The organism is Dysgonomonas sp. UBA7710, assembly GCF_002482385.1.
Lineage (GTDB): Bacteria > Bacteroidota > Bacteroidia > Bacteroidales > Dysgonomonadaceae > Dysgonomonas.
The window spans coordinates 57,672-115,342 of sequence record NZ_DLFW01000036.1 but is presented as its reverse complement, the minus strand read 5'-3'; the positions used below and the strand labels follow the sequence as shown (position 1 = coordinate 115,342).

Here is a 57,671-nt window from a genome sequence, read left to right as displayed (position 1 = left end):
ATTTATATAAATATCTATTTATCAGTGATAAATGAAAGTTATGTAGTAGTATTGTAGTATTCATTTATATCCATTTTTGAGTTTTTGATGTATTAAAAAATTATAAAAAAAAATGGAAGGGGAGTATGTTTGCAACAGATTCTTGAAAAAGCTCTAAAACTATTAATTAAATCAACCTTAAATTAACAATCATGAAGAGAGAACCCATCTTTTGGAAAATTTTATTCATTCTTCCTCTATTTCTTTTTTCTTCCCTGGCTGTATTCGGACAGACGTCTGAAATAAAAGGAACTGTAACAGATGCAGCTACAGGAGAAATGTTAATCGGTGTATCAGTCTCCGAAAAGGGGACCACAAATGGTACTATGACCGATCTGGACGGTCAGTATTCTATTAAAGTTCCATCCGGAGCTACTTTGATATTTACATACGTCGGATATGTAACTCAGGAAAGACCTGCTACAGGAGGTACAATAAATGTGGCCTTAAGCCTAACCCAACAGATGCTTGATGAAGTAGTGGTTATCGGCTATGGTGTTCAGAAAAAAAGTGTGGTTACAGCTGCAATCAGTAGTGTAAAGTCTTCTGATATCGAAAAACTGACGCCTTCTCGTATAGAAAATGTACTGAAAGGACAAGTATCCGGAGTACAGGTTACACAAGGCTCGGGACAACCGGGTAGCGGTTCTACCGTCCGCATACGTGGTATCGGCACTACCGGCAACAGTGACCCTCTGTATATCGTAGACGGAATGGCCGTAGACGGAGGTATCACTAACCTGAATCCTTCCGATATATCGTCAGTGGAAATATTGAAAGACGGAGCATCGGCAGCTGTATACGGATCACGTGCCGCAAATGGTGTAGTTCTGATAACTACCAAAACCGGAGTAGCAGGAAAACCTAAAATCAGCTATGATATGAGCTATGGATTCCAAAACCCATGGAAGAAAAAAGCTGTCCTCAACTCGGAGCAATACATGGTATTGGTTAATGAGTTATATTTGAACAATGGAGAAGCGCTGCTTTTTTCATCTAAGGATATTGCCGATGCACGGGCAGGGTTGACTCCGAATACCGACTGGCAGGAAGAAGTTTTTAATAAAGACGCCCCTATACAAAATCATCAGATCAGTATCTCTGGTGGGAATGAGAAACTTTCATATTATCTGTCTTTCGGTTACTTCGATCAGGAGGGTATTATCGGTGGCAACTATAACGCTTCAAATTACAAACGCTGGAGTGTTCGCAGCAACAATACTTATGAAGTATACAACGCGGAAAAAGAGCGTAGCTTCCTTAATAAATTGAAAATTGGTTCAAACGTGACTTATTCTCGAGGTAAAAAAATAGGGATAGGTACGAACGATGTATTCGGTACGGTATTGGGTAGTGCAACGACTTTGCCTCCTAACCTGAGCGTATATCTGTCGGAAGATGATGGAAAAGCACTACTCGAGAAACATCCGTATGCAGTTAAAGCAAAAGACGGACGTGTATTAACTCCGGCTCCCGCTTATTTCCAGGAAATTCGCAATCCTATTGGTTTAATGTTGCGTCCGGATAAGAGCTACGACAATGAAGACAAATTCATCGGAACGTTCTGGGGTGAATTAAATCTGTATAAAGGTTTGACATTCAAAAGCAGCTACGGCTTCGACCTTGCGTTTTGGGGCAATGACGGTTACAGGTTTCCTTACTACCTGTCCGACAACTCGGCTGCTTCTAACGAAGACCCTGCAAAGTCGGAAATCTGGTCCAGTATGAACCGTGGGGCTACATGGCAGATCGAAAATACATTGAACTATAATTTCAAAATAGGCGAAGACCATTTTTTTACACTCCTTGCAGGACAATCGGCACGTGAATATTCCGTACGCGGACTTAGCGGCAGCGGATATGAACACATCTCTTACGACCCTTCCATGATGGTGATCGACGCCACCCGCGGTGATGCTACAAAAGGCGGCCGCCGTAGTGGAGGTAGTGCATCCAGCACAACTCTGGCCTCTTATTTCGGGCGTTTAGATTATAACTTTGCCGAGCGTTATATGCTTCAGGCTACGGTACGTCGCGATGGTTCCGACAAATTCGGAAGCAATAACAAATGGGGTACATTCCCTTCATTCTCTGTCGGCTGGAACGTTCTGAACGAACCGTTTATGAAAGATATTACTCCTGACTGGTTCCACAATATGAAGCTGAGAGGCAGCTGGGGTGTCAACGGTAACCAGAGGATCGATGCCTATGCATATATGAGTCTTATGGATGGTGGGCAAAACTACTATTTCGGAGACAATATGTACTATGGTATAAGTAGCGGCCGCCTTCCAAATCCCGACTTAAAATGGGAAGAAAGCAAACAAACCGATATAGGTCTCGATTTAGGCTTCCTGAGAAATTCCCTTACACTGACAGTAGACTATTACAAGAAACGCACTGTGGGTATGCTTCGCGAAAAGCCAACTCCCAGCTACGTAGGATTGAAACCTCCTTTCGCCAATTCAGGTACAATGGATAATTCCGGCTGGGAATTTGACGTGAGTTACCGTGGCGAGATACAGGATGTAAACTTCGGTATCAAAGCAAACGCATCTTATATGAAAAATACATTGGTGGATTACGGTAATGCCAGCGGAGAGAACTCATGGGGAGGTGTTGGTGCAGCCGGAGTGGAAAATTTCATCTATCAAAAGAACGGAATGCCTAGTCCGTATTTCTACGGATATCGTACTGATGGAATATTGCAGACTCAGGAAGAAGCCGATGAATACAACTTCAAATATGGGGAAAATGCTAAACCGGGTGATGTCCGTTTTAAAAACCTCAATGGAGATGATAAAATCGATGATGAAGACAGGGATATGATCGGTAAACCGAATCCGGACTGGACATTCGGTCTTACACTCAATGCTGAATGGAAAGGATTCGACTTCTATGCTTTTTTCCAGGGAGTTACCGGAAATAAAATTTTCGATATCTCGAAACGTGCGGATATTCCCCGGCAAAACTTACCGACCTGGATGCTTGACAGATGGACCGGCCCGGGTACATCGAACAAGATTCCTCGCCTGGTTGCAGGTGAAGACAACCGTAACTGGCGTGCTTCCGATCTGTATATCAAAGACGGTGCATATTGCCGCTTGAAAAACATACAGTTAGGATACACCATTCCGGCATTCGTTACCCGGAAAGCAAGTATTGACCGCTTGCGGATATATATAGCGGCTGAGAACCTGCTTACATTTACTAAATATGATGGTTTTGACCCTGAAATCGGAGATGGAGATATGGGGGTTGACAAGGGCATTTACCCACAGGCACGTACTATTACATTAGGCGCCAGCATTTCCTTCTAATTAAGAACCATGAAAACAATTACAGATATGAAACATATATTTTTGAAAAAAAGCAAATATACAATGCAACGCATTTGTACATGGGGACTAGGTGCTCTCCTCTTGGCGTTGCCCTCTTGTGGTGAGGACTTCCTGACTGTTTATCCTACAAATCAGGTTGCAGCGGGTGCTCCTGCTACAAAAGATGTGATTGAGCAGATGCTGACTTCTTCTTATCAGATTCTTCTGATGGATAATTACGCTAACGGCTCCATTGCCAGCGTGACTATTTTCGGAGATTTCCGTTCCGATGATATCTACAAAGGTGGAGGTGACGCAACCGACCAGCCGGCTTACTATTATATGTCACAATATAAAAGCAACTCTGTAGATATACCTACAGGATGGTGGAGCATCTATTATACAGGGCTACAACGTTGCAACAGTACACTGCAAGCCTGTGACAATGCAATAAGCGGATCAGCCGCAGAAATAAACCGGCTCAGAGCAGAAGCACGTACACTACGGGCATATTATGTACACTTACTTTGGAAAGCATGGGGTAATATCCCTTATTATGAAGTTCCATTGGCGCCTCCTTATCTGGCTCCTCAACTTTCTGCCGACGACGTGTATCAGAAGATCATCGCGGACCTGGATGCCGCCATTAATACAGAAGAGTTGCCAATGAATACTACAGGGGCAAATGCATCACGTATCAACAAAGCAATGGCTATGATGACCAAAGCCCGTGTGGTTATGTATCAGAAAGACCAGACAAAATATGCTCAGGTACTTGAAGATATGAAAAAGATTATCGGTAGTGGAGAATTTGATCTGATTAAAAAAAGTCCGGATACAAAACTTACCAATAATCCGATAGAATGGATGTTTCTCCGTGAAGGTGAATTCTGCAAAGAATCTATTTTCGAAAGTAACCAGATTTCGGAAGGTAAAACATGGGGTAACTCCTGGGTTGGGTATGGAAGTTATCTGCCCAGGGTAATTTCCGCACGCTCTCTTAAAGATTCGAAAGGTATATTTGCTTTTGGTTGGGGGTGGTGTCCCGTACAACCTGATGCTTATGCTATTTTCAATGAGTCGGGAGATTACCGTAAAGATGCAAGCGTTATCCAATGGCCGAGTGGCACATACGAAGCAGGTTATCAAAATACCGGCCTGTTCTTGCGCAAATATACTGCCCGTGTGGGATATAATCAAAATACAACCGGGGATGCCGACCTCAATTTCGAGAATAATACCCGTATATACCGTTTGGCAGAAACCTACCTGAATGCAGCAGAACTTAGTTTCTATGCAGGAGGAGAAGGAGCGGCAAAACCTTATCTGGATGCCATCCGCGACCGTGCCTTCGGAGATGTGAATCATCGCATACCTGCTACCCTTAATAATATCAAACTGGAACGCCGCCGCGAACTATTCGGTGAGGGTAGCCGCTTCTGGGATCTTGTACGTTGGGGAAGCGATGAAAAAGGCCGGGATATAAAAACTGTACTTTCTGTAATCGACGATACATACAAGATGAACCGGACATGGGATGATACAAAAAAATATCTGCCTCTGCCTAAAAACGAGATAGATGTTACCAAGGGTACAGAATTTGAGATAAAACAAAATCCCGGATGGGAATAATTATTCAAAATGAGAATCATTATGAAAACATTAAATAATTTCCAGCATAAATATAAAAATATGGTACGTAACATTACCACCGGGATCATAGCCTTGTGCTTCCTCCTCACGGCATGTTCTCCGCAAGAGGATGACAGCCATAAACTCGGAGGCTCACAGGTGGAGATACCTCAGAACTTAAAGATAACAGCAGTCGATAATGATAATGAAGTAGTTATTACTTTCGATCCCCTTACCTTAATTGATGGGGATGATGTGCTGGCCGTACAGTTCTCTTCTGCCGAAGCAGGAATCAATTTTACTGTAAAAGATGCCAACACAACCGTTCTGAAAAAGAAAGTATACCGCAGCGGCGAATATACCCTCTATGTGGCAGCGATAACCCGCGCAGGAACGGGTACACCTCGCGAGATACCATTCACTGTAGCTAAAAACCTGTTATTGGAGACTTTGAGTGAAAATATACTGCCGGAAGTCGTAAAATATGATATTGACGCTACACATCAGGAAACATTCTACAAAAATGAGCTTTATATTGAAAGAAATAGCATAATCACACTTGCCGGGGCTATCGGAAATGAAGACGTAATTGTGAATCTCGACTTCTTCGAAAGAGAAAGTGCTGCTTCAGCCAAATTTATTGGAGAAAGCGGTGTATACTCTATCTATTGGAATCCTGTACGGAAAAATGTTATTATCGAACCTACTACGGCGATAGAAGCACCTGGCTATTATGTGTTTACAGGGCCTGGTATCGGCTATCCTACCACTGTATCGTCAGATGATATCAAAGCGGCATATGGAGCCGGAGATGGGCGTTATACTACGGAATGGAATCCGGGTAAAAACATCCGCAGCCGTGTAGTGATGCGTAGTACGGGAGAAAATACCTATCAGGCAACGATCTGTATTAATGAAGGGGCAACTTTCAAACCTTTCTCAAATACCAACTGGGGTAATGATGTATTCAAAGCAGAAAATTGCACATTCACAGGTTCTGCAATATTGAAAGATGCAGGAGACTGGTCGCCTAATGGTAATCTGGATAAAGACGCTTATTATCGTATAACATTGAACTCTTCAACGAAGGCCGTAGATATCAAGAAAGTTAGTGCAACAGGTGAAGTGTTACCGGATGATACAGAAGAACCTTCAAGTCCGGATACACCAATTGTTTCAAGTATCTTTAGCGTAACAAATGCTACAAGCACAGAAATAGACGGAGAAGCAATCCTATCGATGTTCCATACATTGAAAAATGGGGACGAATATACTCCTGGCGGAGGATTGGCTAAAGCTTTATTTAATGTTGATTTCTTTACAAAAACAACTGATGGCAAGCTCAAGTTCTTAGGAGAAGACGGTAACTACCGCTTGTTATATAACCCCATCCGTAACAATGTGATTATAAGTGCAGAAGAACCTAAGAATCCTGAATATATGTTCATTGCCGGAGTAGGACTAGGTTATCCGACAAAAGTATCTGCTGCTGTAATCAGCTCGATTTATTCCGATAAAGGAATAGCAACACTTGACAACTGGGGATTTGCAAATGTAATGGAATTTATTCTCATGCGAAAAGTAAGCGAAAATGTCTATCAGGCTACCGTAATGATGCCTTTCGAGAAAAAATATTGGTGGGACGAAGGACCTTATGCTTCTTTCAAGGTTTATACAGCTACTGCTGCCGAAGCCGTAAATGAAAAGGGTGCAAAATTTTTCTCCGAAGCAGGAGGTATTACAGGAACTGCCACCGGTATAGTCACAGAAATTCTTGATATTCCGGAAGACAACAATATGGATATTTTTGCAAAATTATCAGCGGCTACATTGCGTATCACAGTGGATATGAATGTAAAATCAATGAAAGTAGATAACATTGTATTACCATAATACAAAACTAAATCATTCTTCAGTAAGGTTTCTGCAACCTTACTGAAGAATCTTAATCCAATAATAATGAAACATATCCTTTTATTCCTATCAGCCCTCCTGCTATGTTCCTTATCCGCTTGCGGTAAAGATAACTTCAATGGAGAAGAAGAACCGGAGAAACCGGATGGATATGCTCCGGAAGGCTACAGCCTGGTATGGAGCGATGAATTCGATAACACTTCCAACGGGTTACCGGATAATAAGTGGTGGTTCGAGACTGGCAATAACGGCTGGGGAAATAACGAACCCCAATACTATATCGACAGGGTATTGGGAAATGATACCGTAGCTAAAGTACGGAATGGAATGCTGACCATTACAGCTCATAAACTGACTATACCACACGAAGGGGCCGATATCATCTCGGCACGTATGAATACAGTAGAATCATGGAAATACGGCTACTTCGAAATGAGGGCTAAAGTACCCGGAGGAAGAGGTACCTGGGCGGCCTTCTGGATGATGCCGAAAAACTTTCAAAGCTGGCCTTTGGACGGAGAAATCGACATTATGGAGTATGTAGGTTATCGTCCGGATGTAACACAAGCCTCGGTACACACCAAGGATTACAACCACGTAGCAGGTACAGAAAAAACAGCTACACGCACAGCTCCGGGAGCCGAGCGTAAATTTTATACTTACGGGCTGCTCTGGACAGAAGATAAGATAACAGCCTATATCGACGGTGTCGAATATTTTTCATTTGCCAATGACCATGCGAACAATAAGAACACATGGCCGTTCAATGAACCATTTTACTTAAAATTAAATCTGGCAATAGGCGGCAACTGGGGCGGACTGGAAGGAATAGACCCTGATATATTCCCTGCCCGCTACGAAATAGAATATGTCAGAGTATATCAAAAAGCAAAATAAATTATATGAAATATATGGCCAATGTATCAATCCTGTCTCTTACTATTGCATCTTTATTTGCATGTAACGATGGTTCTGAGAATCCGCCAACTGAAGATCCGAAAGGAGATGTTTCAATGTATGTAACTACCGGCAACCGCTCACAGGATTTCAAAAAACAGGCTGTGGATTTCAGCGATGAACAGTCTGCGATGTCTATCACATTGAAACCCGTGGAACGTTTTCAGACAATGGACGGATTCGGGGCCGCCGTGACAGGTTCCAGCGCATTCAACCTATTGAAAATGACGGCTGAGGACCGTAAAAAGTTTCTGACAGAGACATTTTCACCTACGGAGGGAATGGGATACAGTTATATCCGTGTTGCCATCGGTTGTTCCGATTTTTCACTGAGTGAATACACCTGCTGGGACGATGAGGAGGCCGGATTCGGGCTGACCACGGAAGAAACCGACTATGTCATCCCCGTATTGAAGGAAATAATCGCTATCAACCCCACTATAAAAATACTGGCATCTCCCTGGACTTGTCCTATATGGATGAAAGAGCGGGTAGACGATAATCCATGGACAGGCGGACACCTGAAGAAAGAGTATTACGGAGATTATGCAGATTATTTCATTAAATGGATACAGGCCTTCAAGGCTCAAGGAATAAATATTACATCAGTTACTCCGCAAAACGAACCTTTGAATGATGGCAATTCGGCATCTCTCCATATGGATTGGGAAGAAATGGGTGAGTTTGTCAACCTGCATCTGGCTCCCAAGATCAAGGCGTCGGGATTAGGCACAAAAGTCTATCTGTACGATCACAATTATGATGTAGCCGATTATCCGCTCAATATTTACAAAAGCGGAATAGACAATGACGTTGTGGCGGGAGCGGCGTTCCACGATTACGGAGGGCAGATAGATGCGCTTAATTACGTTCACGAGCAAGCCCCCGACAAGGAACTTATTTTTACGGAAACATCTATCGGCACATGGAACAACGGGCAGGATTTATCTGTACGCCTGATGGCAGATATGGAGTATGTGGCTCTGGGGACAGTAAACCGCTGGTGCAAAGCCGTGATTGTATGGAATCTGATGCTCGACAGCGATAAAGGCCCTAACCGTCCCGGAGGTTGCCAGACCTGCTACGGCGCGGTAGACATTTTCAGGGGTAACTTCAAAGATATTAAGCGGAATTCGCATTATTATATCATCGGGCATCTGGCCTCAGTAGTGAAGCCGGGAGCTACACGAATCGGTTCGGAAGGTAATACCGAATCGGGCATTATCTATTCGGCTTTCGAAAATACCGACGGTACATATGCCTTGGTACTGATGAACAATACCAGTGGAAACAAAAAAATTACGGTAAACAGTGGATCTAAAAAGTTTACTTATGAAGTCCCTTCGAGAGGCGTAGTATCTTATCGTTGGGCAAAATAGGGCCTCTTGCGGCTATCCCCGAATAATAAATTGCAGTAAAAAATAATAAGTTATGAAAGTAAGGAAACTAGGATTATTAGGTGCATTTATCCTGTCCGGAATATTCCCGGTGGGCTATGCCCAGAATAATATTGAAAAACGGGTCGAGGATCTATTATCCAAGATGACGTTGGAAGAAAAAATAGGGCAAATGAATCAGGTCAGCTTCTTCGCTGTCGATGATAAAGCAATCGCCCAATACAGCGACGACGACATGGATACATTCCTCATCAGAATGGGTATTGCCGGAGGACAAGGGCAGAAAAAGCCTTCTGAAATGACCAAATCCGAAAAAATAGCCCTTATCAAGGCCCAAGCAGCCAAGATGCTGGACAACAATATCACCCAGCCCATCAGGGACGGAAAAATCGGCTCATTGCTGAATATTACCGATCCGGTAATGGTCAATAAGCTGCAAAAGGCAGCAATGGACGAAAGCCGCCTGGGGATACCTATGATTATCGGACGCGACGTTATACATGGATTCAAAACAATATTCCCTATACCATTAGGACAGGCTGCTTCATTCAATCCGCAAATGATAGAAGACGGCGCGCGTATAGCAGCCATAGAAGCCCGTTCGACAGGTGTAAACTGGACTTTCGCTCCTATGCTCGATATCTCGCGTGATGCACGCTGGGGACGTATTGCCGAGAGTCTGGGAGAAGACCCTTATCTGGGAGGGCAACTGGGAGCAGCTATGGTAAGAGGTTTTCAGGGTAACGGCAATCTGGCTGACCCTAACGCTATCGCAGCCTGTGTAAAACATTTTATCGGTTACGGTGCGGCCGAAGGCGGACGTGACTACAACAGTACGAATATACCTCCGCACCTGATGCGCAATATATATCTGCCTCCTTTCCACAATTCCATCAAGGCGGGAGCAGCCACACTGATGACTTCATTCAACGACAATGACGGAATCCCGGCATCAGGAAACAGCTATATTCTGAAAAACATTCTTCGTGACGAATGGAAATTCGATGGCTTCGTTGTATCGGACTGGGCTTCGATAGGCGAAATGATCGCTCACGGTTTTGCAAAAGACGACAAACAGGCTGCTGAAATATCGGCTAATGCCGGTCTGGATATGGAAATGGTAACGGGTGCCTATCTCAAATACCTGCCCGAACTGATAAAAGAAGGAAAAGTGTCGATGGCCACAGTGGATAATGCTGTCCGCAACATTCTACGCATCAAGTTCAGGCTGGGATTATTCGAGAATCCGTATGTAGACACCAACAAGGCTTCTGTAATGTACGCAGATGCACATATGAAAGCCGCAAGACAGGCTGCTGTCGAATCCGCCATATTGCTGAAGAATGATAATAATACATTACCGTTGGCTGAAAGCAAGAAAATAGCGGTTATCGGGCCTATGGCAAATGCTCCGCACGACCAGCTCGGAACATGGATTTTCGATGGCGACAAAAACCATACAGTAACACCGATAGGTGCCCTTAAAGAGGATTACAAACATATCAGGTATGTGTATGAGCCGGCTCTGGCTTTTTCGAGAGAAAAGAATACTGCTAATTTTGAGAAGGCAAAGCAGGCTGCGGCCTCTGCCGATGTCGCTGTTGTCTTCCTGGGTGAAGAATCCATCTTGTCAGGAGAGGCTCATTCTCTTTCAAATATCAACCTGATAGGAGTGCAATCAGAACTATTAAAAGCGGTAAAAAGTACTGGAAAACCGGTTGTTTTGGTTATCATGGCAGGTCGCCCTTTGACTATCGAACGCGATCTGCCTTTCGCCGATGCCGTGTTGTTTAATTTTCATCCCGGAACAATGGGTGGCCCTGCCATCTTCGACCTTCTGTTTGGAAAGGCAAACCCCAGCGGTAAGCTCCCGGCCACATTTGTCCGTGAAGTTGGGCAGATACCTATGTATTATAATCACAACAATACAGGTCGTCCTGCTCCCGAAAAAGTAATGGGATTGGACGAAATAGAACTGGAAGCAGGACAAACTTCTCTTGGGAATACCTCTTTCTATCTGGATTCGGGTAAAGATCCCCTTTATCCGTTCGGATACGGACTCTCTTACAGTATGTTCGAATATTCGGGACTTACGCTGTCTTCGGCTTCTATCCCGATGAACGGAACACTAACGGCCAGAGTGACATTGAAAAATACAAGCAATGTAGACGGTACGGAAGTTGCCCAACTTTATATTCAGGATATTGTAGGCTCTGTGGTGCGCCCGGTAAGAGAACTTAAAGGATTCCAGCGTGTCGCCTTAAAGGCAGGGGAAAGCAAAATAATAGAATTTAAATTATCGGCAGACGACCTGGCGTTCTATGGTCGCGATTTGATTAAAAGAACGGAAGCGGGCGATTTTAATATTTGGATTGGTGGTGACAGTAACGCCCCGCTTAAGAGTACTTTTTCTGTGACAGAATAAAGTGGATTAACGAAAGGCATAGGAACACACATATATTTTTTCATAGTCATTTATCCTATGCCTTTTCTTTCATTAAAATAGAAAAAGTTTATCTATAAGATATAAAAAGCTCTGTCCTTAGTGAAGATTACAGAGCGGGCAAAAGTAACAGGTGTAGAAAAATGAAAAATGTGTTACATATGTCACCTTTTTTTAACAATTTAGAGCCTGTTTAAATTTTATTCGTTCATTTTCAGAACGAAAAAAGAGATATAATAAAACATTAAAGCAAAAGACCTTTACTTTATGAAAAGACTAATTTACATACTATTACTGCCACTTATACTGGCAGCTTGTCAACCAAAAGAAGCCACGCCGGACAATGCCGGACGATTTCTCCGTGTAAAGGGGCCTGACCTGATAAAACCCAATGGGGAGAAATTTCTTATACAGGGGATTAATCTGGGTAACTGGCTCAATCCTGAAGGGTATATGTTTTTTTTCGGGTCGGAGGCAGCCTCTTACAGAACGATCAATGAGGCTTTCTGCGAAATGGTTGGTCCGGATTTTACAAGCCGCTTCTGGAGAGAGTTTAAAAAGAGCTATATCACGGAAGATGATATAAAATACATCAAACAGACAGGAATGAACTCCATAAGGATACCGTTCCACTACAAGCTGTTTACCAACGAGGACTATATGGGACTGGATTCTTCACACGACGGATTCGAGCTTATCGATCAGGTGGTAGAATGGTGCCGCCGGCAAAACCTGTATGTCATACTGGATATGCACGACGCTCCGGGCGGACAAACCGGAGATAATATAGACGACAGTTATGGCTTCCCATGGCTAATGACCGACGAAGGCAGCAAGGCCCAATTTTGCAATATATGGAAGGATGTGGCTTCCCACTATGCAAACGACACAATAATTTTAGGCTACGACTTGCTGAACGAGCCTATCGCACACTACTTTATGGAAGGTAATGCACACCTGAACGATTCTCTTGAACCGCTTTACAAAAGATGCGTGGAAGCAATCCGTACGGTTGACAAAAACCATATCGTCCTTCTTGGCGGTGCGCAATGGAACGGCAATTTCAGTATGTTTAAAGACTCTAAGTTCGATGACAAGCTGATGTATACCTGCCACCGTTACTGGTGCGACACATTACAGGCCAATATTCAGGACTTTGTACAATTCAGGGATAGTGTCAACCTGCCTATATATATGGGCGAAACAGGCGAGAATACACACGAGTGGATAGCCGGATGGACCCGCCTGATGGAGCGCAACAACATAGGATGGCATTACTGGCCATATAAGAAAATGGTACCTAACAGCTGTATGGTAACCATCCCTAAACCCGAAAACTGGGATCTTATATCGGAATATACCAAACAAGACAGAAGCACTTTTGAGAAGATACGCAAAGTAAGGCCAGATCAGGAACTGGTAAAGAAAGCAATGACAGACTTGCTGGAAAACATGAAGTTTAAGAACTGTACCAAGAATGAAGGATATACCCGTGCAATGGGTATGAAACCATAAAATAAAATGAGATTCTTCACTTAAAGTGATGGGTTCATGTTAGATGAAGATTGGGAAGGGACTGTCTGAATAATCAGGCAATCCCTTTTCTTATGAATATATTTGGATAACTTTATCTATATATAGCTTTTAGCCTTTAGCTTATAGCTCTTTGAAGAAATGATTGGCCCCCTCAATCCCCCAAGGGGGACTTACAGAGAGGATAAAAAGTAATAAATAGTGAGTAAATAGATACAAGTAGACAAGGTACGAGATACAAGTTGCTAACTGATGACTGATGACTGAAAAAGCTGTTACCTTTGTTACCTTTTTTAAATAGAGTTACAAGTTGCTCGCATTTTATTTTGTTTCACGCAAAGACGCAAAGGCGCAAAGTTTTTATATCTTACCAGTTGTTGACTGATGACTGTAAAGTCTCTTGTGTGATAGCTAACGGCTAATAGCTATCAGCTAAAAGCTGAAATATCTGTTACCTTTGTCACTTTTTCACCACGGAGAACCAACGGTCGGCGGAGCCAAAAAAGAGTAACACAGAGTTTTTAATAAACGGGATGCTTCGCTCTGTTCAGCATGACAAGACACAGCACTGTTAACTGTTGACTGTTAACTGAAGAGACTGTTACTTTTTATTGTCCTCTTGCTCTTTCTTATACGCGATCGACATAGCTATAGCAGCATATAATGTAAGGAGAGCGGCAATAAGCATCGTAACTACCCACCCGTTTATATTCATGAACAGAAGTACAGTAGATGCAACCATAAGCAATACGGCGAATATCTGAATGTTGAAAAGCCGTTTTCCGCGAAGGCTCTTACCGGGATATGGAGTGGTAACAGTGGTAGCCGCAAAGCCAATTACACCTATAACCATTATATATTTGGCAATAGCAGCATCGAAGTAATAGATGATAGCAGCAAGAAGAATAAGAAGGGCTGATATCTGGAAAATGGAGTTATTTAATTTTGGATTTATTTTCATTAGTTGATTTATTCTACAAGGAAAACGTCCTCATCGGGTTTCTTCATCAGGTAATTTTCCCTGGCAAACTTTTCAATGCGGTCTTTATCCGATTGAAGTTCCTGCAATTTTTGTTTATCTTCGATTGTTTTATTGCGGTAATGCTCGATCTGGCTGTTAAGCTCCATTATCTTGGCATCGTAACTGAAACGGGCAAAGATGCTGCTTTCGCTTATAAAGAAGCCAAACATAATGATAACCAGAATTATAAGCAATTGTACTTTTGTATATCTGGAGATAAGATAGTTAAACGCTGATTTCAGAATAGTCATAAGTTGAAAAGAGATTAAGTCAATACCGTTTGATTAAACTCACATTGCAAAGATATATATTTGTACTTATATTCAAGTATCGATGGAAACAAAAGATAACATCATAAAGAAATACAGAAATTATTTATTGCTGGAAAAGTCTCTTTCTCCCAATTCGATAGATGCATATCTGACTGATCTGGATAAGCTTTCCGGCTTTCTGGGAAACGAAAGTCTGAAAGTGGAAGAGGTGAAACTCGACGATTTGCAGCAGTTCATTGCCCAGCTTTATGATATGGGTATCAATGCCCGGTCAGTAGCCCGCATTATCTCGGGCATAAAATCGTTCTATAATTTTCTGGTTTTGGATGGTTATATGCAGGCAGATCCCACAGAACTTCTGGAAACGCCGAAAATAGGATTAAAGCTACCGACTGTACTATCACTTGATGAAATAGAAAAGCTGATGTCTGTAATTGACCTCTCCACAAAAGAGGGGCAACGCAACAGGGCTATCCTGGAAGTCCTCTATAGCTGTGGCTTGCGTATATCGGAACTTACAAAGCTGAAATTTTCAGACCTATTTTTTGATGAAGGCTTTATAAAGGTAGAAGGGAAAGGAAGCAAGCAACGGCTCGTGCCCATCTCCCATACTGCAATAAACGAAATAGAGAAATATCTTTATTATCGCAGGGAAATGGATATAAAGAAAGGGTCGGAAGACATACTCTTCCTAAGCAACAGGGGTACAGCGATTTCCCGTATCATGGTATTTCATTTCATAAAGCAATATGCAGATCAGGCCGGAATAAAAAAGACAATAAGCCCTCATACTTTCCGACATTCATTTGCCACACATTTGCTCGAAGGGGGAGCCAATATAAGGGCCATACAGTTGATGCTGGGCCATGAGAAAATCACGACAACCGAGATATATACTCATATGGACAGAGAGTATCTTCGCCAGGAAATAATAGAGCATCATCCTCGTAACAAAAAATGAAGCTTCGGGTTTATTAATGTATTTTTATTATATCTTTGTTCAGATGTTTAATTAATCACAAGCACAATTTTATGAAAAAGAGATTCTTTTCAGTAGCTGCAATAACTCTTGCAGGAACACTACTATTCAGCTCATGTATTGGTTCATTCAATCTTTCGAAGAAAGTGTTGGCATGGAATCAGACCATAGACAATAAGTTCGTTAACGAGGTTGTATTCGTTGCATTATGGATCGTACCTGTATATGAGGTTTGTATGCTGGCCGATATCCTTGTTATCAACTCTATTGAATTCTGGTCGGGTGAGAATCCTGTTGAAGCCGGGATTGTGAAAAAGGTTCAGGGTGAAAACGGAGTTTATACTGTTGAAACATTGGATAACGGATACAATATCAAGAACGAAGAAGGGCAGGAAATGGAACTTGTTTATGACAAGGCTACCAATACATGGAGTGCAGTCGCTAATGGCGAATCGACCAAGATTCTTAAATTCGAAGACGAAAAGAATGCTATCGTTTATCTTCCAGACGGAAAAGAACAAAAGGTGGAACTTTCCGAGAATGGAGTTCTTGCTTTCCGTCAATCTGTTGAGAATGCAGTATTCGTTGCAGCAAAATAAGATAGGACAATTATTCTTAAATTATAGCCGCCCCATACTAAGTTGTAGTTGGGGCGGTTTCTTTATCCTTGATAATCTGATCCTTCAATCTCTTTGCGTAATTCCTTTCAGGTTGTCTGTCCTGAACGGAGCTGCCGGCAATCCTTCCGAATTGAACAAGTTCACATCGGGATTATTCGACCAGCTGTAACGAACAGATACAGGCTTGGATATATTATCGGAATAGACAATAACCTTATCTCCTTCAATATAAGCCTTAGCCCAGACAAACTTGTTATCAGTCCCGGCAATGGCAAACCCTTCTATGTAACCGTATTTGCTTGTAGATTTCAGCCCTTTCCCTATATTGTTGAAACTAACAACAGCTCTATTGCCATTTATCTCCATCGACTTAAATGTCGGACCGGAATAGATTACATCTGTTTTGCCATAATCTTTATTCAAAGCATTTAAGGCCAGGCGAAGCCCTACATCCTGCTTATTACGAGGGTGGATGTCATTCGCTTCCCCTATATCCGTAATTACTGCCTCGCCCGTCTTTGGCAACGATAAAGTCATGCTTTGAGCTTCCCTTAGTTCAGCCCAGTTACTATCCTGAGGCACATCGTCTTTTGCCATAAAATTGGCCAGTTGCACCCAATAGAATGGAAACTCATAACCCCATTTTGTTCGCCAGTCTGTAATCATATTCGGGAAGAGAGTACGGTAATTATAAGCCTGTCCTGCATTATTCTCTCCCTGATACCAGATAGCTCCCTTAATACCATATTGAATAATCGGATTTATCATAGCGTTATAAAGTAGGGATGAATACATATTCGGAGAAAATTCTACATAGTTGAAAGCCTTGTTGCTTACCGCTACTTTATACAACCAGTCTCCCGCCAAAGGATATGATTTCCCCCCGGCATCCAGGATAAGATTTTCGGGTTTTCCATATAGGCCACCGCCACCCGCATTATCTACAACTTTTACGGCTATGGTATTCTCTCCTGCTTTGAGCACATTCGCAGGAATATTATATAAGCGGTCGATATTATATCCGTTCGTCTCTCCGACCTTAACTCCGTTTATCCATGTCACATCATTATCATCAATAGGGCCTAGCTGTATTGTTCCGGATTTTCCTTCAACATTATCCGGAAGTGTAAGAGAGTATCTGAACCATAAAATACCATCAACAGAGGCCAGTTCTCCATCCCAAAGTTCCGGTACCTGCATTTTCTTCCATGTGCTTGTGTTGAGAGAAGGATTGAACCATGATTCCGCTATTCCGGGATCATTGAGCATAGCCTGAGTAAAAGCCCTTTTCCCCTCTTCGCTTTCTTTAGCAAATTTGTCAAAATCTGTGATATTAAGAGTCTTATATCGCTCTTTAAAGATATCACCCAGTTTGCTAAAAGATTCCGGGCTGGTCCATGTTTCTATATCTGTACCTCCCCATGATGAATTGATTATTCCAATTGGAACATTCAGTTCCTGGTACAATTTGCGGGCAAAGAAATATGCAACAGCTGAAAAATCACCTACAGTTGCAGGAGAGCACACCTCCCATGAACCCTTGAGATCTGATTTCGGTTTCATATCCAGATCTTTCACAACATTAAATGACCGGATTTGGGGAAAATCAGCATTGCTGATCTCCGCTTTCGCATTCATCGAGCTTTTTACCTGCCATTCCATATTCGACTGTCCGGAACATAGCCAGACTTCTCCGATAAGAATATTTTTAAAGGTTATACTATTATTTTTCCCTTTCACCTCCATAGTGTACGGCCCGCCATAAGGCATAGATGTTAACTCAATACTCCAATTACCGTTTTTATCGGCCTTTACCTTTTTTTGCTGATTGAGGAAACTTACCTCTACCGTTTCATTCTTATCAGCCCAGCCCCATACTTTTATAACCTTATCGCGTTGAAGCACCATATTATCCGAAAATATGCGGGGTAGCTTCACTTCTGCATGCAAAACAGAAATGGCAACGCTAAAAAAACAAATGAGAAAAGTCAGATTTTTTGTCATAATGTAAATTGATATTAGATGATGTAAAATAAGTACTAAATAATTATTTTACCAAATACATAATAAGCATATTTAAAGTAAATGTAGGAAAATATTTGATTTTTGTACATGTCGGAAATTATCAAAAGGTAACACTTTTTCATCCATTTGCTGATTAATTTTTTTCAAAGAACGATAAACGAGTAATCTCTATACTGCTTATACTTATAGATAAAATTTCTGATGAAAATACAACCTATACAGCTCTTTATTTTATAATCCGCTTAATCCATAATCAATTGATAAGAATAAGTGAGAAGTTTTTGAATTTGAATTGTTAAAGAATTATCTTTGTTTGTCCAATAAAGAATGAACCTTATAAATCCGGAACCCTCAAAAATTAATTGCATGCAAAAACCAACAATCTATCACCTTTTATTTGTGATAAGTCTGCTGTTTATCAGCACGAAAGTTTCTTCGCAGGAAATCAATCCTGATATTTTATACAAATTGGTAAGCCCTTCGGGTCTGGTTATTGACAATCGTGATGCTCCTGACAATTCGGCAAATATGTATCTGGCAAAAGATGCCAGAAACAGTCGCGGGCAAGTATGGAAAATAGTTAAACTGTCCAGCGGTTACTACACTATTACCAACCCGTTTATCAATAAAAGTATTGATAACGATAATGAGCCGGCAGGCAACGGAAATCCTATTATCCAATGGGATGCTAATCCGACCAACAGAAACCAGCAATGGAAATTTACTGTGACCGGAACCGGCGCATACAGTATCTCGCACAGGAGCAGCGGAATGACAATAGCTTATAACGGAGAAGATGCTGTCGGTGCGCGTGTATTTCAGATGCCTGCATCATCTCAGGTGTGGCGATTAGTACCAACCAATATAAAAGCCCCGAAAGAAGTGAAACAGAAACCAAGCAAATATGATTGGGAAAATGAGACTATCTTTGCCATCAATAAAGAGCCCGGACATGCTACTTATTATACTTTCCCTTCCTTGGAGAGCCTCAAAGCGGATAAGACTTTTGACAAACCTTGGGAAGAACCGGCATCCTCTTTATATAAATCTTTGAATGGCAACTGGAAGTTCCATTGGGTAAAAAAGCCATCGGAACGTCCTGCCGATTTCTACAAGATGAACTATGACGTTTCTTCGTGGAAAGAGATACCTGTGCCTTCCAACTGGGAAATGCATGGGTATGGAACTCCTATTTATACCAATATAACATACCCTTTCAGAAACAATCCTCCGTTTATACAGCCACAAAGAGGTTATACGAACGAAATAGAGGTGAATCCTGTAGGGTCGTATCGCCGCGATTTCTCAATCCCTGCCGATTGGGATGGAAAAGAGATATTCCTCCATTTCGACGGAGTATACAGCGGTCTTTATGTATGGATAAATGGGAAAAAGGTGGGTTATAGCCAGGGCGCGAACAACGTGGCCGAGTTTAATATCACTGACTATGTAAAAACCGGAGACAATACAATTGCAGCGGAAGTATATCGCTGGACGGACGGTAGCTATATCGAAGATCAGGATATGTTCCGTCTGAGTGGTATCCATCGGAGTGTATTCCTGTTCGCTACTCCTAAAGTGCATGTGCGGGACTACTTCCTCCAGTCTGAATTTAAGGGGGACGACTACAGTAGCGCCGTGTTTAAAGTCAATGCATCTGTAAAGAACTATGATAAGAAAGCGTCTCAGCCCGCAACCGTGAATATATCATTGCTCGATATGGCAGGCAAAGAGGTAGCCAGCCTTTTTCAACCTGTAGAGGCTCTGAAAAGTGGGCAGGAACAGGTTTATGATCTGCAGACTACAATAAGCAAACCTGTTCTATGGTCGGCAGAAAAGCCGAACCTTTATACGGCTGTTGTCACCCTCAAAGATAATAACGGAAATGTAGAGGAAGCGATGTCGTCCAAATTCGGCTTCCGTAAGATAGAGATAAAGAACAAGCGTGTATATGTAAATAATGAGCAGGTGTTCTTCAAAGGAGCAAACCGTCATGATATTCATCCTCAGTTCGGTAAGGCTGTTCCTGTAGAATCTATGATACAGGACATCCTGCTGATGAAGCAGCACAACCTGAATACAATCCGCACAAGCCATTATCCGAACGACCCGCGTATGTATGCCCTGCATGATTATTACGGGCTGTATGTGATGGATGAGGCCGATTGTGAAAATCATGGAAATCATTCTATCAGCGGTATGCCAAGCTGGGCCCCTGCATATAAGGACAGAATGGACCGGATGGTGAAACGCGACAGAAATCACCCGTCTATAATCTTCTGGTCGTTAGGTAATGAAGGAGGAAATGGCGACAACTTCGATGAAATGTATAAAGTGGCGAAGGCTCTCGACCCCTCACGTCCGATACACTATGAAGGAAAGAATGAACTGGCAGACATCGATTCGCACATGTATCCGGATATGGCCCGGATGGCAGCTTTTGACCAGCAAGATTCCGATAAGCCGTATTTCCTTTGCGAGTATGCCCACTCTATGGGAAATGCTCCGGGCAATCTCGCCGAATACTGGGATTATATCGAAAATCAGTCGCAGCGTATGATTGGCGGATGTGTATGGGACTGGGTAGACCAAGGGCTGAATATGTATGGAAAGCCAGCCAACCAATACTATCTGGGTGGAGACTTCGGGGATAAACCGAATGACTTCGACTTTGTAAACAACGGACTCACTACTCCCGACCGCCGGGTTACTGCCAAGCTGTTGGAGGTGAAAAAGGTTTACCAGTACATTAAGTTCAAAGCCCTGTCGTTGGGTACAGGTAAGATAGAGATTGAGAACAAGTACGACTTTACCGACCTGAACGAGTTTGATATCACATGGGAAGTTATCAAAGACGGAGTAAAAACAGAGTCGGGCAAAATGGCCCCTGTCGACATGGCTCCTAACCAAAAGACAGTGATAACAATCCCTTACAGCAAGAATCTGGATGCAGGCAGCGAATATTTCCTCAATCTGTCTTTCTCTTTGAGAAAGGATGCAAGTTGGGCCAAAGCCGGACATACAGTTGCGGCTGAACAATTTGCCCTGAACAGAAGGCTACCGTTGGCGGCAGTGAATACTTCGGTGATGCCGGATATTGCTGCTAATGCACAGGGAGACAACCTTACTATTGAAGGCACAGGCTTCAAGGCAGTATTCAACACTCAAACGGGTATTATGACCTCATTACAGTATAGCGGCAAAGAGATGATATTCAATAACAACGGCTTCAATCTGAACTGGTATCGCAGTGTGAACAATGACAAATATACCGACCAGAATTACTACCCGACAACAAACGATAAGCCGATGTTTACTTATCAAACGGCTACTGATGGTAAGTCGGTTACGGTAATATCGAGCACTACGGCCACCATCAACAGCGAGAAACCGGTTCGTGTACCGTATCTGGTGAAATATGTAATCTACGCCGATGGTACAATAGATGTGGACGCCAGTTTCACTTCTCCGCAAGACGGACGGATCATACATCGTCTGGGACTACAGGTTGTACTGCCTGAAGATATGGAAAATGTTCGTTACTATGGCCGTGGCCCACATGAGAACTACTGGGACAGAAAACACTCTGCATTCTTCGGCCAGTATGCCACAACCATAAAAGGCATGGAGGAAGAGCATTATGTTCGTGCCCAGAGTATGGGTAACCGTGATGATGTAAGATGGGTCAGCATAACAAACCAAAGTGGCCAGGGATTGAAGATATCATCCAAAGACAGACTGGGATTCACGGCTTTGCATTTTACCGATCAGGCTTTATGGGAAGCTATACATGATTTCAAACTGGATGAGATCCGTAAACCGGAGACTTATCTCAGTCTGGATTGCATCCAACAGGGACTTGGTAATGCAAGCTGCGGGCCTCTGCCTCTGCCTGAATATATGATTCCTGCTAATCAGAATCTAAGCTATTCGTTCAGGATACAACCTGCAAAATAAATAGTTATATATGGTTTAAGAGGTTGTCTAAAAATACTTAGACAGCCTCTTGTCATATTGAACGGAGTGAAATATCCCGTTTTTAAGAGTTGGGATTCTTCACTTCGTTCAGAAACAACGTTCGGCAGAGCGAAGCGGAGCCAATGACAGTATAGAGTATCAATTTGATCGTGTCGTTCTGCTTTTGTTTTTATTTATTCCACACTGGAGCTTCAATCCCAAGCAGATGTTTCACGAAGAAATCGCGACGCTTACGTTCCCCATAGCTTTCTCCTAATGTATGCCTAACACCCGGCAACATCACAAATTCGAATTCTTTATTCTGTTTTATCAGTTCATCTACCACCTGTAACGTACTCGACGGGTCTACATTATTGTCCAGTTCACCGAGTATCAACATCAGATTGCCTTGCAGCAATTTGGCATTCACCACATTCGAACATTCTTCATATTCTTTGCCTACAGGATAGCCCATCCATTGTTCGTTCCACCATATTTTGTCCATCCTGTTGTCGTGGCAACCGCAGGCAGCTACGCCCACTTTATAAAATTCGGGATGGAACAGCAATGCGCCCATTGCATTCTGTCCTCCTGCCGAAGCTCCGTAAATGCCGACACGCTCTATATCCATTTCGGGATATTTGGCTGCCGCGGCTTTCATCCATGCGATGCGGTCGGGGAAACCTGCATCTTTCAGGTTTTTCCAGCACACATCGTGGAATGCTTTCGAACGGTTGGCTGTGCCCATACCGTCTATCATCACCGTTATAAAGCCCAGTTCGGCCAGTTCGCTGCACCGTTGGCTGATGGCAAACGATTTCGGTACGTGCGAATCGTGAGGCCCTGCATAAATGTATTCGATAACCGGATATTTTTTTGTCGGATCGAAGTCTGATGGGCGTACAATTACCCCCCAGATGTCTGTTTGCCCATCCCGACCTTTTGCCGAGAATACTTCCGGCATACGCCATCCTGCTTCTACAGCTTTTGATATATCCGGTTGTTGCTGAGGCTTCAATATAACCTTTCCGTCTGCGGCAGACCGTACTACAAGGGTAGGGGGCAGATCGACGCGCGAATAGCTGTCGACAAAGTAAGTATAATCTGAAGAGAAAGTGACGTTATGGTTGGCATTCTCCGGTGTAAGCGGTTGTATCCTGCCATTATCTATATTTAATGAATAATACTTTTCCAGATAGGGGTCTTCCCCTTTATCCATGCCACAGGCTTTGAATATCAGTGTTCGTTTCTTTTCGTCTACATTGACAACGGATTTTACAACCCACTCGCCTTTTGTCAGCTGTTTCTTCACCATTCCTGTAAATACATCATAGAGATAGATATGCCGCCAGCCGTCACGTTCGGATATCCATAGCAGTTCTTTTCCGTTTTCGAACCAATGTTGGTACAGTGCATTGTAATAAACGAAAGTCGTACTTTTTTCATCTACAACGGGGCGCACTTTACCGGTCGAGATATCTCCTGCATAAATAACATACTGTTGATGTCCCCGCTTATTGAAATTGAATGTAAAGTAGCGGCTCTCTTTATCCCATTTTATATTATCCAGACTGAATTGCGCTTCCACATCAGGGACTTTAAATTCAATGGCTTTTCCTTCATCTACCAGAAATGTAACAGGACGCCTGATCGGAAGTGCATCACCGGGCTTCGGGTAATCATACTCTTCTGTTTCTGGCTGTAGCTGGTCTTTTGGAGAAGAAGAGATGAGTAATAATTTACGTGTTTCGGCAGGACGGTACTTGCAGCAGGCAATCTTTTTCGAATCGGGCGACCAGTAGATATTGGACGAATAGTATTCAGAAACAGACCCGTCGATACTTATCTTCTTATTTTCTTTTGTAGCTAAATCGGTCACCCATAGGTTGCCTTCGGAAATGTAAGCTTCTTTCTTTCCGTCAGGTGATTTAACCTTATCTTTCCTGTCTTCCTTAAAGACACCACCCCAATAATAATCATTACGGGGAGTTTGATCTTTATCTTTGATAAGTGTATAATCGGCCAGCAGGCAGATATATCTGGTATCATCTACTGAGAAATAGATAGAATCCATATTCTTACTGTATTGTAATGTCCTGAACGGTAGCTTATACGGGTCTGTTTCCTTGTTGATGACCTTGGCCAGCGATGCAGCCAGCTTTTGCTGATCGAAGGCCGGACTTATCTCTTTTTTATCTGCATTTATCAGGAAAAATTCATTTCCTTTTGGTGTACGGGTCAGATACCAGAAGCTATGCGATTCGTTTACAGGCTTAATATCTGACAAACCGTAATAGTATTTGTCAGTATATTTATCTCTGAACCTGTCAGCTTGTTTGTACAGGCTGTCGATAGTTTGCCCGTAGGCAAAAGAAGAAATGAGTAAAGCAAAGAAAAGTAATTTTTTCATTGTACAATTATTTACATATATTAACGATATATAGTTAAAAGGTAACAAAGGTAACAGCTTTTTCAGCTTTTAGCTGATAGCTATTAGCCGTTAGCCGAAGCTATCGCACAAGAGACTTTACAGTCATCAGTCAGCAACTGGTAAGATATAAAAACTTTGCGCCTTTGCGTCTTTGCGTGAAACAAAATTAAGGCATCAGCTAACTCGTATCTTTCGTCCTTTCGGATTTGCAATTCGAAAGTTTCTATTGTCAGGATTTATAATCCGTTAAAGAGCCTGTTGGATTGTAAATCCTGATAATAAAAAGCAGGGGATTACAAATCCCCTGCGACGCAGGTAACAAAGGTTACACTATTTCACTCATTTGTTAATATGCTAATTTCAAATTTGCTAATTAATTTTTTCAAAGAGCTATAAGCTAACAGCTAAAGGCTATCGGCTTTCAACTATATAGATAAACTTTTATCAAAAAACAGAAGGATATGCATACTAAAACGTTACAAATCATTTCTGCATATCCTCTATCCTAATCTACATGTGCTATTTCACTTCGAATTCATAAACACCTGCCGATTCTTGTACCGGCAACTGGAATAGCAGGCGTACGCTCTGGCTTGTTACAGGTTCGAATTCCATTGCATTCAATGCATCCTTTTCCGGTTTGGCCGGTGTTTTGGCTCTCACATCTACCCATTCTCCCTTATCGTTTTTGTATTGTACTCCCCATGACAGAGGAATACGGCAACCACCCCAAGGCCCGTCGTCGTACCAGAATACCGACGCAGTAGAAAATGTTTCAGGTTTATCGAAATTGTAGACAATCCATTCCTGTGAATTATTTTTCGGCCACAAGGTAAAGAACGGTACATGCCTGTCATTCGAGTCCTTCGGCCAGTAACCGTCGTTTACACTGCTCATCGATTTGTTAGGAGAAGAAGCGGATACTTTCGCATTCGTACAGAAAGTGGGAGGAGGCAATGGGCGTGTCGATTCCACAGTACGCGGTATCCATACAGCCATTTCTCCTGAACCACGGTTCGACCATGCATAATACGGAATGGCGGTCAGGCGCTTGTCTTCTATAATTACATTATTGTCTTTATCCCGCGATGCGCTTTTGGCATTTGCTTCCAGTTGCATGATGCCGCTCAGTTTGTCGGATAGGAAAGTTTCTGTAAATACGACATTATCTTCCAGTACGGCATTCAGTACACGGTCTTTATTATCTATCCATTCCAGGCAATATACGATAGGGCCGCGCTCGATAGCTACTTTTCCCCTGTCGTCTTCTACTTTTTCGTTTGCGATATCTTTATGAACGTCCATAGGGAACGATAAATCTATCTTATCTCCCTTTTTCCATTTTTGAGAAAGGGTTACATAACCGTTACTTCCTATTGTGTAATCTACATCTTTTCCGTTCACTTTTATCTTAACAGCTTCCTTTTTCGGATTCAGGTAAGTGTAAAGGTCGCTTGGTACAGGTTTATTCAATGCCCATCCCGGTATTCTTACCAGTACATCGAATTTTTCTGATTTTGCAGGATCTACATTGATAGTTACATTGCCATCCCACGGATAGCCGGTCTTTTGTGACAGATTGATTTTATTCTTACCCAATTCTATTTCACTTTCGCTTTCTACAAACAAGCTCACATATATCTTATCGTCCTTCTTTGCATATACATATCCCGGTATCGAGGGCATAAAGCGGCATACATTGCTCGGACAGCATGCACAGCCGAACCATTCGCTGCGTCCGTGTTGTCCCACCGATTCCAGCGGATTAGGATAGAAGAAGCGGTTGCCGTCGAGGTTGATACCCGAAATCAATCCGTTGTATAAAGTACGTTCCAGCACATCATAATATTTCGAATCGCCATGAAGCAGGAACAGTCTGTGATTCCAGTACACATTGGCGATAGCAGCACAGGTTTCGCAGTAGGCCGACATATTCGGCAGTTCGTAATTCTTGCCGAAAGCCTCGCCATGCCCTGTTGCTCCGATGCCCCCTGTGATATACAGTTTCTTGGTAACCACATTGTCCCAAATCTTGTCTATGGCATGCAGGTAAGCCTCATTTCCTGTCAAAGCAGCCACATCGGCCATTCCCGAATACATATAGGCAGCACGTACGGCATGCCCTACCGCTTCGTCCTGTTCGATAACAGGTTTGTGTGTCTGGCTGTATTCGCCGCTGTGTCCGTGGCCTTTCAGATCAAGGAAATATTTGGCGAGGTCGAGATATTCTTTTTTACCCGTTACACGGTACATCTTTGCCAGTCCCATTTCTACGATCTGGTGTCCGGGTTCGTAAGCCAGTTTACCCGGCCCGAAATCTTTTACCAGCAGGTCGGCATTTTTGATAGCCACATCGAGCAGGGAGCGTTTTCCTGTCGCCTGATAATGAGCGACTGCCGCTTCATAAAGATGCCCGCAGTTATAAAGCTCGTGGCTGAGGTCGGGGTCTTTTTCCCAACGTTTTTCACCTACCCACTCATGCAGTTTTCCCGGTTCTCCGGCAGTACGTGCTGTATATAGATATCCGTCGGGTTCCTGAGCCTTTTGGATGTAATAAATCAATGTATCCATGCGGGCTTCCAGCTCCTTATTCGGGAACATCTGGATAGAGTAGGCTGCGCCTTCGATAATCTTGTAGATATCCGTATCGTCGAAAGTCAGTTGAGTTGCAAAATAACCCGGCATCAGTTTGCCCGCTTTCTTGAAGTTATCTACCCGTCCTGTATTGTAGCAATGGCCGAGGGCAATCGGTATTGTTACATCCTGATTGATGCGGATGCGTGGCGCCCAGAACTTGTCCGAGAATTTAACCGATGTAAAGGTTACCGGCTGGATAGGGTAGTCCTTGTTGTCTCCTTTCTGCTGATGGGCATGATGATGTCCCGGATTGTTGCATCCCCAGGCTGCCAGCCAGTAACAGGTAAATAAAAGAATGACTAAACTTAATTTTTTCATAGCTATATTTGTTTTGTTATATTATTTCCCTTGATTATATAGTTCCGATATTTCGTCCTGTATCAACGGCGTATCATAGAACTTGAGAGAGTTGAGGTATCCTGTGAAACGGTGTTCTCCATCAAATTTAGTACCTAAAGTCATTTTTTCGCTTTTTCCTACACGCAGAAAAACATCTTTCTCTTTTACAAATATACCGTTAATATATATTTTTTCCTTATATCCATCGAAGGTAACAACTATATGTTTCCATTCTCCGTCGGTTCTCATATCCTTGATTCCCATATCTTCGTACCAGCCGTGATGCATGGTGATTCCGCTGCGTGGACTGCTTCCGTATCCGAAGATTATTTTTTCCAGTTCGCCATACGATTCGTTGATATCGAGTATACATTCGTTTTCTTTCGGATTTTCGGATGCTATCCATGCTGAAATGCTGTAAGGTGCATTGCCTGTCATAGTTTCGGGCAATCCGAAATCAGACTTGAACTGCTGATATCCATTAAATGCGAAAGCCGTTTTGCTCTTATAGTTTTTGATAGGAACAGCCATTGAGAAAGCGTCGAATCCTTCTTCTTTATTTTGTTCATTTAATATTCTGGCAACGAGAGACTCCGCAGGATAATTGGCGGCATTGATTTCGAACAGTAATCCCTGTCTTTTCGGTGCAGCAATCTTTGCCTGCTTGTCGAACGGCTGGCTATTATTCGGGAATGGGTCTGTCCCCCCTGAGAATACTTTTATATTCCACACGGCAGGGAATAAACCGTTTTTCTCGTTTCCTGTAACCGTTAGTCGGATATACCTTGCTTTTATATCGCCGTGGTCTGTCATCGGGCTTCCGGCAATTATATTATTGCGCTTGTCAGAAAAAACCGTCCAGTTTTTACCATCGGCAGATGTTTCATAAATATACTGATAAAATGATGTGGCATGTTCGAACTGCGTCCAGATACGCTTTATATTCTGTGCTTTACCTAAATCCAGTTCTATCCATTCATCTTTATAACAGTTTTTTGCCCGCCATAAGGTCGCATTATTGTCATCGACGGCATATTCGGGCTTGAAGTTCCCGTCGTAATAAGACGAGGCTTTTACCTTTGCTCCGGATGCGATATTCTTATACGGATTGGAATCTTTCTGTAAGAACCCGATTCCTTTGTGCCCGGCATTAACTTTCATTATCCGTCCGTCTTTATCGAATTCCAGTTTATCGGCTGCTACCTGTCTGAAAAAGCCCCGGGTCGATTGCGGAATATTGTGCCTGTGATAAACAATATAATAATTGTCTCCTTCCTTCAATATACTATGATGCCCCGGTCCGTGAATGGTACTGTCGGCACTTGTAGCCAGTATCGGATTATTATCCGCAAATTCGAAAGGACCCATCGGACCTGTTTTGCTGGTTGCATACTGCACGCGGTAAGTATGGTCGTGGCACGAGCCCGATGAATAGGTCAGGTAATAGATACCGTTGCGTTTAAATACATAGGGGGCTTCGAAAAAATCAGTGGCCTGTGTATTCGGTATCAGTGTAGTATCTACAAGGCTCTTCATATCGGCGCTCAGTTTGCCTACGCCGCAGCCATGGTCTTTGTATATACCCCATGTGCCCCAATAAAGATAAGTAGAGCTATCGTCATCGATGAAACTCTGCGCATCGAGTGTGATAGACATTTTTACATACCTGTCGGGAATAAGCACTGCTTCATCCGGGCCGAGTATATTCGTCCACGGGCCTGTGGGATTGTCCGATACGCCACAGAATATTTTGCATGCCTGGCTATAATAATGGTAATATTGTCCGTCGGTACCCTGCATCACATCCGGCGCCCATATCTGGTTAGCCGTCGGCCAGTTCATAGGTTTGATAGTCCAGTTTACGAAATCTTTTGATTTCCACACTTGTGCAGGGCCTACACCAAGCCCTGTGCCGTCGGTTGTAGCATAAATATAATATGTATCTCCGAACTTGCAGACTGTGGGGTCGGCAAAATATCCCGGAATAATGGGGTTCCCTGCTGCCGGAGTGTTGTATTTTACTTCCTGTCCGTACAATGTATGGAAAGAAAGAATAAATAATAGGATATATAAGGCCTTTTTCATATTGTTACTGATTTGTTCTGTTATCAGAGCATAAATCCAATTCTATTTCGGGAAAATATTGCAATAAAAGGTTATACATGTCGGGGTCATATTCTTTCAGTTTCTCCCGTGTGTTAATGGAGTTATGCACCCCGTTTGGTCCGGTAGAATATTTGTTACAGTCAAAAAATGATTGTACTGTTTCGGCAAAATACTCTTCTTTATTACTGATGGCATAAGTGTCTTTCCATAAGCCTTTTTCTATCGCTTTCAGACGTAAAGCTTCCAGTTCATTGTTGAAATCCGGGTTTATATCCAGAATGCCTACCATATGGATAATATGGGCAAACTCATGTATAAGTATACTTTCCCCCTTATATCTGTCGCCTGGCAGGCAAATCACATTTTCCTCGCCACAACTGGCGCTGAAGTCGTGTTCGGGTGCACCGCCAAAACCACGGGCGCGTTTGTTCCAGTAAGCTGTATTTTCGGGAGTGTTGCAGATATGCTTATACTCAGGTATATCGCACACCTCTTCTTTCTCCCCGATTATCATTACTTTGCAGCCCTTGGCTATCATTGCTTTCTTTACATCTTCCCTTTTTGATAATACTTGCGAGATTACTTTAGCAGCTCTGGTAAGTGCAACGTCGTTGACCTTGGCTGATGATACTATGGGTATCCCGTCTGCATCCATATATTTCTTATAGAAAGGATCTATGCCTGATGTATCGGGTACAGCGGCTACTTTTATATCAACGGAAGAAAGCCGCCCCTTTTTGTCGGAGCAGCTGTTGACTAATATGATGAAGAATATAGAAAAGAATGAATATAATAATATGTGTTTCATTACTTATTGTTTTTTCAATTGACTTTCCATTCTATAACCCCGCCGGAATAGCCCTTGCGGTCAACATCTATGACCTGAGGCCCGTTTTCATCCGAAGCTTTTTCAGCTTTTGGCTTTTGCAGTTGCACAACCATCTTCAATTCGGTTGTGGTTACCGGATCGAATGTTACTTTATTATATTTATCCAGTTCAGTTCCGTATGGAGAAGTGTTCCTGACTTCTTTCCACGCATTACCGTCTTTGTACAATAGCTTCCATGATTCGGGAGCTTTGTAGATGACATCATAATGCTCGAATGCCAGCCAGTAAACTTCTGCACTTGAAATTTTTTCCGGTTTTTTGAATTTATATCCGATAGATTCCTCTGTTCCGGCTTTTAGCCACCAGTAATGATATGGAGTGTTGATGTCGGCAGAAGATTTCGGCTCGAACTGGTCGTTGTATCCCCATCCGCCTATCTGCCAGGCCTGAGATGCAAGAGTAGGTTCCGGCTTTGGAATAGCGTATTGAGAAGTTTCGGGGGTCCATACTACAAGTTGACCTTGTCCGCGATTGTTCCATGTACTGTAAGGGATAGCCTTGAACGTAAATGGTTTTTCTACTGTGCTGCCATTTACGGAATCTTTTTCTACCGAATAGGCGTTACCTTCGAGTACCATAACTCCGTTCAGCAGGCTTTTCTCGAAATGTGATTCTATTTTCGAATCGCGTGGAATTACCACATCAAATAGATAATCTTTCTTCTGGTCTATACTTTCCAGTGCATAAACAATTGGACCACGCTCCATAGATAAGAGTCCTTCATCGTATTTCACTTCTTTATGTGCCTGTACTCTTCTCACCGGCATGTCCATATGTACGGAGATTTTATCTCCGGCCTTCCATTCACGTTCGATAACGGCATAGCCTCCTCTGATTCTCTTTTTAGCATCCTGTCCGTTTACCAATATCTTTACATCAGGATTTGCTCCGTCTACATAATGATATAAGTCGGAAGGTACAGGTTTGTTTTTTGCCCAGCCGGGAATACGGACAAGCAGAGCAAACTTTTCAGATACTGAAGGTACAACTTCTATACTGACATCCCCGTCCCACGGATATTTAGTCTTTTGAACCAGTTCTACTTCGTTGTTATCAAGTTTTACTTTTGAGTTTCCTTCAACAAATAAGTTTACATAGATATCTTTTTTGTTTACAGCATATGCATATCCCGGAACAGAAGCCATAAAGCGGGTTACATTTCCCGGGCAGCATGCGCAACCGAACCATGGTGCGCGTTCGAAGCCACCATTCGACGCCAGCGGATTTCCATAGAAGAATTTATCCCCGCTCAGGGAAACTCCTGCTATAAGTCCGTTATAAAGCGCTCTCTCCAGCACATCTACATATTTGGATTCACCTGTGGCAAGGAACATGCGTTGATTCCAGTATACATTAGCTATAGAGGCGCAGGTTTCGCAGTAGTTATTGAAATTGTTCAACTCGTAATCCGGTCCGAAGCCTTCTCCCTGTGCACGGGAGCCGATGCCTCCGATGATATATAGTTTCTTGCTTGCCATATTATCCCATACACGGTTTACAGCCTCGAAAAGTTTGTGATCGTGCTGCATAGATGCTACATCAGTAACACCCGAATAAAGGTATCCGGCACGTACGGCATGCCCTACTATTTCGTTTTGTTCGAGTATAGGCATATGATCCTGGCTATAGGGGCTGAGCCTGTGCCCGTCGGTACCACGTCCTGTTTCGTCGACAAAGTAGCGCGCCATATCCAGATACTTCTTATCATTGGTTATATTGTATAGTTTTACTAATGCCATTTCTACAATCGGATGACCGGATGGAACATGCTTCTGTCCCTCATTTGGGCCGAACACCTGACATACAAGGTCGGCATTCTTGATGGCCACATCCAGTAATGTCCTCTTCTGGGTTGCCTGATAGTGGGCAACAGCTGCTTCGTAAAGGTGGCCGCTGTTATATAATTCATGGCTGTTGATTTTCTCCCAGCGGGAACTACCCCACCAGCCCGAAAGACGTGTACACTTGTTGGTAACGCAGGTTGTAAGATAGCCATCCGGCTCTTGAGCTGCTGCAATCAGAGTGATTACACTATCGAGGTATGCGTCTAGTTTCGGGTCGTATTTTATCGCGAGGGAATAGGACGCCCCTTCGATAATTTTATAGGGGTCGGTGTCGTCGAAAGAGAAATCACCTTTGTGTTCCCCTTTTATCAATCCTGCTGCCAGAGCAAAGTTGTCGAACCTTCCGTTGATTTCGCATTGGTGAAAAGCAGACGGAATGGATACTGTTCTGTTTATTTCCATTCGCGGCAGCCAAAATTCGTCTGTAAAATGGACATCAGTGAACGGGACTTCTTTTATTTCGCCCAGCTGAACGCCTGATTGTTCTTCCATATTGTCGCATGAGAACATCAATGCTGCCGTGGCAAATAATAATGTTAGTTTTCTTTTCATGTATCTTTAATTTTTATTCGATGGTAACATTAAAAATAAATGTTGCCTGAACAGTTTTATCAGTTTCATATTCATAGACTAATGCTTGCTTGATAGTAAATTTATTACCGATAGCACACTGACCTGGATATTGTCCGATTGTAAAAGCATAACTGGAGGCATCATATTCGGAGAAAATTCTGCTTTCAGCTCCCCATGAACATACATTTCCAGCAGTATCGAACCAGTGCCCGTATCCATTGGCTGTTGTTTTTGAATTCAGGCTTCCATTAACTTCTATAGCATAGAATTTGATCTTGCCGTCCATATATCCTTTTATTGCACCAGGCTGGAGGATAAAGGCTTTTGCCAATTTCTGCAGATCTGTATTATTTAGGGAGACTGTAGAACCTGTATAGTCAGTCGAACTTGCTGGGAATTTTACGTTATAAGTAAGGGTGATATCTTCCTGTTTTTCTGTTCCGTCGAATGAAATATTTCCGAGAAGGTCAGTTTTTGAGAACTTGACTGTGTAAGGCCATTGGTCGTCATTTTCTTCTTTTTCATCCCAGGCATGTGCTATATAAGTATTAGGTGCTCCCAATACAACGAACCACAGCTTTTCACACCCTGTAGGAACCATAAATGCTACATTTGCCTGCGTTTTTCGGTTCATATCTCCATAAACACGTTGGCCATTGTTCAGTAATGCTACATACCCGTATCGCCATCCGGCTCTGGTAAGACTGCCCTTGTTGTATTTCGTTACAGTGGTTGTTTTTTCATTGTTGGTAGATATTCCGGGGTCGTCGGAAGCTAAAGCCGAACCAGGTTGCAATCCGGTAAATTCGGTAGAAACCACTGTTCCCGCTTCCGGCACGTTCAATGGGATGGCATTATAGCCTGTACTACCCGGACAATGACTATATGCCACCTGATAGGAACCATCTTTCAGCGCATAGAGTTTATACGAATGCTTGCCAATATAAGCAGATCCGTTGGAATGGATAGCATCTATATCCCATGTGATAAAACGTGTGGCCGCATCATACATCTCTTCGTTGAACTGCTCAACTGTGAGATGGTTCATCCGCATATATGCCTGCATCGGATCTTCCGGACTTACAGTCTCACGCCACAGTTTTCCTATGAAATCAATGCCATGTTTGTCTGTCCAGTAATAGTGAATGAAGTAGCTTGCATAACGTTGCCACTCATGTCCGATATGACGATGGCAATTATCAATATATACACCAAAATTATAGGATTCGAAGGCTTCTTTGGGATATGACTGAAATGATTGCCATTGGGCAGTTTGTTCCCAGAAGCCATTGCCACCGTTACCACCGTATCCATACCTGAATCCGCGGCTGAAGTCGTTCTGGCATTCACCTATAGCTAACAAGTCTGCGTAGATCTGATACTGAAAGCTATGCCCGATTTCATGAGCGATAGTCGACCCTACAGGCCTGCATGTACTAGGATTTACCCATAATCCTCCGATTATGTCGTCGTATCCTCCACCTGTTGCCAGCCATTCAGCTTGGTAGAGCAGGTAAATCTGCATCTTGTATTTATCCAGATTAGACTTGGAGCTTCCTACTTCAGCAAACTTTAGGGTTTGGACATTTATTTCATAGAATTTTTCGGATTTTGCTAACAAGTCATCTATATCTACACGAAGTTCCTGCGGGATGGTAGATGCATTTGGGTCGTTGCCAAAACCTGCTTCCCAAAATACGATAAAATGTTCGGATTGCTTACTGCGAACGAAAGACCATTTGCTATCACTACGGAGCATATCCATATTTTTAAATTCATTTGCTTTGTAAAATTTATCATAGTCTTCGATATCCTCAGGGGTGAGAATAATAACATCCGGGTCAGGTTCTTCCGGTTCTTCAGGATCTTCCGCTTTCGGTTCTATTATTTCTTCCTCATCCTTATTTCCGCAACCATATGTTGAGATTACCGTTCCGGCTAAAAGAATAAGAAAGAATAAACGGAAGTATAAGGCAAGTACACTTGCCTTATACTTTTTTGTATTGGATTTGAATAATATCATATTTTTAGGTTTATTCAGCTGTCGTAATATTGAATGTAATATTGAAGATGGCTTTTCCTCCGTTGCATGTAACGATCATTTTTGTGGAAAGGGTATCGCCGGCTATAGCATTATCAGGATGATTGCCACAATAGAGGTAAAGTTCGGTATCGTTATGCCCGATACTGCACCATACAAGGCCGTCTGCCCATTTACCTGCAGTTCCGTCCGCATTTATCCAGTAACCCGGAGCGTCAGCAGTATAGCTGGGATCTTCTTCTGTTTCTGCATTTATATATACTTTCAAATCATTTGAGACTGCTGCTTTATGGATCTGATGAGTAGTCATCTTAAATGCTTCGCGCAAAGTCTCTTTTATATCTTCTTGTATGCTGGCATAATCATTACTCCATGCTTTGGTAAATGTGACATTCTTTTCAATAGTAGTAGGCTCCCCGGCAGGAGGTGTTTCAGGGTCTTCGTAGACGATTACATTCACTGTAATATTGAACATCTCTATTTTATTGTTAGCCAAAAAGCCATATTTAATAGTTATTGTCTCTCCACCTTCCAGATTGTTCGGCATTTGGCCTATACCAATTTCATTGTCTTCAAAGTCACCGTATGTAGTATATACACTGGCGTTGTCGCCATATTCGCCTACAAAGCCGTTCATGTCATACCAGAAACCACTACCTGTAACTGCTTCCTGTGCATAGCTGCCATCTTCATTTATACCAAGGAATTGCACATTATCCAATGAAGATATGCCCAGATCACTTAACGTTCGTGCCAGATCGAATTGAAGAGGGTCCTGATCGTAGCTTGACTTAGGAGTAATATTGATGCTAAGATACTGGGTATTGACTACTGTAGCTGTTATCTGTCCTGCGGTTTTCGCATTGATGGTTATAACTACAGCTGCACGTTTCTCATTGTATTTCAAACACTCGATAATCTTTATGGTTTGTCCATTTTCCAAGTGTCCTGGATATTGGCCTATTGAGAACATTTTATCTTCTGTATTATATTCGGCGAATACCATGGCATCCGTTCCCCATGTTGTAACATCACCATTTTTATCCCACCAGTGTCCCCAAGGAGCATTTGTATTTGTCATGGAGCCGGTGTCGTCGTGTGTAGTACCTTGTATAGCAAAGCCTTTGATTTCAGGAGCATCACTCTCTCCTTCTATTCCGGAAATGAGCTGTTCCTCGGTGATGCCAAACAATTCGGCTATTTTATTCATTTCAACTACTAATGTTGCACCATCATAAAGAGTTTTACTAATGGTAATATCTACCGTATATTCCAGTATCAAATCTGCATTAATTTTATTTTTCTGGGCTTCCTTAATAGAATCCTGACGGGCAATCTCGTCAATCTCATCCTGAGTTAATGTATGCAGGCCCGAAAAATCCGAATTGTCGTCGCAACTTGTGCCACCTACCATGAAGGTGGCAATTAATGCTATAAATAGATATATTTTTTTCATTTTGAATCTTTCTTTTGTTTTAAAACTTTTTCTCATAGAAGAATTAATTATATCCTTTATTTTGAACAAGTGATATATTTGCATTCATTGCAGATTTAGGGATTGGAAAATAATCCCAGTGGGTTTCAGTAGTAGCGTCTTTACAGAACCATGATTTTCCATTGAAAACATTACGTCCATCGGACATCTTAAACCTTATCAGATCTTGGCGACGATGGTGTTCTCCAACGAACTCCCAAGCCAGATCGTCGAGCAAACCTCCTAATACAATGTCAGTTCCTTTTTCCGAAGTACTCTTATACGATGCAGGATCCCAGTTTGCAAAACCCTCACTGGTATATTCCCGATGCCCGTAATCATATCTGCTACCCCCTTTTAAGTCGGCCACTGTGCGAATTGCTTTTGTAGCAGAGTCGAAAGAACGTTTGCGGATATTGGTGATCAAGTCGGCTGCAATTTGTTCGTCTTTACTCAAGCGCAACAAACACTCGGCTTTTATAAACATTGCGTCTGCCAAACGGAAAAATGCGACATCATTGCCATATGTTCCGGCATCATCTCCGACAATCTCGCTTTTCACAAAACGATAGCCTTCTTGCTGATATGCTCCGGGATTATCTATAGAGTGTACATTTTTCGAATAATTAAGTACGCCTTGTCCAGCCCAATCGTCAGAGGTAAAAGGTATCGGATCTCCTGATTGGGGTATATAGTTTCCGTCGGAGTCTTTAGTTGCACTTTTCTGTACACCTCCGGTCCAGGTATAACCTAATCGCTTGTCAACAGAGTCATAGCTGTCAATAAACTGAGGGATAGCGCAGCTACCATTCCAAGGAGCGCCGGAATATCCGTAAGCAGCCGCACCGGCTCCAACCAAGCATTTATTTACCAAGTAATTGTGTGCGGCGCGTTTTTTATCAAGAGGTATTGCAAATATAACTTCAGGCGATCCGGATATATCGGCTTTAAAATTATCCAGATAATTAGGAGCCAGACTATATCCGCCGTCATTAATCACTTCGTTTACTTCAATCAACGCTTTATCATAATATTCTGTGTCTGCAGTACCAAAATATGCATTGTAATTCAAATATAATTTAGCTAGTACCATGCAAGCAGCATAACGATTGGGATAACCATGTATCTTTTTGGTTCCAAGATCATCTTTGATTGCATTTAATTCACTTACGCAGAATTCGAAAATTTTATCCGCATTTACCTGTTGGGGAAGATAGCCTTCCGGTAGGTTCTGTGTTGTTTCTAGTGGTACATTACGGAATGCATCCAACAAAATGTAATAGTTCAATGCACGCATAAAGCGCATTTGTGCCTGTGGCGACCCTGTTTCAGGTAGAACATCCAGACATTTATTTGCATAACCTATGCCCACATAAGCATAATGCCACAAACCTTCGATATGTCCTTGGGTGGAGTTCCAACTATGTTTATGCATTGAAATATATAAGTCACCCCAGCCCACACCAATACGTTTTGGAGTCATATAAGTATCGGCACATTCTTCCATCAAGTCGAAGTAGCCATTCCATCCCCAGTAGAGATAACGGAATTGTGCATAAGTTTCTCCCATCATAGATCCCACCACTTCCGGATCATTCACATCGACAGTTTCATCTGTCAGTTTATCATATATGGTTTCTGACAAGTCTGTGCAGGCAGCAAAAACCAATAAGCTGCTTACGATCAGTCCTTTTATTGTATTTTTAAATAGTTTCATAGTTTTTATCTGATTAGAAATTAAGATTTAGGCCAACTGTAAAAGAGCGGGTAGTAGGGTATTTATCACGAAAATCGACACCCGGAGTTAAAAAGTAGTTAGATACTTCCGGATCTAATCCTGAATAGCCGGTGATACAGAATAGGTTTTGTCCTGATATATATACACGTGCTTTGTTGATATAATTCCTTACAGAACCTGATAATGGTAAGTTGTATCCTATTGTCAGATTTGATAATTTAACAAAATCTCCTCTTTCCAGGTGGTCGCTCCAGAACCCTTGCGACATGGAGTTAGAGAGCTGAACCTGCTTTTGTTTGCCAGTAGCGTCATCAATAACTGCTGCACCTGTGGCATCGATTGCCCCATACCAGTCGGCTGCTGATTTCAGACGATTATAAGCGATGGAGTTATTCTCATAGAAGCTGCGTTGTGTATTTAGAATTTTGAAACCAAACTGTCCGGTGAATTGCATGCTCAGGTCAAAATCCTTATAGCGGAAAGTATGGCTCCAACCGGCATATACCTGAGGTAAACCATTACCTAGTCGTTGGCGGTTGACTTGTTCGTTATATTTAGTATCGAATTCTTTTACAACCCAGCCTCCGTTACCATCGGATACCTCGACCAAAACAACACCGTCTTTGCTAACACCGACAGACTTTAATCCCCAGAAATCACCCAGACGTTGTCCAACTTCCATGCAGTGTGTCGGAACAGAAATAGGATCTCCTAATCCTCCATATAACTCAGTGAAATTATCTGTCTCGTAAAGGTCGTTTGATAGACTTAGCAGTTTATTGCTATTGTGGGATAAGGTCAAGGTTGTACTATATTCAAAATTCTTGTTCCTTACGGGAATAGCCTGAATCATTATCTCTATACCATTGTTACGCATTTGTCCGACATTGGCTACGGTCGATTCATACATGTTGGGCGGTACGGGTACGGCATAATCATATAATAGATCCTTGGTTTTTTTAGTATAGACATCAATAGATCCATTCAAACGCCCGCCTAATACACCCCAGTCTAAGCCGAGATTCCATTCCCTAGTTGTTTCCCATTTGAGATTAGGATTAGGATTTTGGCTAACCATTAGAGATGAGGTCCATTTACCATCTTGGCTTAAGTGGTCGCCATAAGGATCATAGTCAAACATAGTGAGAGAGGCGTATGAGCTGCCGGGAATAACTCCTGTCACACCATAGCCGGAGCGTAGCTTCAGGTTATCGATCCAAGTGAATTGCTCCATAAACTTCTCGTTATTGATATTCCATCCTAAAGACACTGAAGAGAAGGTACCCCATTTGTGATTGTCTCCAAATTTAGAAGATCCTTCGCGACGAATACTGACCAATGCATTATAGCGGTCATCATACCCATAGCTCACACGTCCGAAAAAGCCGACCAACGTGTTATCGTTTTTGTAAGACCCCATACTGGCTGTTTTATCTTCGTCTTTCAAATAGGTACCCTGACCTAGATTATTGTATAAATAAGATTCTGATGGGAAATTACCATTACCGGCACTAAAACCATCATAGACATTATACAAATAACTGTATCCAACCAAAGCATTTGCTCTGTGCTTACCTGTCGAAAAATCATATTTGGATGTCAGTTCCAGATTGTCGCTGCGGCCATTGGCCGATGATTTGGAAGCCCAACCTTTGCATGCTGCAATTATCTGGCTATAGTAGTCACTCGTATAATATGTTTGCCCTGTGGATGAGTTTTCTTTTAGTGATAATGCCAATTCAGTTTGCCATCCTTTTATAGGTTCTACTGTGATTCTGCCCATAATACGTGAGAAGTGGGATCTGGTGTCGCCTATCATTTCGTTTTGTATTGCCACCGGGTTATAATATTGGAAGCGGCTAAATTCTTCATAATAGGAACCGTTCTCATTATAAATGGGCGATGATGGATTATGAATCAGAGCCTGCCTGTACACATAGGAATTGTCATTATTTGAGTTTTTATGATTGCCATATAATAGGTTAAAGTTGAACTTTAAAATATCTTTCATGGCATATTGTGTAAAGTCCAATTGCATTTTCAAATTGCGGCTGTCACTTTTGCGCATGATACCCTCTTCGTCGCTATATGTTACATTGGCTGAGTACGCCGATGTTTTTGAGCCTCCTTTTAGTTCTAATGAATGGTTTTGAGTATAGCCGGCTTTTCGGGTAACAGCTTTTAACCAATCAGTATCATAGCCTTCATATGGAAAAGTAGTACGTCCATAAATGATATCTTTTGTATCCATAAAATCGGCAGTCTTATACCAGTTAGAGAAAGACAGGTATCCTGAATAGGTAACTTCTGAATGAGATTCCCGTTTACCTGTTTTAGTAGTAATTATAATAACCCCATTCGCTCCGCGAGTACCATATATAGCCGCAGCGGAACCATCTTTCAGTACATCTATAGATGCAATATTTTCGGGTGCCACTGTGGTTAACGAACCTTCAACCCCATCAACCAGTACCAAAGGCTCTACACTACCCTTAATTGTTGTAATACCACGAAGCATGATGCTGGAAGTTGCGTTCGGATCGCCGGATGATTTAGTAATGCTTAAGCCGGCAACCTTCCCTTTGATAAGTTCTGCCGCGTCACTTATTTTACCAACGGTAAAGTCTTCGGCCTTTACGCTGGCAATAGCACTGGTAACATCGCCTTTGCGCTGTGTACCGTATCCTATAACTACAACTTCATCCAGAATTTTAGAGTCTTCGAGAAGTGTTATGGAGAATTCTTTCTTACCATTTAAGACTATTTCCTGTTTCTGGAATCCCACAAATGTAACTACCAATATTCCATTAGGATCAGATACAGATAGAGAGAATCTGCCATCGACATCTGTTGTAGTTCCATTTATTGTTCCTTTTTCTACTATCGCTACACCTATTAGGGCATCTCCATCTTTATCGGTGACAGTTCCTGTGACTGTCGTCTTCGATTGTTGTATTTCCTTGCTGTTTTCGGCAACCGATACCTGCGGATAGGTTAGCCCGCTTAATAAAACACATGACAGTATCATGCAACAGGCTGTTTTGTGTTTGATTCTTAGAAGGTTTGTTTTCATCTTTAGATTTAATTAGTTTCAAATTAATAAATTACTAACCGCTTGTTTAAATGTGTTTTTCTTCTGTTTTACTTCCTGAGTCTGAGAAACAGGCTTTCATGAGGTTCCAGTACTTTACTTAACGGGGTATCAGTAGTACCCATATCTTGCTGTGTCCATATATTTTTGATTCTTCGCGGAGTGCGTTTCATATACAATGAGCCATTTTCGAGACTTTGGTCGTATACAGTATCAAAATTCCAGTTGTAGCTGAGGTCTATCTTGAAATTGTTACGGTTGATAAATAAGAATGCTGCATCACCATCGGACAGGGCTTTTACAAGGATGTCGATTCCATTCAGCTCTACAAAGCGGAATGCAGATTTTCCCTGCTTATCCTGATTAATGGCGATCGCCTCCTTATTCAATAGAATTTCTTTGGTAAGGGAGTCCATACTACGGATATCATTACCTGCCATCAAGGGGGCAGACATCATACTCCAGATAGCAAAATGTGAACGATACTCATGCTCTGTCTGTCCTCCATTCCCGATTTCGAGCATTTCCAGATCGTTCCAGTGCCCGGGGCCGGAATATTGATTAATGGTGAGTGCCTTATCTAATATTTGTAATACACCTACCCCTCCCCAGTTGAATCTGCAATCGTAACAGTCGCGTATATCGGCTGTAATGCGCCATAGATGGCCTATACCTTTACCCCATTCCCACGGTTTGTTTTCTCCCCATTCGCATATGCTGAATACGATAGGCCTGCCACATGCCTTTAATGCGTCGCTCATCGTTTTATAGGCGGCTTTAGCATCCTGACCTTCGTTGTAGCACCAGTCGTATTTGAGGTAGTCGACACTCCATCCGGCATACTGGCGTGCGTCCTGAAACTGGTATCCACGGCTGCCCGGTCTTCCCTGACATGTTTTGCTTCCTGCACATGAATATATTCCGAATTTGAGTCCTAAACTGTGGACATAGTCGGCAACCGGTTTCATTCCGTTCGGAAAATGATCTTTATCTACTATGATATTTCCTTTCTCATCGCGCCCTGTTTGCCAGCAATCGTCGATCACTACATATTCGTAGCCGGCATCTTTCATTCCTGATGAAACAATGGCATCGGCCATCTCTTTAATCAGTTTTTCGCTGACGTTGCAACCGAATTTATTCCAACTGTTCCATCCCATTGGTGGAGTCCGGGCAAGTTTGTCAAATTCAGAAATGACTGATTGGTCTTGTTTTCCGAATTCCTGTTGAGCAAGGGAGAAATTACAAATACCTATAAATAATAAAAAGAATGTGATAATGCTTTTCATACTATAATAAGTTTTAGATTCCGGTAATAATCAAAGAATTGAAGGGGGCAATTCCTCTATTGCAAAAGACGTTAAAATATGTTGAAGGCATATGCAACGAATTTCCAGAACAATGCGAAATTTATCCAAATTAATATTTTAACTATGATGCGAAAATTGAATGTAAGTGTCATGTAATCAGGTTTATATGTGTTTATTTGCAGGATTGTGCTATCTTTTTGAAATTTTGTGTTATCGGAAAAAGTGCGATATTTACACTTAAAACCTTTATACTATATGAAAACACGGATATTAAAGACATTCCTGGTGATAGTATGTTTTTTTCTTTTTACTTCTCCACTTGCAGGAATTGAACTGAATTTTAAATATTATTTTGTAGAGAACGGACTGTCGTCGAATACTGTATACGCTATTGAGCAGGATTCGAGAGGTTATATCTGGATAGGAACAGAAGATGGACTCAACCGTTTCGATGGGTATAATTTTCATTCATACAGGAATATACCAAGGGATAGCACATCTATTGTGAACAACTATATATACAGTCTTTATGAAGATATAAACAGGAAGCTATGGGTAGGGACTGAAACCGGAATCTCTATTTACGATTATCAAAGCGACCGCTTCCGTCCCTTTACTAAGAGAACAAAGGAGAATATTCCGCTCAACGATAAGATACAGAATATTCTATCCGATGAGAATGAGAATATATGGATAAGTTCATTTAAACAAGGAGTGTTTTTTTATAACAGACACACAGATGCATTAAAGCTGTATTCTTTTGATAAATATATAAAAAACAAGCAGGAGCCGGTTTTTACGACCTGTGTTTACAAAGACCGCGATAATACGATATGGGCATTAGTTAATAATACGATATATCAGTTATATAAGTTAGATAAGAAGAAAGATGAGTTTGTTCCTGCATTCCCTGATACCAACTCCGATCTGTTGTGCCAACTCCGAGGATATACCCTGTTGGAAGACACCTTTGGCATGCTATGGTTGGGAACATGGACTAATGGCCTTTTCGAGATAGATAAGAAAACCGGAATTAAAGGTAATTATCTGAATACAGAGAATGTAGACAAAATACTCCATATTCATTCCCTGATGGAATATGAGCCGGGGAAGTTGCTGATAGGCTCGAATGATGGATTGACTTCTTTCAGCATATCGCCTGTTATCGGCAATAAGAGAGAGTCCCATATCAAGGAGCCGGTATTATCGAACCGCTTTGTTTACCCTATATATAAGGATAGGGAAGGCGGGCTTTGGATCGGTACTTATTATGGAGGTATTAATTATGCATCTCCTAACAGAAACTATTTTACAAGTTACACGCACGACAGATATGAAAATTCGATAAGTGGTAATGTTGTGAGTACATTCTGTGAAGACGCATCCGGCAACTTATGGATAGGGACGGATGACGGGGGACTGAACTTCTTCAATACAAAAACAGAAAACTTTATTTCTTATAAGCCCGATAAGAACAGGAACAGTCTTTCTTATCACAATGTACATGCTCTGTGTATATACGATGATAACTTATGGATAGGAACATATTCGGGAGGATTGAATGTGTTGGACCTGCGTACAAAGAAGTTTAAGTGCTATTATAATAATCCGTCAGATTCGACCTCCCTGGATGCTAATAATGTATATGCTTTATATAAGGATTCCCGTGATAATCTCTGGGTTGGTACCACAACAGGAGTAAATCTCTATGACCGTAAAACGGACAGTTTTCTCCGTATGAAAAAATTGAATACTTTGATTATAGATATACTTCAGGTGGGAAATACCATTTGGGTCGCTACTATCGGAGACGGGATACATGCCTATAATCTCGATACAAAACAATGGCATGCATACCAGTTTAATCCGGAGGATAAGTCTTCTTTGATCAGTAATGATGTTATTTGTCTTTGTCTCGATGAGTCAGGTCAGTTATGGATAGGAACGAATAGCGGTTTGTGCCGGTACGATGCGGCAAGTCAGTCTTTTATACAAATATCAGTTAATTTTCAGAGTAATGCAATTTGTAATATATTCAGTGATAATGGTTTCCTGTGGATAGCCACTACCCGCGGGCTGGTAAGTTTCGACCCTAAAACCAATCAATACCGTATTTTTACAAAAGGTGACGGATTATTGAGTGATCAGTTTACAGGAAAGTCCGGGATAAAGACATCTTCCGGCAGAATATATTTGGGAACAGCAACCGGATTCAACGCTTTTTATCCTAAGCAGATTGTAATAAACCGCTCTATACCGCTAATAGAGATTACAGATTTTCAGTTGTTTAATAAATCTGTGAATTTTTACAATTACCTTTCATATAGCGAGGATAGTATCCCTCAGATAACATTACCCTATAATAAGAATGGCTTTAGTTTTGAATACACGGCACTAAGCTATTTTGCCCCTGAAAAAAATGAATACGCTTTTATGCTCGAAGGTTTCGATAAGCACTGGAACTATGTCGGAAAAGTGCGTAAGGCTGCTTATACGAATATACCTCCGGGAGAATACTACTTTAAAGTTAAAGCATCAAATAATGATGGTATATGGAACGATACGGGGCTGAAGATTAAACTGGTGGTTACTCCTCCGTTCTGGTGGAATAAATGGTCTGTCAGTTTTTATATATTGCTGACTATGGCAGCATTGATAGCTTTTCTCACTTATATAAGGAACAGGGATGAAAAAAGGAATAAGGAGAGGATAGAGAAAATCAAGAATGAGCAGGAAAAAGAGGCATACGACTCTAAAATAAATTTCTTTACTTCCATTGCTCACGAAATACGCACTCCTGTGAGTCTTATAATAGGACCATTGGAACAAATTATAGAAACCTCGGATACTTTGCCCGAAAATATAAAAGGCGACCTGAATATTATAGACCGTAATAGCCAGAGGCTTCTTAACCTGGTGAACCAATTACTCGATTTCAGAAAGATAGAAAGAGAGACGATACAAATTACTTTATCGGATCAGAATGTATATGAATTTTTATTAAATATGTATGACCGCTTTAAATCTTATGTGGAACATAAGCATATTAAATTTGTATATACATATGATAATAAGGACTTCCGTACTGCAATAGATGTAGAGAATCTGACAAAGGTGGTCAGTAATCTGCTCAACAACGCATCAAAATATACGAAAGACTACATAGAGCTTATACTTCGCTCTGATGTAGAAGGTAATAAATATATAATATGTGTAAAAGATAATGGAGATGGGATATCCGAAAATGAGAGGGAAAAGATTTTTAAACCTTTCTATCAGATATCCGGTAACCATAAGGCTGGTACGGGTTTGGGGCTCTATCTGGTAAAAACGATTGTGGATGCTTGTAACGGAAGTATAGATATTGAAAGTGAACCGGGTAAAGGGCTTTCGGTATCTATCACACTCCCGGTGAATACTATAAATATGGAACAAGTGATTGATAAGGAAAGAGAGCCGCATGAAAAGGTATTGCAAAATGACCAGAATACCTCTCAGTCAGATATTAATTTAAAGGAATCTTTACATGAGGAGGACAGACAAACTATCCTGATTGTGGAGGATAATCCGGATATGCAGGAATTTATCAAAAAGAATTTGATTTTAGTATATAATATACTTCTGGCAAACGATGGCATAGAAGGAATAAAATTATTGGAAAGAGAAGAAGTTGACCTGATTATAAGCGATATTATGATGCCCAATATGGATGGGATAGAATTCTGTAATAAGGTAAAGAGTAGTTTACTCCGGAATCATATCCCTTTGATAATGCTGACGGCCAAAACTAATATTGCATCGAAGATTGAAGCGCTGGAGATAGGTGCGGATGCGTATGTAGAGAAACCGTTTTCGATCTCATTCCTTTCAGTGCAGATAAAAAATTTACTCGAATCGAGACGAAACCTGTTGAAGAAATTTACGGAGACACCATTTGCCTCTTTGAAAAGTATTGCAGGGAACAGAGGAGACGAGGAGTTTCTTACAAAGGTGAATGATATTATAGAAAAGAATATTGCCAATGTTGATTTCACAATCGAGTATTTAGCAGAAGAGCTTCATATCAGTAGTTCCGGCTTATTTGCCAAGATAAAAAACCTGTCGGGTATCACCCCGAATAAACTGTTACTGATGGTAAGACTGAAAAGAGCGACAGAATTATTGAATGAAAATAAGTACCGAGTAAATGAGGTCTGCTATATGGTCGGATTTAATAATCCGTCGTATTTTGCCAAATGTTTCCAAAAACAGTATGGAGTATTGCCATCTGATTTTCTGGAAAGGCGCGATAAAACCTGATGCTATTCTTTAGTCTTGGATAGCCTGTATTCTTTTGGTGACATGTCATATTGCTTCGAGAATTCCCTGTAGAAATATGACTTGTTAGTAAACCCTGATTTGAACATGATTTCAGATACGGTCAGCTTCGTAGTTATTAAAAGCTGTGATGCGTAATTGAGCCGGATTGTTCTTACAAATTCACTGGGGGTCTTATCAGCTGTATCCTTTAATTTCCTGTATAATGTTGCTTTACTCAGGCCTAACGCATCAGCTATTACACTCGGATTTAAAGATTCGTCGTCCATGTTTTTCTCAATGAATGATACTATTTCCTGTAATAATCGTTCGTCGTCCTGATGAATTGTTATGCCGTCTTTTACAGTAATTGACGAAAGGCTCGAATTGAAGAAGTCTTTCAGTACGGAGCGTTTATTTACCAGGTTTTGCACGGTAGTAAGTACATGACGCGGATGGAAAGGCTTGGTAATATATAGATCCGCTCCATGTTGATAAGCATTGATATGGTCTTCCACCGAGCTTTTCGCCGATACATTTATAATCGGTATATGCGCCGTCTTCGGATCGGATTTGAGTTTATCTATAAGTCCCATTCCATCCATATTCGGCATCAGTACATCACTTAATATTATGTCGGGCATATTCATCTCAATCATAGACAAAGCCTCTTCCCCGTCTCCGGCCTCACTAACATTATAGTAGGGGCTTAATATATCTTTGAGCAGTTCCCGTATATTCTTTTCGTCTTCGACAATCAAAATCGAGATGTCTTTTTTATCAAAGATCTGCGGACTTATAGTTATTTCCTCATCATTTTGGCTGTCTATGGAAGAAATAAGCTGATTGGATTTCATTGGAGGAATATTTATCTCGAACATGACGTATTCTCCCAGTTTGCTTGATACACTGATTTCCCCGCCGAGCATTTCGGTCAGGCTTTTTGTCAGTCCTAATCCGATACCTGTACTTGTCGAATTCTGTAACTTGGATGTTTCCAGAATTTTGAAACGGTTAAACACTTCGGACATTTGTCTGTCCGTTAGTCCCTTCCCTGAATTCTTGATCTTTATATGCAGATTATTACTTTGCGTGACACTGATAAGTATGAAGCCGTTCGCCGGGGTATATTTAAAGGCATTCGAAATAAGATTGAATATAATTTTTTCCAATGAATTACGATCGGTAATAATGGATGTTATACCATCCGTTTCTACCTTGAATTCTATTTTGTTTTCCTGCGCTATCTCCGTATAGTTATCCGTGATATATTCTATTAAAAGTTTTATATCAATGCTTTCCGGGTGCAGAGGTGTATGTCCCGATTCTACTTTCCGGAATTCCATCAGTTCGTTGATCAGTTTTTGCATCTTGTCGGCATTGTTTTTTATTATCTGTATATACCGTTTTGTATATCCGTCAAGGTCCGCTTTTTCGAGCAAATGCTGCGCAGGTCCGTATATAAGGGTGAGCGGAGTAAAGAATTCGTGAGCGACATTCGTGAAGAAATTAAGTTTCGACTCGTGCATTTTTTGCTGGTTCTGCTTTTCGATATGTTCGAGCAGTAATTGCCTGTTGAGTCTTATCCTGTTTCTTATTACGGAATATGCTATATACACGATAATAAGGGCCAGTATGGTGTATATAATAAAAGCAACTGTACTCAGCCACCACGGATATGCCACATCTATACTTAAAGTATATATATTATCACCCCATACCCTGTCTCCGTTTGTTACTTTTACTTCCAGCTGGTATTCTCCGGGAGGTAATTTTGTGAATACAATATTAGGATTGTTGCCGTTGTTTATCCATTCATCCGAAAAGTTGAGCAACCGATAGTCATACTCACAATTTTCGTTGTTTATAAAGTCGCGTGCAATGAATGAAAATGTTACATATGCTTCGTCATATGCCAGTTTTAGAGTATTATCATTTATGCGTTCATTGATATTCTGCGCTGTGTTGAATATCCTAAGATTACTCAGGCCAATAGATGGGTTAAAGTCTCTCAAGTGTATCTTTTCCGGATTGAAATAATTGAACCCGTTCACCCCTCCAAAATAGAGAATCTTTTCTTCATCTTTATAATAGGCTCCGTCAGAGAATTCATCATTCTGAAGTCCGTCCTTCGATGAATAGTTTGTAATACTATGGTCTGATAGATTAATATGGGAAATACCCTGATTGGTACTGATCCATATACCTCCTGTTTCATCCTCAAGGATACCGTGTATTGTATTGTTGGCCAGTCCTTCCCTTTCTGTATATTCCCGTATTCCTGATAGATTATTGTTCAATCCAAGGCGGTTAAGTCCATAGCTTGTGCCAATCCACAGACTTTCTGTATCCCTTGTCAGGGAAAGAACGTCATTGTTTGTCAGGGAAAGATTATTATCTATATCTTCTATCCGTTCAAATGATTTATCTTCTATATTAAACCGGCTTATGCCTCCTCCACGCGTGCCCAGCCATAACTGGTTTTTATCCACTCCCGAAGTTATTGAGTATATGACATTGTTATTAAGGGAATTATGTTTGTCGGCAGATGTATATTGTTCTATATCCTGTACTTCATATTGGTTTGCTCTTTTAGTCAATGCTATTTTTATCAGTCCGTAGCCGGATGTTCCTAGCCATAACAACGAGTCATTACTTGTAAAATGGATGCTGTAAACTGCTCTAAAGGCAGGATACTTTGCCGGAATATTTAATCTGTACAATTGCTTATCTTTCGATAATATGTTGATACCTTCACCTTCAGTACCGATGAATATGTCTCCCGATTGGTTCTTTTTTATTGTATATACAGAATTTGATATTAATCCCGAATTGATATTTAAGAAGTCGGATAATTTCCCTGTTTCCTTTTCTAATATCTTGACCCCGTCTCCCTTCGTTCCCACTAATATTTCATTCCGGTTATACTGACAAAAGCTTCTTACCGGATGGTTCGTATAAACTGTTTTGAACGGAGAGTCATACTCATATACCTTAAGTATGCCTTGCCCGTCTGTTCCTATCCAAAGTATATCCTGACTGCCTGAAAAAAGCGAGAATATAGATATTCTGGGAGAAATACTTTGTATTGGCTGATATACTTTCGTATTCAGATTATAGGTTTCACAGCCTCCTTCGTAATAACTTATCAATAAGTTATCCTTATAATACACAACCTGAGAGATAGTCTTGTTCTTGTCAAAGTCAATGGTACTCGGATAAAGATTCTTGTCATCTATTATTTTCAGATATCCCGGATAATTCAGTACCAGCATATTATTATGTAGCATAAATATGTTGGATACAGGCTTTTCCTGCTCTAAGTATCTGGGTTGGGATAATGTAATCTCTTTATCCTGATATAATAATTTAGACTGATGCAGTTTTCCGTTTTCATATAAGAAATATATATTATCATTTCTATCAATCGCAAAGGTTTTGACAGTACCGTCAATCAGGGAATGGTTTACCGGGATAAACGTCTGCTGCCCGGTATCGAAACGGAATAGTCCTTGCTGCTTTACATAACATATGATATCTTTCCGGGAAGTAATTCCAATGAGAAAAGACCTCTCTTGCTTCGGTATCTGATGTTCTGTCCCTAGAAAATAATTTGTAAATCCCTGAGACTGTTTATTCCACCTGTTCACGCCATAATCTGTTGCTATCCAGAGATAGTTTGGGTCTGACTCCAGAATTTGCCGGATTACATTATTGCTTATCGAGGATTTGTTATTCCGGTTGTAACGATAGGTTTTAAAATCTCTCCCGTTATACGAGTTGAGGCCGTCCCATGTGCCTATCCATATTGTTTGTTCCGAATCTTCGAAAATACAGTTTACAGAATTATTGGACAGCCCGTCGGTATTCGACAGTTGTTTAACTGTATTCTGGGAATAAGCAATCGCAGGTATTATAAAGAAACAGAATATAATACCGGAGATAATGGAATATGTGGTTTTGAATAAATTCATATTACAAAGATATCAGCATATCGAATCGCAAATTTAAACGAAATATGTTGTATAGCATGTGTATACCCTTTTGAGAATATAGTATACCTCTTTCCAGATGCGGGTTTATAGATTTGTTGCGAATTCGGAATTGTAAGATACTAATTATTAATCATGAAAAATATGGATATCGCAAAAAGATTTTCTCAAAACCCATTATTAAAACCTTCAGACCTGAAACCGGGAATCGAAGGTATGGAAATAACCTGCCTCCTGAATCCGGGTGTTTTCAGATTTGATGGAAAAATCTGGCTGCTGCTACGTGTGGCCGAGCGCCCTACCCAAAAAGAAGGAATCATCAGTTTCCCTGTATATAACAAAGCTGGTAAAATAGAAGTTCTGTCTTTTGACGCTAAAGATCCTAAACTGGATGCATCCGACCCGCGCGTGATAGGATACGAAGGTAAGAATTACCTGACAACAATGTCATACCTTAGACTGGTTTCCAGCGAAGACGGGATTCACTTCAAAGAGGAGAGCGAATATCCTCCCATTTTTGGAGAAGGAGAGCTGGAGTCATTTGGTATTGAGGATTGCAGGGTGGCTACGACAAAAGACGGTTTTTTCTTAACTTTTACCGAAGTGTCGCCTGTAGCAGTAGGAGTAGGGCTTATACATACCCGGAACTGGAAGGACTATACACGTCATGGCATGATATTCCCTCCGCATAATAAAGATTGTGCGTTGTTCGAAGAAACGATAAATGGAAAATATTTTGCATTGCATCGTCCCAGCAGTCCCGAATTGGGAGGAAACTATATCTGGGTAGCCGAATCGCCGGACTGTCTCCATTGGGGTAACCACAAATGTATTGCGACCACACGTGACGGCATGTGGGATTGTGCCCGTATAGGAGCAGGAGCAGCGCCTATCAGAACGGAGGCAGGATGGCTGGAGATATATCACGGGGCCGATTTCAATCACCGTTATTGCCTTGGTGCTCTCTTGCTGGACCTGAATGATCCGTCTAAAGTTCTGGCACGTAGTATAGAGCCTATTATGGAGCCAATCGCAGCATACGAGCAAACCGGATTTTTCGGTAATGTGGTATTTACAAACGGACATCTGGTAGACGGCGATACGATAAAAATGTATTATGGCGCGAGTGATGAAGTTATTTGCGGAGCCGAGTTTTCGATAGCAGAAATCCTTAATACATTAAAATAAGTAACCGGTTAAAAATCTGAAATGAATAAACTGAAAAAAGAATATATGTTCTTTAAACAGCAAGAGCCGAATATGCGCACCTTGCTGATGACTAATATGCTCTATGCATTGGTTCTCCCTGTAGTGGAAATATTTGTGGGGGCCTATGTTATGCGCAATACCAGCGACCCCATATCGGTCGCGTTCTACCAACTGTTCATGTATATAGGGATAGTGGCAACCTCATTCCTGAACGGATACTTGCTTCGCTTTGTTAATGTTAAGACATTGTATGCGGGGGGGATTCTGGTAAGCGGGTTATCAATGTTTGCAATGATGTCTGTCAAATCGCTTGGTTTTGTAGAACTGGGGATAGCAGGATTTGCAATGGGTGCCGCGTCAGGTTTTTTCTGGACAAACAGGTATCTGCTGACTCTGAATAATACAACGGACAACAATCGTAATTATTTCTTCGGACTGGAATCATTCTTCTTCTCCATCGCTTCCATTAGCGTTCCTCTGGTGATAGGAGCTTTCCTGAGTCAGATAGACGGTAAAGAATTGTTTGGCATGGTGGTGAATATAAATCTGGCTTACCAGCTGGTAACCATTGGTGTCATCATATTGACGGTTATCGCGTGTATTGTACTGTGGAAAGGAAAATTTACCAATCCCGTACAGAAAGATTTTATATACTTCCGCTTTTGCCTTCTCTGGCGCAAGATGTTAGTCCTGTCGTCTCTGAAAGGCATGGTTCAGGGCTTTCTGGTTACAGCTCCGGCAATTCTGGTACTTAAACTTGTAGGTGACGAGGGGGCACTAGGCCTTATACAGGGAATTAGTGGAGCATTAACGGCAATTCTTGTCTATGTTCTGGGACGTATAGCTCAACCTAAAGACAGACTGAAAATATTTGTGGCAGGGTTAATTATATTCTTTGCAGGAACCTTATTCAATGGGATTTTGTTTACAGCTACAGGTGTGATTGTTTTTGTATTGTGTAAAGTGATTTTCCAGCCATTATTCGATTTGGCTTACTTTCCTATTATGATGCAGACAATAGATGCCGTTGTGAAGATAGAGAGACGAAACGAGTATACTTATATCCTTAGTCACGAATTTGGCTTATTTATCGGACGGGCAGCCGGATTGATCCTGTTTATTATACTGGCCTTCGGAGTTTCGGAAGATTTCGCTCTGAAATACGCCCTTATTCTGGTGGGAGCTATCCAGTTGATAGCTTATCCTTTAGCAAAGAACATTATTAAACAAACGAATACTATAAATGAAAATGAGCAAAGTTAAAACACTTTTAATTTGTCTGGTACTCTTACTATCTATGGCTTGTTCCGAAAAGAACATTTCATACGGGAGCAAGGTAGAGCAGGTCTCGATTGCACGGGTCGATTCTATGCCCGATATGCCCGGCTCTTATAAAATGTTGGATTGGGAAGCGAAGGCCAAGGCTTTTGACAGCTTCGTTTTCGACTGGAACAATAAGAGTGAAGTAGGCTCGATGATATGGCTCGATGATAACCGCAGGAACATAGATCAACCTACATTCGGATTATACACAGCCGTAAAAGATGTCCGTCAGGGTAAAAATGCCAATAACGGGGAATTCCATGAGAGTCTGAACTCATTGGCTGCGCTTTTAGGAGCGGGGCTGGTAGGGATAGATAAAACGAATCAGGATGGATATAACTATGTAAAAATGGTTCAGAACTATTTCAACAAAGATAACGGGTGGAATATAGTGATGAATAATACAACGCCCGAAGTAGGTATGCTTGGCGGCGGATATGGGCGCGACTGGTGGTATGATGTGTTTCCGAATGCGCTGTACTATGCAGTTTGCGATGTATTCCCAGATGTAGACGGAGCCGAGCAGATACAACGCTCTATTGCTGAGCAGTTTGTTAAAGCAGACTCTGTTTTGGCCGGGAACTACGATTATTCATACTTCGACTATGCACGGATGCGCGGAATGGTGAATCACATACCATTGCAACAGGATGCAGCGGGCGGACATGCTTATGTATTGCTTTGTGCCTATAATAAGTTTAGTGATCCCCGTTATCTGGCCCATGCCAAGAGCGCGACAGAAGCATTACTCTCTCAGAAAGAAAGCCGTTTCTATGAAATACTGTTGCCATTGGGAGTATATGCTGCTGCATATCTGAATGCGACAGAGGGTACAAATTACGATGTACAAAAGTTACTCGATTGGACTTTCGACGGCTGTAAGAACCCCGAAGGACGTAATGGCTGGGGCATTATTGTGGGCAAATGGGGCGACTATGAAGTTAATGGACTCCAGGGCAGTATTATCGACGGTGGAGGCTATGCCTTCCTGATGAATAGTATAAAGCCGGCGTGGCCTTTCGTATCTATGGTAAAGTATGAACCGCAATATGCTAAGGCGGTCGGCAAATGGATGCTCAACAATGCAAACGCGTGCCGTCTGTTCTTCCCGATGGAAATTGATGATGAACATCAGTGGGACCCTGAAATGAAGAGTATTACGAACGATAACATTTCTTACGAGGGACTGCGCCGTGTAGACGATTACGGCAAGGTTTCACTCAAAGGAAAGACTCCGGTAGCTTTGGGCGATGGCCCAAAATGGGCGAAAGGGAATCCTCCGGCAAGTATGTTCAGCGTATATAGTTCCTCGCCGATGGGTATTTTCGGAGCTATAATAAAGGAGACAAATGTCGAGGGTATCCTTCAATTGAATTGTAATGCGACGGATTTCTACGCTGAGCGTCACTATCCTGTTTATTTGTATTACAATCCTCATAAAGAAAGTAAATCGGTAAAATATTCGGCAAAGGGTATTGTAGACCTCTTCGATATTATAAGTAAAGAATATGTCGCCAAAAATGTATCGTCTGACGGCACGTTCGAAATGCCTGCCGGTGATGCGCGTATTATAGTAGAACTTCCTGCCGGAACAAGACTGACTACAGATAATAATAAAGTAGTTGCAGATGGCAAATACACTATTGCATACAAATAATAAATCTCACAAACCAATAATAAATAAAACCATGTTAAAACGTTTATTTTTCACTTGTTTTTTACTTTTTGCCTTTGCGAATATATTTGCGCAGGAAGTAAAAACAATCTCCGGTGTGGTGACGGATTCATCTACAGGAGAGGCGTTAATCGGTGTTACAGTGGTAGAAACAGGTACTCCTAATGGTACTGTAACCGATATTGACGGCAAATTCACCCTGAATATCAAGGGGGATAAAATCACGGTTTCCTATGTCGGGTTCAATGCTCAGGAAATCACGGTATCCAAATCTACGGAAATGAATGTAAGGCTTGTGCCTAATACAGAACTGGATGAGGTCGTCGTTGTAGGCTATACCTCAATGAAGAAAAGGGAAGTCTTGGGCGCTGTAACTAAGGTAAATTCAAAGGAACTCACGCAGGTTCCGGCTCCGGGGGTGTCTGAAGCGCTTCAGGGGCGTGTTGCCGGTGTACAGGTTACTTCCGCGACAGGCGCTCCGGGAGCGGGTGTCACTGTACGTGTACGTGGTACAGGCTCAATAAACTCTTCTAATGATCCGCTCTACATTATAGACGGTATTCCTTCCGAGAACGGACTGAACTCTATTGTTCCTTCCGATATTGAAAATATTTCGGTACTAAAAGATGCATCTTCTGCGGCCATATACGGTTCCCGCGCAAATAATGGGGTTGTGTTGGTAACTACTAAAAAAGGGCAGAATGGTAAGGTGAAAGTTGCTTATAATGGCCAGTTCGGAGTGCAGACTCACGGAAGCCTTCCGAAAATGGTAAATACAAATGAATATATAGATATTTATAATGTAGCTGCTAAAAATGACGAAAGAACTTTGATCGAGGGTGCTCTGGTTAAGGATTTTGCAAACATCAATCACTTGGATGAGATTTTCAGGACTGCATTGCTGAATGTGCATGAATTATCAGTAAGCGGAGGTAAAGATAAATTCGACTATCTGGCATCGTTTTCTTATTATAATCAGGAGGGTATTATCAAGAATAGCGATTATGAAAAATTCTCAGGACGAGTAAACCTCAATTATAAAGCTGCAAACTGGCTGAAGCTGGGGCTGAATGTGAACGGAGGAAAGGCTAAGACTCATGTTGTGCCAAGTTCAGGAGATGGTTACGGTAGCAATGAAGGCGGTAGCGTTGTACGGTATGCGTATATGCGTAATCCGGCAATTCCGACCTATGATGCAAACGGAAATTATGTGGATTTACCGAGCGAATATTTCGGACAGGCCGAATACAACAGCTTTTTCGGCGACGGTTATAATCCGGTAGGACTGGCGAATATGACCGACAGGGTACGGGACGAAGATACTTTTCTGGGTAAGTTCAATGTAGAGGCCAAACTGCCATATAATATCGTATGGAATACCAATTTCGGGATCGACTATAGGAAAAGTGATTATAATATCAATAATAAAACATGGGGGACAAATAACAGGATAAATAATCCAAGTTCTCTATTAGGCCAGAATAATGAAAGCCTGGGATGGACGCTAAACTCTGTCTTCAATACAGTTCAGACTTTCAACGATGTGCATACATTGAATGCAATGGCTGGTGCGGAGGCTATCCGCTATAACGGTACGGATAAGAATACATCTTCATCTGTGAATGGTGATACCTTTTACTCAAGTGACTGGGCGTATTCTTTGCTTTCGTTCTTTGGTAAGGTCGATTATAATTATAACTATAAATACTATTTGTCGGCGTTGATTCGACAGGATGGGTCTTCACGCTTTACAGAAGAAAACAGATGGGGTACATTTTACTCAGTCTCTGCGGGATGGGATATACATGAGGAGGATTTCATGAAATCTATTAAAGCCATCAATCTGCTGAAACTACGTGCCGGATGGGGTGCTGTAGGTAATCAGAATATAGCTTTATATGCATATACCGACAAATATACACCATATGCAAACTATCCTTTCGGGGGAAACCCGTCAGTCGGATATATACAAAGCCAGTTGGGTAACGATAAACTGAAATGGGAAACCAGCAACCAGTTTAATCTGGGCTTGGATATGGCCTTCGCGAAAGGAGAATATGGTTTCAGCGTGGATTATTATAATAAAAAATCGAGCGACATGCTCGTGCGTGCCCCATTGCCTCCGTCTATCGGTAATGCTTCCCCTTATTGGGTGAATGCCGGAAAAGTTTTGAATGAAGGTGTTGATGTAGAACTGTATGTTCGCAAGCAATACAAGGATATGGGCTTTTCCGCTTCACTGAACTGGGGTTACCTGCATAATGAAGTCTTGGCGCTGGATGCGCCTATACAGGCAGGACGTGTGGATAATGGTGTTTTTGCAAAATATATAGAGAAAGGATATTCTATCGGTTCATTTTATCTTTATCAGATGGATGGAATATTCCAGAATGAAGAAGAAATCGTGAAATCGGCTTATCAGGGAGCAAATGTAAAACCGGGGGATGTCAAGTATAAAGACCTGAATAACGATGGTGTAATTGACGAAAAAGACAGAGGGCATGTAGGTTCCTCTATCCCAAAACAGACACTCGGTCTGAATCTTCAGGGTAATTATAAGAACTGGGATTTATCAATATTCTTTCAGGGTGCCT

General features: G+C 41.7%; 29 protein-coding genes (1 of these 29 only partly in view). 15 read left to right on the top strand and 14 right to left on the bottom strand.

Annotation, left to right across the window (positions count from 1 at the left end):
• The first annotated feature begins 191 nt into the window (after positions 1-191).
• The 7 genes from B3317_RS11515 (at position 192) to B3317_RS11485 (ending at position 13,217) form a co-directional block, all read left to right on the top strand.
• Complete coding sequence (locus B3317_RS11515; RefSeq protein WP_291111596.1) at positions 192-3,359, top strand: SusC/RagA family TonB-linked outer membrane protein; 3,168 nt, start codon at positions 192-194, stop codon at positions 3,357-3,359.
• Positions 3,360-3,386: 27 nt separating this feature from the next.
• Positions 3,387-4,991 (top strand): RagB/SusD family nutrient uptake outer membrane protein, encoded by a 1,605-nt coding sequence (locus B3317_RS11510; protein WP_291111594.1) that lies wholly within the window; start codon positions 3,387-3,389, stop codon positions 4,989-4,991.
• A gap of 21 nt (positions 4,992-5,012) precedes the next feature.
• Positions 5,013-6,884 (top strand): hypothetical protein, encoded by a 1,872-nt coding sequence (locus B3317_RS11505; RefSeq protein WP_291111592.1) that lies wholly within the window; start codon positions 5,013-5,015, stop codon positions 6,882-6,884.
• Positions 6,885-6,950: 66 nt separating this feature from the next.
• Positions 6,951-7,802, top strand: a complete 852-nt coding sequence (locus B3317_RS11500) for a glycoside hydrolase family 16 protein (RefSeq protein WP_291111590.1) — start codon at positions 6,951-6,953, stop codon at positions 7,800-7,802.
• 14 nt (positions 7,803-7,816) lie between these two features.
• Entirely contained in the window at positions 7,817-9,241 is a 1,425-nt protein-coding gene (locus B3317_RS11495; protein ID WP_414647495.1) for a glycoside hydrolase family 30 protein, read from the top strand.
• A 52-nt stretch (positions 9,242-9,293) separates the two neighbouring features.
• Positions 9,294-11,684: a beta-glucosidase BglX gene (gene bglX / locus B3317_RS11490; RefSeq protein WP_291111586.1), complete on the top strand. Its 2,391-nt coding sequence runs from the start codon at positions 9,294-9,296 to the stop codon at positions 11,682-11,684.
• A gap of 285 nt (positions 11,685-11,969) precedes the next feature.
• Positions 11,970-13,217 (top strand): glycoside hydrolase family 5 protein, encoded by a 1,248-nt coding sequence (locus B3317_RS11485; protein WP_291111584.1) that lies wholly within the window; start codon positions 11,970-11,972, stop codon positions 13,215-13,217.
• Positions 13,218-13,836: 619 nt separating this feature from the next.
• Here B3317_RS11485 and B3317_RS11480 read toward each other — a convergent pair.
• Both B3317_RS11480 and B3317_RS11475 read right to left on the bottom strand, forming a co-directional pair.
• Positions 13,837-14,196 carry a hypothetical protein gene (locus B3317_RS11480; protein ID WP_291111582.1) on the bottom strand — a complete coding sequence of 120 codons (360 nt, stop codon included), beginning with the start codon at positions 14,194-14,196 and terminating at the stop codon, positions 13,837-13,839.
• 8 nt (positions 14,197-14,204) lie between these two features.
• Entirely contained in the window at positions 14,205-14,507 is a 303-nt protein-coding gene (locus tag B3317_RS11475; RefSeq protein ID WP_291111580.1) for an FtsB family cell division protein, read from the bottom strand.
• An 82-nt stretch (positions 14,508-14,589) separates the two neighbouring features.
• Here B3317_RS11475 and xerD point away from each other — a divergent pair, with 82 nt between their 5' ends.
• Both xerD and B3317_RS11465 read left to right on the top strand, forming a co-directional pair.
• Positions 14,590-15,489 (top strand): site-specific tyrosine recombinase XerD, encoded by a 900-nt coding sequence (gene xerD, locus B3317_RS11470; protein WP_291111578.1) that lies wholly within the window; start codon positions 14,590-14,592, stop codon positions 15,487-15,489.
• A 71-nt stretch (positions 15,490-15,560) separates the two neighbouring features.
• Positions 15,561-16,106 (top strand): DUF3332 domain-containing protein, encoded by a 546-nt coding sequence (locus tag B3317_RS11465; RefSeq protein ID WP_291111576.1) that lies wholly within the window; start codon positions 15,561-15,563, stop codon positions 16,104-16,106.
• An 84-nt stretch (positions 16,107-16,190) separates the two neighbouring features.
• On the opposite strand, the gene B3317_RS11460 is transcribed toward B3317_RS11465, so the two are convergent.
• Complete coding sequence (locus B3317_RS11460) at positions 16,191-18,131, bottom strand: sialate O-acetylesterase (protein ID WP_291111574.1); 1,941 nt, start codon at positions 18,129-18,131, stop codon at positions 16,191-16,193.
• A 387-nt stretch (positions 18,132-18,518) separates the two neighbouring features.
• Between B3317_RS11460 and B3317_RS11455 the strand changes: the two genes are divergently transcribed.
• Positions 18,519-22,109: a glycoside hydrolase family 2 TIM barrel-domain containing protein gene (locus B3317_RS11455; RefSeq protein ID WP_291111572.1), complete on the top strand. Its 3,591-nt coding sequence runs from the start codon at positions 18,519-18,521 to the stop codon at positions 22,107-22,109.
• A gap of 190 nt (positions 22,110-22,299) precedes the next feature.
• Here the strand turns inward: B3317_RS11455 and B3317_RS11450 are convergent, their stop codons facing one another.
• The 10 genes from B3317_RS11450 to B3317_RS11405 form a co-directional block, all read right to left on the bottom strand.
• A complete protein-coding gene (locus tag B3317_RS11450; RefSeq protein ID WP_291111570.1) occupies positions 22,300-24,519 on the bottom strand; it encodes a S9 family peptidase in 2,220 nt (739 codons plus the stop codon).
• A 540-nt stretch (positions 24,520-25,059) separates the two neighbouring features.
• Positions 25,060-27,495, bottom strand: a complete 2,436-nt coding sequence (locus tag B3317_RS11445; protein ID WP_291111568.1) for a glycoside hydrolase family 127 protein — start codon at positions 27,493-27,495, stop codon at positions 25,060-25,062.
• A gap of 21 nt (positions 27,496-27,516) precedes the next feature.
• Positions 27,517-29,601, bottom strand: coding sequence for a family 43 glycosylhydrolase (locus B3317_RS11440; RefSeq protein ID WP_291111566.1), 2,085 nt, complete (start codon positions 29,599-29,601; stop codon positions 27,517-27,519).
• Between the two features lie 4 nt (positions 29,602-29,605).
• On the bottom strand, positions 29,606-30,430 hold the full coding sequence (locus B3317_RS11435) for a hypothetical protein (protein ID WP_291111564.1): 825 nt from the start codon (positions 30,428-30,430) through the stop codon (positions 29,606-29,608).
• Positions 30,431-30,444: 14 nt separating this feature from the next.
• Positions 30,445-32,907, bottom strand: a complete 2,463-nt coding sequence (locus B3317_RS11430) for a glycoside hydrolase family 127 protein (RefSeq protein ID WP_291111562.1) — start codon at positions 32,905-32,907, stop codon at positions 30,445-30,447.
• Positions 32,908-32,920: 13 nt separating this feature from the next.
• Positions 32,921-34,951, bottom strand: coding sequence for a DUF4859 domain-containing protein (locus tag B3317_RS11425; protein WP_291111560.1), 2,031 nt, complete (start codon positions 34,949-34,951; stop codon positions 32,921-32,923).
• A 10-nt stretch (positions 34,952-34,961) separates the two neighbouring features.
• Positions 34,962-36,425, bottom strand: coding sequence for a DUF4859 domain-containing protein (locus B3317_RS11420; RefSeq protein ID WP_291111558.1), 1,464 nt, complete (start codon positions 36,423-36,425; stop codon positions 34,962-34,964).
• A 43-nt stretch (positions 36,426-36,468) separates the two neighbouring features.
• Complete coding sequence (locus tag B3317_RS11415) at positions 36,469-38,160, bottom strand: RagB/SusD family nutrient uptake outer membrane protein (protein ID WP_291111556.1); 1,692 nt, start codon at positions 38,158-38,160, stop codon at positions 36,469-36,471.
• Between the two features lie 13 nt (positions 38,161-38,173).
• Entirely contained in the window at positions 38,174-41,254 is a 3,081-nt protein-coding gene (locus tag B3317_RS11410; RefSeq protein WP_291111554.1) for a SusC/RagA family TonB-linked outer membrane protein, read from the bottom strand.
• Positions 41,255-41,322: 68 nt separating this feature from the next.
• A complete protein-coding gene (locus B3317_RS11405; protein ID WP_291111552.1) occupies positions 41,323-42,561 on the bottom strand; it encodes a glycoside hydrolase family 27 protein in 1,239 nt (412 codons plus the stop codon).
• 276 nt (positions 42,562-42,837) lie between these two features.
• On the opposite strand from B3317_RS11405, the gene B3317_RS11400 reads away from it, so the two are divergent.
• Positions 42,838-46,881, top strand: a complete 4,044-nt coding sequence (locus tag B3317_RS11400; protein WP_291111550.1) for a hybrid sensor histidine kinase/response regulator transcription factor — start codon at positions 42,838-42,840, stop codon at positions 46,879-46,881.
• A gap of 2 nt (positions 46,882-46,883) precedes the next feature.
• Here B3317_RS11400 and B3317_RS11395 read toward each other — a convergent pair whose 3' ends face one another.
• A complete protein-coding gene (locus B3317_RS11395; RefSeq protein ID WP_291111548.1) occupies positions 46,884-50,852 on the bottom strand; it encodes a hybrid sensor histidine kinase/response regulator transcription factor in 3,969 nt (1,322 codons plus the stop codon).
• 162 nt (positions 50,853-51,014) lie between these two features.
• Here B3317_RS11395 and B3317_RS11390 point away from each other — a divergent pair, with 162 nt between their 5' ends.
• The 4 genes in view from B3317_RS11390 to B3317_RS11375 are tightly spaced (at most 34 nt apart) and all read left to right on the top strand, a layout consistent with a single transcriptional unit that may run on beyond the window.
• Positions 51,015-52,058, top strand: a complete 1,044-nt coding sequence (locus B3317_RS11390; RefSeq protein ID WP_291111546.1) for a glycoside hydrolase family 130 protein — start codon at positions 51,015-51,017, stop codon at positions 52,056-52,058.
• A 21-nt stretch (positions 52,059-52,079) separates the two neighbouring features.
• Positions 52,080-53,342: an MFS transporter gene (locus B3317_RS11385; protein WP_291111544.1), complete on the top strand. Its 1,263-nt coding sequence runs from the start codon at positions 52,080-52,082 to the stop codon at positions 53,340-53,342.
• Positions 53,343-53,376: 34 nt separating this feature from the next.
• Positions 53,377-55,059 carry a hypothetical protein gene (locus B3317_RS11380; protein WP_414647494.1) on the top strand — a complete coding sequence of 561 codons (1,683 nt, stop codon included), beginning with the start codon at positions 53,377-53,379 and terminating at the stop codon, positions 55,057-55,059.
• A 31-nt stretch (positions 55,060-55,090) separates the two neighbouring features.
• Positions 55,091-57,671 carry the 5' portion of a SusC/RagA family TonB-linked outer membrane protein gene (locus tag B3317_RS11375; protein WP_291111540.1) on the top strand. Its footprint extends 431 nt past the window's final position, so 2,581 of the gene's 3,012 nt are visible here — the first part of the coding sequence; the start codon lies at positions 55,091-55,093; its stop codon lies beyond the right edge, outside the window.

Excerpts from the sequence above, each read along its gene's own strand:
- B3317_RS11510 (WP_291111594.1), top strand. The coding sequence starts at position 3,387 with ATGAAACATATATTTTTGAAAAAAAGCAAATATACAATGCAACGCATT.
- B3317_RS11505 (WP_291111592.1), top strand. The coding sequence starts at position 5,013 with ATGAAAACATTAAATAATTTCCAGCATAAATATAAAAATATGGTACGT.
- B3317_RS11425 (WP_291111560.1), bottom strand. The coding sequence starts at position 34,951 with ATGATATTATTCAAATCCAATACAAAAAAGTATAAGGCAAGTGTACTT.
- xerD (WP_291111578.1), top strand. The coding sequence starts at position 14,590 with ATGGAAACAAAAGATAACATCATAAAGAAATACAGAAATTATTTATTG.
- B3317_RS11445 (WP_291111568.1), bottom strand. The coding sequence starts at position 27,495 with ATGAAAAAATTAAGTTTAGTCATTCTTTTATTTACCTGTTACTGGCTG.
- B3317_RS11440 (WP_291111566.1), bottom strand. The coding sequence starts at position 29,601 with ATGAAAAAGGCCTTATATATCCTATTATTTATTCTTTCTTTCCATACA.
- B3317_RS11515 (WP_291111596.1), top strand. The coding sequence starts at position 192 with ATGAAGAGAGAACCCATCTTTTGGAAAATTTTATTCATTCTTCCTCTA.
- B3317_RS11435 (WP_291111564.1), bottom strand. The coding sequence starts at position 30,430 with ATGAAACACATATTATTATATTCATTCTTTTCTATATTCTTCATCATA.
- B3317_RS11475 (WP_291111580.1), bottom strand. The coding sequence starts at position 14,507 with ATGACTATTCTGAAATCAGCGTTTAACTATCTTATCTCCAGATATACA.
- B3317_RS11495 (WP_414647495.1), top strand. The coding sequence starts at position 7,817 with ATGGCCAATGTATCAATCCTGTCTCTTACTATTGCATCTTTATTTGCA.
- B3317_RS11390 (WP_291111546.1), top strand. The coding sequence starts at position 51,015 with ATGGATATCGCAAAAAGATTTTCTCAAAACCCATTATTAAAACCTTCA.
- B3317_RS11405 (WP_291111552.1), bottom strand. The coding sequence starts at position 42,561 with ATGAAAAGCATTATCACATTCTTTTTATTATTTATAGGTATTTGTAAT.
- B3317_RS11455 (WP_291111572.1), top strand. The coding sequence starts at position 18,519 with ATGCAAAAACCAACAATCTATCACCTTTTATTTGTGATAAGTCTGCTG.
- B3317_RS11385 (WP_291111544.1), top strand. The coding sequence starts at position 52,080 with ATGAATAAACTGAAAAAAGAATATATGTTCTTTAAACAGCAAGAGCCG.
- B3317_RS11420 (WP_291111558.1), bottom strand. The coding sequence starts at position 36,425 with ATGAAAAAAATATATCTATTTATAGCATTAATTGCCACCTTCATGGTA.
- B3317_RS11460 (WP_291111574.1), bottom strand. The coding sequence starts at position 18,131 with ATGACAAAAAATCTGACTTTTCTCATTTGTTTTTTTAGCGTTGCCATT.
- B3317_RS11380 (WP_414647494.1), top strand. The coding sequence starts at position 53,377 with ATGGCTTGTTCCGAAAAGAACATTTCATACGGGAGCAAGGTAGAGCAG.
- B3317_RS11450 (WP_291111570.1), bottom strand. The coding sequence starts at position 24,519 with ATGAAAAAATTACTTTTCTTTGCTTTACTCATTTCTTCTTTTGCCTAC.
- B3317_RS11480 (WP_291111582.1), bottom strand. The coding sequence starts at position 14,196 with ATGAAAATAAATCCAAAATTAAATAACTCCATTTTCCAGATATCAGCC.
- B3317_RS11430 (WP_291111562.1), bottom strand. The coding sequence starts at position 32,907 with ATGAAAAGAAAACTAACATTATTATTTGCCACGGCAGCATTGATGTTC.
- B3317_RS11410 (WP_291111554.1), bottom strand. The coding sequence starts at position 41,254 with ATGAAAACAAACCTTCTAAGAATCAAACACAAAACAGCCTGTTGCATG.
- B3317_RS11500 (WP_291111590.1), top strand. The coding sequence starts at position 6,951 with ATGAAACATATCCTTTTATTCCTATCAGCCCTCCTGCTATGTTCCTTA.
- B3317_RS11415 (WP_291111556.1), bottom strand. The coding sequence starts at position 38,160 with ATGAAACTATTTAAAAATACAATAAAAGGACTGATCGTAAGCAGCTTA.
- B3317_RS11465 (WP_291111576.1), top strand. The coding sequence starts at position 15,561 with ATGAAAAAGAGATTCTTTTCAGTAGCTGCAATAACTCTTGCAGGAACA.
- B3317_RS11395 (WP_291111548.1), bottom strand. The coding sequence starts at position 50,852 with ATGAATTTATTCAAAACCACATATTCCATTATCTCCGGTATTATATTC.
- bglX (WP_291111586.1), top strand. The coding sequence starts at position 9,294 with ATGAAAGTAAGGAAACTAGGATTATTAGGTGCATTTATCCTGTCCGGA.
- B3317_RS11485 (WP_291111584.1), top strand. The coding sequence starts at position 11,970 with ATGAAAAGACTAATTTACATACTATTACTGCCACTTATACTGGCAGCT.
- B3317_RS11400 (WP_291111550.1), top strand. The coding sequence starts at position 42,838 with ATGAAAACACGGATATTAAAGACATTCCTGGTGATAGTATGTTTTTTT.